Source organism: Bacteroidota bacterium (assembly GCA_018692315.1).
GTDB lineage: Bacteria > Bacteroidota > Bacteroidia > Bacteroidales > JABHKC01 > JABHKC01.
In genome coordinates this window covers 1-57671 of record JABHKC010000098.1, presented here as the reverse complement: position 1 = coordinate 57671, position 57671 = coordinate 1, and the positions used below count along the sequence as shown (strand labels likewise).

Below are 57671 nucleotides of genomic sequence, written 5' to 3'. Positions count from 1 at the left end.
GGAAATGTTAAATGTTGGTTTTGTGGAAGATACAGATTTTGACCAAATAGAACTCACACTTTCCAACATTAAAAACTCGCTAAGCTCATTAGAACGTCAGGTAGGTTTGACATACAAACTTTTGAAAATGCAATTAGGTTTGGAAACTGAAATTGATATTGAATTAACTGATAATCTTGACGATATTCTTTCAAATATATCGTACGAACAATTATTGAACGAACAATTTTTTGTAGAAAATAATATTGATTACAAATTAATTACAACCCAGGAAAATCTGTCGAACTTGAGTTTGAAAAGAGAAAAATCGACATTTCTTCCAAGTGTAGCAGCTTTTTATAATCACGAAGAACAAATGAACAAACCGGAATTTAATTTTTCGCCACCCGATATTTTTGGATTAAATATCGAAGTTCCCCTTTTGTCGAGCGGCATGAAATTGTCGAAAGTTTCACAAGCAAAAATTGAGCTCGAAAAAGTTAGAAATACAAAATGGCAAGTCGAACAAAATTTAATTCTTGGAGTCGAACAAGCAAAATCTGATTTAAAAACAAACTATGAAGAATATTTAAACTTGAAACAAAATCTGGAACTTGCCAAGAAAATCTATGAAAAAACATTAACCAAATATCAAGAAGGAATTTCAACGAGTTTCGACTTAACACAAGTTCATAATCAATATCTTACAGCACAATCAAATTATTTCAACAAAATGATAGATTTGCTTAAAGCAAATTCCGGTCTAAATAAATTATTATATAAAAATTAAAACCCGCAACAAATGAAATTACAAAATAGAGTTTTTGCTTTTTTTAAAAATATAGCGAATTTAAAAATCTTAATAATTGGTTTTATGTTTCTTCTTTCGTGTAGCAATCCAGCAATCACAGAAGAATCCATAAATCAGGAAATGTCAAAAAACAAAAAAGAGATTGCCGAACTTAATGCAAAAAATCACGAATTGAAAGGCCAATTAAAAGAAATCAAAGGAGCGGACAATCAAGAACATATTCAAAAAGTTGTTAGTAAAACTGTTGTATCTGAAAAGTTTGAACACTTTTTTGAGGCAAGCGGTAGTGTCGAAGCTGTAAAACAAGCATTTATAAGTCCCGAAATTAATGGCCAGATAAATAAAATTTATGTAGTTGAAGGACAAAAAGTAAAAAAAGGTCAATCGCTTGCTAAGCTAAATACCAGTGTTACAGACAATACAATAAAAGAAATCGAATCTTCATTAGAATTGGCAAGTCTGTTGTACAAAAAGCAAAAGCAGCTTTGGGATAAAAAAATTGGCTCCGAAATAGATTTTTTGAATGCAAAAAACAACAAAATTTCCCTCGAAAATAAGCTCAGTACTTTAAGAGCACAAAAAAACATGGCATTGATTACTTCACCCATCAACGGAACAATTGAAATGATATCTTTAAAGGAAGGAGAATTGGCTGTTCCCGGAATGCAATTTATGCTAATCGTAAATTTGGAATCGGTATATATTAATGCAGATATTTCTGAGGCATATATTTCAAAAATTAAGGAAGGAGATTCTGTTCTGCTTAAAATATCAGCCTACCCGGAAATGACAATTTATACTGATATTTATAGAATTGGAAATGTAATTAGTACTCAAAACCGAACTTTCAAAACACAATTATTAATAAAAAACAAAAATAATTTACTAAAACCAAATCTTACAACTGTATTAAAACTAAATGATTATGAAAACAATAATGCTCTTGTTGTTCCTTCTATAATTTTAAAACAAGATATGAAAGGAACATACCTCTATGTGGCCGAGAAGACTAACAACGGTAGCTTTGCGAAAAAAGTTTATGTTGAACCCGGAATGTCGGAAAACGACAATACAATTATTTCAAAAGGACTATCCGAAGGGAATAAGGTTATTGTCAAAGGTTATAATCTTATTGCCGATGGCGATAAAGTAAATCCGTCAAATTAATTTGGTTGGATTTTGATATTTAAATAAAATCAATATTTTTGAAGATTTATTATTATGAATTTGGGAGGTTATGGAAAGAATTACAATTAATCCGAAAATTGCTGGAGGAAGGCCAATTATTGCTGGTTCAAGAATAAGTGTTGAATTTATTCTCAATTTACTTGCTTCCGGAGTATCGGAAGATGAAATTCTTCAAGACTATTCTCATATTATAAAGGAAGATTTACATGCCTGCTACAAATATTTGGCACATTTTTACAAAAATATTGATAATCTAAATTTGGAGGTTAAGTTATGATATTTAAAAAGATAAAATTACTTACCGATGAAAATATTTCTCCTGTAGTAGTCAATTTTCTTCGACTACAAAACATAGATGTACTTGACGTAAAAGAAAACAATTGGATTGGAAAAACCGACGAAGAGCTTATTAAAACTGCATATTTAGGAAACCGGTTTGTTTTGACCCACGACGAAGACTTTGGGAAGTCAGATATTTTTGAAGGGATTAGTTATTATGGAATTATCTATATTAAGCTAAAAAACATTCAAGCAACAAATGTAATAAAAGTTTATAGTCAGCTATTAAATCTGAAAACAGATATTTTATCAAATTCTTTAGTGATAATAGAAGACACAAAGCTGAGAATTCGGAATAATTACCAATAAAATATCAGTTTATAAATTTTTAATGAAATTTATAAACTGATAAAATGACTAATTATATTCGATTCTTTTATTAGCATAATAAGTGAAAATTTATTGGTGAAAACAATCCCATTGAATTAAATCTTATAGTTCAGAAATCCAATATGCGAAATATCTATTTAAGAATTTGCAAATAAAAAATAAAAAAATAAAATATGAACACTGATAATCAGGAAATTATTACTGAATCACAAACAAAGAAAAAAGTAATCAGAGATTTTTTTCTAACTTCATTTGCATTAAAAAATAAAAATACGATTTATTTATTAGCAATAGTTTTCCTAATTTTTGGCTTATATTCATATCGCTCGTTGCCAAAAGAACTATTTCCAGAAGTATTTTTTCCTACAATTCTTGTAAATACGATCTATCCCGGAAATCCACCTTTAGATATCGAAAACCTAATAACCAGACCAATCGAAAAAGAGCTGGAAACTGTAAAAAATGTAAAAAGGTTAAGTTCTACATCTTCACAAGACGTGTCGGCAGTGATAGTGGAATTTAATACAAATATCGACATCAACGAAGCTCTGGTAGATGTGAAAGATGCTGTGGACAAAGCAAAAAGCGAGTTGCCAGACGATCTGCCGGCAGACCCTTCAGTGAACGACATAGATTTCTCGGAATTTCCAATTATAAATATTAATCTTTCAGGAGATTACAGCCTGATTGAGCTAAAACGATTTGCCGATTATCTGCAAGATGAAATCGAAAAAATAAAAGAAATATCGAAAGTTAATATTGCTGGAATTAACGAAAGAGAAATTAAGATAAATATTGATCCGCTCAAAACTGAAGCAAGTAAAATTAGCTTTCAGGACATTGAAGATGCAATAGCTTTCGAAAATATTTCTATGTCGGCCGGAGAGCTAAAATTAAATAAAACCCATCGTTCAATCCGAATAATTGGCGAATTTTTATCCGTAAAAGAGATAGAAAATATTATAGTAAAACACGAGGATGGTAAAATTGTATATTTAAGGGATGTTGCAGAAATAGTTGATGGTTACGAAGAACCGAACAATTTTGCCAGACTAAACAGGCAAGCAGTGGTTTCTTTGCAAGTGGTGAAAAAAAGCGGTGAAAATTTGCTTGATGCAACCGATCAGATTTTCGAAATACTTGATCAGGCAAGAAAAAGTCACAGTATTCCCGAAAATTTGTCGATAGTTTTAACCAACGATCAATCAGTAATGATTCGTAAACAACTTTCGAATTTAGAAAACTCAATGATACTCGGAATCATTTTCGTTATTATTGTTCTCTACATTTTTCTTGGAACGCGAAATGCAATGCTGGTAGGTTCGGCAATTCCAATGTCGATGCTCATTTCTTTTGTTATACTCAACTTTCTTGGCTATCGGATTAATATGATAATTCTTTTTGGATTAATCCTTGCACTCGGAATGCTCGTAGATAACGCAATTGTGGTGGTCGAAAATATTTATAGGTATATCGACCGTGGATATTCTAAATTCGAAGCAGCACGACAAGCCGCCGGAGAAATTGCAATCGCAATAATTACCTCAACGGCAACAACACTTGCTGCATTTTTCCCATTAATTTTTTGGGATAGCCTCATGGGAGAATTTATGAAATATCTGCCAATAACATTGATAATTGTACTTACCTCATCATTGTTTGTTGCTTTAGTAATAATTCCTGTTTTTGCTTCATCCTTAGTAAAAAAAGATGCACACAAAGAGCCTCCAAACAGAAAAAGATCGCTCATAATTTCGGCAATAACATTTGTCCTTTGTATTTTGTTCTATCTTGCGCAAAGCAATATTCTTGGCACTCTTTTCGGAATTGCAACAATTATTGGCTTGTTTAATCTATTCATTTTAAATAAATTAGGCAGATGGTTTCAAGAAGTTTTTCTATTGAGACTCGAAAACTTATACGAACAATTCATCCATTTTGTGTTACGAAAGAATAATCCATACTATTTTATTTTTGGGACTTTCATGCTTCTAATTTTCACAATCATGTTTCTTGGTGCACGTTCACCTAAAGTTTTATTCTTCCCCGAAAACGATCCTGAATACGTTAATATTCTTGCCGAACTACCTATTGGAATGGATGTTACGGCTTCGGATTCTGTTGCAATGATAATTGAAGAACATGTTGAGAGAGTTTTGAAGAAAAATGAGAAAATCGTTAAATCAGTTTTGACAACCGTAGGTCTTGGTGCAAAAGCAGAATCAGATTATTTCAACTTTTCGGAAACACCAAACCAGTTTCTATTGACTGTAACTTTTGTCGATTACGAAGACCGTGGCGGTGTTTTAACAAGCGATATTATGAAAGAACTAAGCGACGAATTGATTGGTGAATACGCAAACATACAATTTTCGATAGAAAAAAATTCAAATGGACCTCCTACCGGCAAACCAATAAATTTAGAAATTAGTGGTAAAGATTTTCAACAATTATTATATCTAAGCGATACCGTTCAGCAAATAATAAATCATGCTGAAATTGAAGGAATCGAAGGTCTAAAAATTGATTTGGATGTTGGTATGCCCGAGATGCTAATTCATATAGACAGAGAAAAATCAAGGCGTTTCGGACTATCAACCGGTATGATTGCCTCAACCATCAGAACAGCTCTTTTTGGTAAAGAAGTTTCAGATTTCAAAGTTGGCGAAGACGAATATCCAATTGTATTAAGGCTTAAAGAAAAATACAGAAACGACATTTCTTCCTTGATGAATATGAAGGTTACTTTTAGAAGCCAATCGAGCGGAAAAATCATTCAGATACCTGTTTCAGCAGTAGCAACATTTTCGTATAATACTACCTACGGTGCTGTGAAAAGAAAAGATTTGAACCGAATGATTACGATTTATTCAAATATAATTGAAGGATATAATGCCACAGAAATTAACAATCAATTGAAACCAATTCTGGCACAATTCCCATTCCCTGAAGGTTATGATTATCAATTTACGGGCGAGCAAGAAGAGCAAGAAGAATCAATGGCTTTTTTATTGCGGGTATTGCTTATTGCAGTCTCGCTAATTGCAATTATTTTAGTATCTCAATTCAATTCGGTTGTTAAACCATTTATCATAATTATGAGTGTGGTACTTAGTACAATAGGTGTTCTTGGCGGAATTGCAACATTCAAAATGGATTTTATTGTAATAATGACAGGAATTGGAATAGTTTCATTAGCCGGTGTGGTTGTAAATAATGCAATAGTTTTGATAGACTATATCAATTTAACAAAAATGCGGAAGAAGAAGGACTTAGGCCTGAAAAAAGAACATGATTTGAAAATTTCCGATTCTTTAGAATGTATTGTTTTTGCCGGGAAAATCAGACTACGACCCGTTCTACTAACTGCAATAACTACGATTCTCGGATTGCTGCCGATGGCAATTGGAATAAATATTGATTTTGTTTCCTTTCTAAACAACTTAGATCCAAAAATTTATCTTGGTGGAGATATGACAAGTTTTTGGGGAGCCTTTTCCTGGACAGTGATATTCGGATTATCCTTTGCTACATTCCTCACACTCATAATTGTTCCGTCAATGTATCATGTTTTGTATATTGGGAAAAGCAAAATTTGGGGATTAAATGAGAAAGCTTTTGAATTGAAAACTCAAATTGAAAACTAATTGCTTTGACAAAACTTAATTTTCAGGACCAGGATTTAGGCTTTTGGCTGCCTTGCTTAAAGAATTTTTAATAAAGAAATTTGATATTGGCATTTCAGAAATAAATTTTCCAAAAATAAGATGTGGAATGTATTTTTATCGTATTTTCGGAAATGATATTTTGAAGTCTGGTAGATTTTTCATTAAATAATTTAGTTCTTTGATATGTAAAGAAGCGAAATGTCATTTGTTGTAGATAATTAGGCGACTTCAAAAAATGCAAATTTCTTAGTTGTTTCAAAATTTTAAAATCCTCATTTACAATAGAAAACTCCGGTTTTCAAATTTCTTACGCCTTGAAATTTACTATTTTTAGAAGCCCCCTTAGGTAATATTTGATAATAATTATTTGCATATGACAGTTTTTCAGTATTGATTATTCACTAAAAGCCTCTTTGCATTTTGTTTAATATTTCAAACAATTATTTTACAGTAGATTAATATTTTTTCTCATATTTACATATTTTAAAAAATAATAAAGATGAACTCACGAGATTATTTCTTAATTAGCTGGCTTGGGTTTAGTTTAACAGAAATTTACACACATGTTTGCAAGAATAAATTTAGAAACTTTAAAAAACCAATAGATGACATTATTTAACAAAAGTTCACCATATTCCCCTGAAAATGGAAATAATAGTTACGCAACTAATAAAATAATAAGAGGAAGTTTCCTCTTACACAGATGTTGTATGCAAGGCTAAAGAACCGAAGTATATTGAAATAAACTGATTGAAAATTGAAAAATCGAATTAATAAAATATCAGTCAAGAATGAAATTTGGGGCAAGAAAAAAATAGTTTTTGCCGACCCGCTTTTGCCCTTCGGGACAATTAGGGAACCCAACGCACAAATCCAGCCCGAAAAACAAAAAAATTATCCTACTTTTGACAAAATCGTCAAAACAATTACGACAATATGAAAACGTTTGGAGAATACATACGGAAATCAAGAGAGGACATAGGATTACCTCTGAGAAAAGTTGCAGCGGCACTTGATATTGATACCTCAATATTGAGTAAAATTGAGAGAAACGAAAGACGTGCAACAACTGAAATGATTCCAATTTTAGCAGAAACTTTGGATAAAGCAGAAAAAGAGATTGAAATACAGTTTATACAATCAGCAATAATTACGGACTTGGGAGAACTTAATTATTTGAAAGATGGACTAAAAGAAATATTGAAAACCATATGAGCACTAAATTTTTTACAAACGAAGCAGAGAATACCTTAATCAATAAAATTGAGGGAATATTCAAACATAGAAATATTCATTTCTTTGATGCTTTAGTTGGATATTTTCGTGCTTCTGGCTATTTCAGGATTAGAAAATTCATTGAGAAGGCATCTGAAATAAGAATACTTGTTGGAATAAACATTGACAATCTAATTAATGAAGCCTCACAACAAGGATTACTATTTGATCCAAATGCTGAGAAAGCACAAAATGAATTCTTCAAGGAAATAAAAAAGAGTATTCAAGAAGCCGAATATGATAAAGAAGTTGAAGAAGGAATGCTTCAATTGATTTCAGATATCGTTACAGGAAAACTAAAAATTAAGGTTCATCCTAAACAAAATATTCACGCTAAAATTTACATCTTCAAAGAACAAGAAAAACACAACCACGGATATGGTTCTGTAATTACTGGTTCAAGCAATTTAACAGATGCTGGACTTTCAAGAAATTTTGAATTTAATATAGAACTTAGGGATAATACCGACATTGATTTTGCTTCTGAAACATTTGAGAAATTATGGGGAGAATCAATTCCAATAGAGGAAGATTATATTGAGAAGTTACAAAAAGAAACATATCTAAATGACACATACACACCTTATGAAGTTTATTTAAAATTCCTGGTTGAGTACTTTGGAAAAAGTATAGAATTTGACCCAAACTCAATAACCGATTTACCGAGAGGATTTAAAAGGCTTTCATATCAAATAGATGCTGTTAATGATGGCTTTACCAAAATAATGAAACACGATGGTTTTATTTTGGCTGATGTTGTTGGACTCGGGAAAACAGTTGTAGCAACAATAATTGCTAAAAAATATTTCTATTCAAATGGTTTTCCATCACATCGCTCACGTACCCTAATTATTGTGCCGCCTGCTTTAAAAGAAAATTGGGCTGAAACAACCGACAAATTCAGATTAGATAATGTAAAAATTATTACAAACGGAAGTTTGCATAAAATTAGAGATGCAAGAAAATATGATTTAATAATTGTTGATGAGGCACATAAATTTCGTTCTGATACAGCAACAATGTATAATGAATTACAGAAAATATGTAAAACATCAACTCGTAGAATACTTCCTGATGGTAGAACTGTTCAAAAAAAAGTAATGCTTGTTTCAGCGACACCTCTGAATAACAAACCTGAAGATATTGCGAATTTAGTTTATCTGTTTCAAGACAGTAAAAACTCTACACTTGAAATTGGGAACTTGCAACATTTTTTCAGAATTCAAATTGATGCGTATAAAAAACTAAAAAAAGAGCCGGACATAAAAGTTGTTCAACAAGGAGTTAAGCGGATTTATGAAAGAATTAGAACAAAGGTTATTGAACCATTAATTGTGCGAAGAACACGAACCGATTTAATGGCTCACGATTTATATTCTAAAGATTTAGAAAAGCAAGGCATTAAGTTTCCAAAAGTAGGAGCACCAAAAAAGATACTTTATCAATTAGAGCCACATCTTGATACCATTTATGATAAAACAATGTTTGTATTAAGCCATCCAACACAAGGCTTAACTTACAACAGATACCAAGCAATTGCTTTTCTGAAACCACATAAAAAAGCAAAGTATAAACAAGCCGATATGATTTCCAGTCAGTTGGCAAAAATTATGAAAACATTACTTGTTAAAAGAATTGACAGTAGTTTTTATGCTTTTAAGAAATCCTTGTATCGCTTTATGATGGCTACTAAAGCAATGGTTACAATGTTTGAAAATGGCAAGATTTATATTGCACCAAACTTACCAGTATCGGACTTTATTAATGAAGGAAAAGAGGAAGAATTATTAGAATTGATAATTGAGAAATCGATAGAAGACCCAACAATAGATATTTGTGAGCCTGATGATTTTGAATACGACTTCTTACCAGGACTTAAAAATGATTACGAATTATTAAAATCGTTAAATAAAGAATGGCAAAAAATAGATGACGACCCTAAATTGGAAGTCTTTGCTGACTATTTGATAACCATACTTCTAAAGAAGAAAATTAATCCAACCTCAAAATTGATAGTTTTTTCTGAAAGCAAAGAAACTACAGAATATTTATATCGTGAATTACCAAAATATATTGATGAAAACATATTGATGGTGGATAGTAAATCACGAAAAGAAAAAATGCCAATAATCAGAAGTAATTTTGATGCTAATATTCTAAAATCGGAGCAAAAAAATAATTTCAACATTGTTATCTCAACAGAAGTTCTGGCAGAGGGAATTAACTTACATAGAGCAAATGTGATTGTCAACTATGATACACCTTGGAATTCAACCCGATTGATGCAAAGAATTGGTCGGGTAAATAGAATTGGTTCAATTGCAAAAGAAGTACACGTTTATAATTTCTACCCAACAGCAAAGGTTAATAGTGATATTGAATTGGAGAAAAAAGCAATAATGAAGTTACAGGCTTTTCACGCTGCACTTGGAGAAGATAGTCAAATATATTCGCCAGATGAGGAGATAGAAACTTTTGGACTTTTTGACCACGAATTAGAAGAGGAAAAAGATGAGAAGTTGGCTTATTTAATGATGATAAGGGACATTAAAGAAAAAGACCCAACATTTTTCAAACAAATAAAAAATATGCCTTTACGGGCAAGAGTCGGAAGAAAAAACAGCGACTTAAATAATAGCACTATCAGTTTTGTTAAAGATGCAAAAAGAGATGCCTTTATTTATGTGAATTCAAAAGATGAAATTGAAGAATTAACCTTTCTTGAAACAATAAAGAAATTTGAAGCCGATGCAAACGAAAAAGGAATACCCTTACATTCCAAACATCACGAACAAGTAAAAACAGCAATTAAACTGTTTTCGGAAAAACTTGAAGAGGAAAAAGCAAAAGATAAAAAAGTTGATGTTACGCAAGGACCAAACGAAAAACGTGCAATTTCTTACCTGGATGCAATGATTAATCTGCCTTTTACAAACGATGCAGAGACAGAATTGATAATTACTGCAAAAGAAGCCATTCGGAAAGGTAGATTTCAAAATTTACAACGTGATATTAACAAACTAAAAAGAGCAGTTGGTAAAAGTCCTTTAAAGCCGGTAATAATACTGGAAAGAATAATTGGCATATTGAAAAGTTATCCACTGGTAAACGAGGAAATTGATGAAGTGGAACAAGTAAAAGTTGTTACTTCAAAAATATTGAATCCTGAGATTATAATAACAGAAAGTTACACATAATGAATGGTGGCGATTCAAAATAATTATAACTCTAATAATCGGGTCGAATTCGACCCCTTTTTAGAAAAAATAATATCTGATGGCAAAAAACAAGAAAATAAATATTGAAGGAAAAGAGATAGCGATAATCGCACAAAAAGAAAATGATTATATTTCTCTTACTGATATGGCAAGAAGTCAACATCAAGAGGTTGTAATAATTAAATGGTTAAGTTTAAAAAGTACTATTGAATATCTTGGTGAGTGGGAAGCATTGTATAATCCCGATTTTAATTATACCGAATTCGGTATAATTAAAAATACAGCAGGTAGTAATAATTTTGTTTTATCTGTTAAACAGTGGATTGAGGCTACTAATGCTGTTGGTCTAACTGCAAAGGCTGGAAGATATGGAGGAACTTATGCTCATAAAGACATTGCCTTTCATTTTGGAATGTGGATTAGTCCAAAATTTCAATTACTTCTGGTTAAAGAATACCAACGACTTAAAGAAGATGAAAATGACCGTTTGAAACTCGAATGGAATTTCCAACGAACACTTGCAAAGGTTAATTATCATATTCATACCGATGCAATTAAAGAGAATCTAATTCCGGAAAAACTCAACAAAAGACAAATTTCATTTATCTATGCCAACGAGGCTGATGTATTAAACCTTGCTTTATTTGGTAAAACTGCCAAGCAATGGCGTGACGAAAATTCGGGCGAAACGGGAAATATTAGAGACTTTGCAAGCATTGAACAATTAGTAGTTTTGTCGAATATGGAAAGCATCAATGCAATGCTAATACAACAAGATATTCCACAATCAGAACGATTGCAGCAACTTAACCAATTGGCAATAACCCAAATGAAATCGTTGCTTAAACATAACGACAGGCTTAAGAAGTTGAAATAATGAAAGAAAAAGACCTAAAACATATATTACAGAAAGATTACAATTTCAACGAAAATTGGAAATCTATATTGACTTTGCTTTTTGGAAAAATTGAATATTTCCTGACTCCTTCAAATCCATTTTTTGAACAGAAAAAAGTAAAATCAGGAAAACAGATCGGCGCTATTAAACTGGACGACAATAAATCGCTTGCCATTTTCGAAGTAGAAGTTGATGATAGCATTAGAATTGACCAAAACCGTAAAGGATTAAGGGATATTGCAGCCAAACATATCGACCAAAATATTACTCACGGTGCTTTGGTGTTTTTCTATTCTAAAAATCAAAAAGATTATCGTTTTTCATTTATTGCCAAATGGTCGGATATTGATTTGGAAACTGGTGAATTTATTAAAGGCGAAACCAAACCAAAACGTTATACCTATTTACTTGGGGGCAACGAATCATGTACTACAGCCTCAAAAAGACTTTCGGAATTGGCGGAGAAAAAAGCCAAGGGAGCATTAATTGGTATTAAACAATTATTGGACACTTTCTCGGTTGAGCCATTGAAAAAGGACTTCTTCAAATCCTACAAAGAACATTACGAAAAGTTTTGGAGATACATTGCCAATGATGAATTTGGTTATCGGGCTATACTTTTGGATACATCAAAGGATGAACCTGACAAACAAGAGAAACCAATTCGCGACTTTGCTAAAAAACTTCTCGGTCGTATTGTTTTCCTACATTTTCTGCAAAAGAAAGGTTGGATGGCTTGCCCTGCTAATACAAAAAAATGGGAAGGTGGCGAAAAACAATTTATGCAATTGCTTTTTGAGAAGTTTGAAGACAAAAAACAATTTCATAGCCATTGTTTAACAAAACTATTCTTTAACACACTAAACACCAAACGAAAAAACGATGTTTTTGAAATCAAAGGATTAAATGGTTTTCTCAATGGTTCTCGTGTGCCATATTTGAATGGAGGATTATTTGATGCCGATAAACCCAAAGAAATTTTGAGTGTTGATTTTCCTGTAAAGTATTTTGCAGAACTGTTTGAGTTTTTTGCACAATACAATTTTACCATTGATGAAAACAGCCCCGATGACCACGAAGTAGGAATTGATCCTGAAATGCTCGGTCATATTTTTGAAAACTTACTCGAAGAAAACCGTGAAAAAGGAGCTTTTTATACACCCAAAGAAGTAGTCCAGTATATGTGCAAAGAAAGCACAATACAGTATTTGAAAAACCACTTCCCAGTTGAGGCTGACGTTGAATGGTTCATACGTAACCACAGCGTTTCATCTTATTTTAGTGTAAGAGACAATGCCATAGCCCTCGACCAAAAGTTAAATGAGGTAAAAATTTGCGACCCGGCAATTGGTTCAGGTGCTTTTCCTATCGGAATTTTACACGAACTATTCGAAGCAAAAAAGTTTATTTATCCTTACCTGAAAACCAATAAGGAATTTAATCCTGCAAAGGTTAAAAAAGCCATAATCCAAAATTCTATTTACGGAGTGGATATTGAAAAGGGTGCAGTTGATATTGCCCAATTACGTTTTTGGTTGGCATTGGTAGTGGATGAAACCAAACCAGAGCCCTTACCTAATCTTGACTATAAAATAATGCAAGGCAATAGTTTGCTTGAAAGTTTTGAAGGCATTGATTTGAGTGAAACTGCTTTATTTGAAGAACCAAATGTTATGCATGTAAATCCAACACTATTTGAAGAACCAAAAACAGATTACAGTTTTTCGGAAGAAAATAGAACCGACATAAAGCAGTTGATTAAAGATTATTTTAAAGTAGAGGACAAAGATGAAAAGACCAAAATACATAAAGCCATTGATAAGATTGTTCTCGACCATATTGATAAATCTCTGGAATTTTGGGAAAACCGTCTTCTTATCGAAATAGCAACCTACCAGGAAAAACTGAATATAAAACTTGAAAACCTGAATGAGGAGCTAAGAGAAATATATAATGACAAAAGCCGAGAAGTAAAGGAAATTAAAGAGCGGCAGAAACTTTTGGACAATAAAGGGAATGCGCGTAAAAAGTTAAAAGACTTTGAACAAACCGATGAACGCCCTTATTTTCTTTGGCATCTGTTTTTTATGGATGTGTTCGAAAAAGGAGGCTTTGATATCTTTATTGGGAATCCACCTTACATCCAATTACAAAAAATGGGAAAACAAGCTGACATTTTGCAAAATGAAGGCTTTGAGACATTTGCTCGCACTGGAGATATTTATTGCCTTTTCTATGAAAAAGGAATTAATCTGCTGCAAACAGGTGGTGTATTAACATTTATCACTTCTAATAAATGGATGCGTGGTGGATATGGTAAAGCATTAAGAAACTACTTTACAAAAATAAATCCCAAGAAAATTTTAATTCTTGGTCCAGGGATATTTCATAGTGCAACAGTTGATACCAATATTTTTATTGGTGAAAAGAATTCATTTAAAAATAAAGTAAAGGGGATTGAAATAGCAAATAGATATAATATTACTTCGTTAAGAAATGAAGATTTTATTCCCCTATGTGATGTGAATGAAGAGGCTTGGATAGTTTTAAATGAAGAAGAGCTAATTATTAATAAAGCTTTGGTAGAATTTGGAAAGCCTCTACGGGATTGGAATTTGGAAATTTACAGAGGAATCTTAACAGGTTTTAATGGGGCTTTTATTATTGACCAGGCAAAACGTGACGAATTAGTTGCAGAAGATAATTCTTCTGATGAAATTATAAGACCCATCTTAAAGGGTCGTGAAATACAGGGATATCATGTGGATTGGAAGAATGATTATGTAATAGCCACTTTCCCAAGTCTAAATATTGAAATAGAAGATTTTAAAGCTGTTAGAAGGTATCTTGAAAGTTTTCAACCTAAATTAAATCAAACAGGTGAAACATTTATCAATAATAAAGGTGTTAAAGAAAAAACGAGAAAGAAATCAGGGAATAAATGGTTTGAAACACAAGACCCAATAGGTTTTGTTGCTGAATTTAAGAAAGAAAAAGTAATTTGGAAACGGATCGGTTCTATTATGCGTTTTGCATATTCTGATGAAGAAATATACTGCTTAGATAGTACTTGTATTGCAACAGGAGAAAAAATAAAATATTTAACCGCGGTGTTAAATTCGAAGATTGGTCTTTATCAATTAATAAAAACTTCACCACAAACTGGTACAGGTGACCAAATAATAAGTGTTCAGGCATTAGAACCCTTGCTTGTACCATATCCAAGTATTGAAATTGAGGAAATATTTAATGTAATAGTTGACTACATTTTATTCATAAAGAAAAGCTCAGAATCAATCTTAAATAGTATTTCACATGAAATATTGTCATCTACATTTGAAGAAGTAATTGACTATATGGTTTACGAACTCTATTTTGAAAAGCATATGAAAGAAAACAAAATAGACGTATTGCAATTTGTAGATTTTGAAGGCATAAACCAATTAGAAACCTTTGAAGAAAAGCGGGATGTAATTCAACGTGAATATTACAAATTAAAGGAGAAGGATAATCCAATTAGGAATAGAATATTGCTTTCATCTGTTAATAGCCCAAATATCATAAAACGCATAAACGAATCAACCCATTAATATGAAGTTGCACGAATTACATATTAACGATTTTAAGTTTTTTTCGGAAGTTGAGCCAGCAAGCCCTTTGCTTAAAATTGATGGAAACCATTTACTAATTTATGGCGAAAACGGAAGTGGAAAATCAACAATCTATTGGGCTTTATACACATTACTTGAATCGAGCCTAAAAAAGGATGATGATGATATTAGGAAGTACTTTAAGAAAACTGGTAATGATAGTCTTGTAAATATTCACGCATCGTCAGCCAGGAATAACTCATTTATTAAAGTGGTTTTAAAAGATGATGATGGCAATAATCCAAAAACATTTCGGATTTCCAGAAAAAGTAGAGATTTATCAATTCGCAATAATGTCGATGTAGTAAAAAGCAGTATGGCAACCGATTTTATAAACTATCGTGTTCTTTTCCAGTTGCACAACCTAAAACACTCAAAAGATAATGACCTTTGGCTTTGGTTTGAAGAAGAAGTATTGCCATATGTAAAAAAAAGGAGCTTCACCCTGTTTAAAAGAATTAGAAGAATTAAAAAAGGGACCAGAAAGAATTAAAAATTTGCACGGTGAAGATGTTTTTCCCACAGCATCTTTAAGAACCGCACTATCAATTGAAGAAAAGGGAGATTATAAGAAATACATAACATACAAGCAGAAGGTAAAGGCTTGGAATAATTGGCTAAAGAGTTTTATATCAAACATCACAACAAAAGCAAATGAGTTAATCGAAGATGAATTTGATTACAACTTTAAAATCAAACTTGAATTAAAGCAAAAACAATTTGAAGTACAAGAAGAAGAATTTACTTTTTATAATCATAAAATACTTTTTTCTCTAACAAAATATGACGATATAAATAATCCGAAAATTAAAAAGCCACACACATTTTTAAACGAGGCAAAATGGTCTGCAATTGGTCTTTCATTAAGATTTGCTATTTTAGATTATAAACTTTATGATGCAGATTTAAAAGCCTTAGTAATAGATGATATGCTATTGAGTTTAGATATGCGAAACAGGAATATCGTTTTGAATTTGTTATTAGGAAAATATTCTGATGACTACCAGTTAGTTCTTATGACTCACGACAAATCATTTTATGAATTAGCAAAAAGCAAAATAAGATTTAATAGTAAAACTAACATTTGGAATTTCATTGAAATGTATCAAGATGATACAGGTGACTTTTCAAAACCTTACTTTAAACCTTTTCCAAACAATATTCAAACAGCACAAGATTTTTTAATTCAGCACGATTATGCTGCTTGTGGTATATATTTAAGGAAAGAGATTGAAAGAAAGTTAGGTGAACTATTGCCTGTAAAATTAAAAAAGGAAGAAAAAACTGTTGATGGTGAGACAAAATTATTTGACAAAAACTTAAATGATTTTATCCACGCTTTTAAAATTTTCTGTACCGAAGAAAATGTTGATTTCACACCATTTACAGATTTGAAGACATACAAAGACTTGCTTCTTAATCCACTTGCTCACAATGATGTAGATGCACCATTTTTTAGAGACGAATTGAACAGTCTTATTAAAATCACCAAGGACTTAAATAACCTCAAAAGAGGTAGATTATTTCATAGGAGTAAAAAGAATATGAATTTTGTATTAAACAAACCTGATGGTACATATTTCTCTGTAAGAATGAAATCTGCAGAACAAATTGTTTTACTTGAAATAGATGGTCAGCCTGAAAGGATTTCAATTTACAGTAAATGTAAAGTCTCTGGAACTGATAATAATGGGGTAAGAACAAATGACATTGAACAGTTTGATACAATAAAAGATTGCTACATTGAAATGTGTACAAGATTTGGAATAGAACCTTCAAATGACTTATCGAATGTATTTGATTACAATGGTCTGAATTTTAATGATAAACTAATTGAAATAAATGGAGAATAGACCCCAACACTTCGCAACCATACACATTGCCAAGTCGCTCGAAAAGCCCACCGCAATCGCCAAAACTTGTCAATGAGTATGGCTGCGCCAACGCTTTTTTTACCGACCCGAAAAAACTATTTTTTTAAGAAACATTAGTGCTTCGATTGAAAAAAATATGAATGTAAATAAATTATTAACTGACTGAAAATGAATAAAGCCCAGCATACAATCGAGTAGGCGGCTGATGGCATAATAGCCACCAGTGCACCTCTCACAGCTCTGCTGAGCCTGCCGAAGTACCACTAAGCGTACGGGTCTCGTACTTAGCGGTTCATCAAGCAAAAGAAAGTTTAAGCTGTACCTCTGATGGTAAAGTTCTTTGAGACCTTTGGAGTTGCGTATGTAATAAGCACTATAAAGAAGGCATTATCAGAAACCCGAAAACAATAACAAATGAAAATGGGTTTTGATAAGATGATTTAGTTTTGATGAAAAAGTTATATTTGAAAAATGAAATTAGAAATGATAATTGATAAAGGAATTAAAAAATATAATAAATAGTGTATCTAAGAAAACAGGCAATTTTTATAAAATAATTTATTTTAAAGAGATTTCTATTTTTGAACTGTTTTCTTAGATACACTAAATAGATAAACGGAATTTTCTGTTTATACTAATGTTGTGTGCACTGATTAATTACTAATAATTTATAATTTAAAATACATGTACAATGCGATATGTAAACACAAGCATAACGAAATTTATGTTTCTTATAACAGGGATATTTTTCATAATATCTTGCGAAACAGCCGAAGATATTGAAGAATATCCGAATCCAACAATTTCGCTTAAATCTGAAAACGGATATTGCTCAAATGATACAAGTTTGCTAATTAATGATAGTGTCAAGATTGGGATTATTGCTGAAACTCAAAGTTTGGACGCATTGACTCATTTCAACAAAACTATCATTTTGGATACGCAAATTACTACAATCGATTCCGGATTTTATTCAAATACATTTGAGTATGAGAAAATTTTAACAAAAGGAATTGCCGATATAGAAACTTGGTCGTTTTATGTGAAGGACAGAAATGGCAGAAAGTCTGATATTATTTCTATTAATTTATATAAAGATTCGGCATCAATTTTTGGAGAAATAGCTCAAATACCATCAATCGTTTTTGGTGCTCAAAATAATAATAATTACGGAAGTTTTTATTCGTTACTCGACCAGCAGATTTATACCCAAAGTTTAGCATTCGAAAATCAAAGTTTAATAAATCTCCTCTATTTTTACGATTTGATAGAGGCTGACGCTAACACAATTTCTTCTCCGGGAGCAAATATCGACGATTCGGTTTTCCCAGGGCAAACAGGCTTAGCGAATTGGACAGAAAATAATACTACACGATTTATCTTATTTGAAAATATTTTAGTCGAAGAATTTGACAAATGCCAGAACGACAGCCTTATTCTTGCAAATAGTTTTGAGTTTGACTCCGGAAAAAGAAAAGCCAAAAATCTTGCTTCAGACGATATTTATTCTTTTGTTACAGAAGATGGGAAAAATGGACTCTTCAAAGTAATTGAAGTTATTGGTCTGGAAGAAGGTGAAATTGAAATTTCAATAAAAATGCAAAAATTATGAAACTAAATTTGAATATATACATTGAACTGTCAAATTTTCAATTTCTAAAATCTTTCCAATGAAAAAAGTATTAATATTCTTAATTCTGACATTTTCAGTATCCGTAGTTTTTCCTCAGGAAAAAGATTCATTAATAATTAATCAAAAACTTGACGAAATTGTTATTTCTGCTTCCCGCACCAAAAGGAAAATTGAAGATATTCCTGCTCTGGTTGACCTTATAAAATCTGAGGAAATTGAAAATTTTCCAATGAATAATGTTGATGATATTTTAAAATCGGCGGCAAATATTTATGTAAATCGTAGCTGGGGCTTATTTTCGAAAAATTCTGCTGTAACTATGCGTGGATTGGAAAGTAGTGCAAGAACATTAGTTTTGGTAGATAATGTTCCGAAAAATAAAATTGCCGGCGGTTCTGTAAATTGGCATAATATTAATCCCGAAACAATCGAAAGAATAGAGATAATCAAAGGCCCGGCTTCTGCATTATACGGCAACAATGCTTTAGGAGGGGTTATCAATATTATTACAAAAAAACCGGAGAAAAGACTCGAAGGTTCTGCAAAAACCTTCTACGGAACTTATAATATTTTTGGAAGTTCGATAAATTTAGCCGGCAGCGAAATACGCGAAAGCAAGGGTTTATATTGGGATTTTAATGGTTTTTACCAACAGGGAGACGGCTACATTTTTGAGCCACCAGAACTTCTCGACGAAACCGATGTCGAAACATATTTGAAGGAATATGGCGGAGGGACAAAACTTGGATATATGTTCAATAAATCGAATAGTATAGAAATTGTTTATGATTATTATGATGAAAAGCGGGGGGCAGGAAGGCAGGTTTTTGTTGAAGACGGGAGCTACGAAACTTATATCACGAATCAAATTAAATCGAAATATACAGGTAAAATTGGAAAAGCCATTTTAAATGCAGTTTTTTATTTTACCGAAGAAAATTTTTATGGGCAGAAAGAATCATTGAACGATTATGCTGAGTATAAACTACTTGATTCCTATACTGACAAAATCGACAAAGGATTTTGGGCAACTTATTCAAATCGAATGTTGAACAAGAATTTTGTAACAATAGGATTAGAACTAAAAATGGGCGATGTCGATGGAAATGAGATATATCGAACTTCACCCGACAAAATTGATTTTCATAGCAAAATGAATATTCTTGGAATTTTTATTCAGGATGAAATAAACTTTTTTTCGGATAAATTAAAGTTGATTGCAGGTTTAAGAAACGACATTGTAAGGTTCTACGATGGTTTCCAAAATGTAAGTGAACCAACAAAAACTACTGGATTCACTGAAAGTTTTACTGAGCTTTTTAAAGAAAATGAATGGTATGCTTTAAGTCCGAAAATCGCACTTCAATATTCTCTAAATAAAAAATCGAAAATTTACACATCTTTTGGAACTGGATTTAAACCGCCAAAACTTAAAGATTTAAGCCAGACAGGCAAAATTCGTAAAGGTTTTCGCTTGGCAAATCCGAATTTGAAACCTGAAACTTTAAACTCCTTTGAATTGGGGTATTCTAATATTTTTCTGGAAAAGATAAAAGTAAATACTGCTGTTTATTATTCTATCGGCGAAGATTTTCAATATTTGATAGGAAATGGAGATTCTATTGATACCGGAGGAACCGATTTAAAACCAGTGCTGCAATCAGACAATGTTGCAAAAATAAGGGTTTTGGGTGGTGAGTTTAGTTTGAGCTATTTTGTGAATAAGGCAATTTCAATAAATGCCAACTATTCATACAATAATACGAAAATTGTAGATTTTGAAATTTCAGAATTGAATCTTGACAAAAATCTGGATGGAAAGTATATGATAGATGTTTCGCCGCATTTATTTTATGCCGATTTAAATTGGAAAAGCAAATTCTTTACAGCAATCTTCAACTGCAACTATGTTGACGAACAATGGTACGACGACGAAAATACAATATTGATTGAAGATTATTTTATTACAAATCTGAAAATATCAAAAACAATAAAAACGCATTATAAAATCTATTTCGATGTTCAAAATATTTTTGATAATGAATTTGTAGATAGAAAAGGGAAATTGTCTCCCGGACGATTAATTATTGGTGGGATTCGATATAATTTTTGAAAATATATTCTTGTTAAGGAATTAGAAATTGGAAATTGGGTGCTGATTTTTTCTGCGTTCATCAGCCTTCTCAGGGGGAAATTTTGAATAAAAAAAAGCCGGAAGTAAAATCCTCCCGGCTTTTTATAAAATATTATTTTCTGTTTAGCTCCTATTTTTGAGCTAATTTATCATTATCTTTTTGAGTTGAAAGAGATACAAAAATCAATACCACTAATGCAAGAGTAAATGAAATAATTGCAGGATTGTCGAGCATATGAGGAGCATCGGCTTTGTCTAAACCGTATCTATCCCACATAGTCGGCGAAGTAAGAATAATTCCTAAGGCAGAAATTATTCCGGCAACTATAGACCATGCAATTCCTTTTGCAGTAGTTTTTTTCCAGAACAATAGCATTAGAATTGCAGGAAGGTTTGCCGAGGCTGCAACAGCAAATGCCCAGCCTACTAAGAACGAAACATTCATCCCTTTAAAGGAAATTCCGAGAATTATTGCAACTACCCCAACAGCAAATGCTGCAATTTTTCCAGCTCTAACTTTACCATCATCTCCCAAATTTTTGCCAAGATAGTTGTCGATAAGGTCATGTGCAATTGCTCCTGAAGATGCAACTATCAGTCCGCTCACAGTTCCGAGAATTGTGGCAAATGCAATGGCTGAAATTATTGAGAACAATCCTACACCAAATGCTTTGGCAAGCAATGGACCGGACATATTACTACTTTCTACATCGAGAACGCCATTTACAGCTGCTCCAAGTCCCATAAATAAAGTTAATACATAAAAACCTCCTATTGCACCAATTGCTACAATAGTTGATTTTCTTGCATCTTTTTGACTTTTTACTGTATAGTATCTAATCAAAATATGAGGTAATGATGCTGTTCCGAGAAATAAGGCTAACATCAATGAAACAAAATTTAGTTTAGTCCAGAAATTAGCACCTTTCCCAATTTTAAATTTAAGACCGGGCATCATCATTTCTTTTCCGGAAGTGATTCTCTGATGCCAAACAACGACTTTATCATCGCCATCGTTGAATTTTACTTTCAGGAACCTGACAAGTTCGCTTTTTTCTATTGTCGATAAAAATTTGAATGGTCCTAAAGGTCCGGTACTTTCAACTTCTTTGCCATCAACAATAATTTTACTCATGTGCCCCACCTGATAGAACTTTGCATTTTCTTTAGGCTCGCCATTGTAAAGTTTTTCACCATTGCTGGGAACTGTAGTAGAAAGCATTTCTTTAAGAACTGGTAATCCATTTTCTTTCACAAGATCGTACCATCTGGCTACATTGTTTTTCTTAATTTTTACAAATTGATGGCCTTTTACTTCTTTCTCTTTTACAATATTGTAGCCCTCAACACTTAGAACATTATTTTCGATTGTGGGTGTTAATGTAACAAATTGATGATATTTATTTTCTTCATTGTCTGGTGTTAAGGACAAACCATTGTTGAATATATATATAGCCAAAATTGTAGAGAAAATAATCAACAAGCCTCCCTTGATAAATTGTACGTAAGTAGTAGAAGTCATTCCGGCAGTAGCTACAATAAAAACTACAATTGCTCCAACAATTACAACTCCAACCCAGTGAGGTAAGCCAAGCAGTGGAGTAACCAAAGCACCGGCACCAACCATTTGAGGAATCAGGTAAAAAATTGAAACTATCAATGTACTAATTGCCGCAGACAATTGAATTGCTTTCGAATTAAATTTTGAATCTAAAGCATCGGTAAAAGTAAATTTACCAAGTCGTTTTAATGGTTCGGCAACAAGAAAAAGTGCAACAATCCAACCTGCAAGATAACCGACAGAATATAGAAATCCATCGTAACCTACAAATGCAATCATACCACAAATTCCAAGAAATGATGCTGCCGAAAGATAATCGCCGGCAAAAGCAATTCCGTTTACACCCCAATGAATTGCGCCACCTGCAGCAAAATAACCACTTGCAGATTTTGTTTTTCTCGCAAAATAAAAGGATAAGCCTAAAACGAAAATTACAAAAATAAAAAATAAAACTATCGCAAAAACTGAAACTCCGTATATCATAATTAGTCCTCCTTATTCATTAAATTTTCATACTTTGTACATTGCCAGTTATAATACAAACCAAGCAAAATGGCGAAAATGATTAAGCCAAAACCATAAACCACAGCAAGGTTCTGATTTCCAAGCACTATTTTTCCCATCAATTCGTAATCTGCTACACCTATGGCTACGAAGCCGGCATATACGATTAAATAAACAAAAAATAGGAAGACTCCCAATTTTGATTTCTTCTTGGCGGCATGGTCAACACCAAGTTCCACAGCAGGTCCGTGATCCATAATTACTTTTTTTTAATTAAAAAATATAACAATTTATTAGGCATAAAGATATTTTATGACTCATTAATAGGATATGATAAAAATCATAAAGAAATAAATTGAGCATTTGGCAATATTTTGCCGGAACAACACTTTTTGTTTGATATTAAGGAAAATTTTTTTCATTTTTTTTGTAATTTATATTCAGATGTTTACAGCAAATAACTCAGAAAAAATCCCAAAATCCCAAAAAAAACATGAAAGATTTTTCGGCTTTTTGTTATAACCATATGAAAGGTTTTAGTTTTTTGAAAAAACATTGAATGAAAAAATTAGAAAAAAGAATAAATACTATTCAAAAGATTATAGAATTTCTTGCAAACTTTGCAGCTTTGTTAAAGCTCAAAAATTTGATAAAGCTCCCATACAAAGCAGACCTGACAGGTTTTCAAAACATGTCAGGTCTAAACGACACAGCGAAAAACAACACGAAAATAATTTACCCAAATTGCACTAAGCTTTTCAAAATTGGCAAAATAAATTCATATGAGTTTGACTTTACACAAAATTTGTTTTATTTTTGAAAAACGAAATAACTTTTGAAAAACGTCTTATTAGAAACTAAAAAATCGTTTATTAAATTAATATGTTATGAAAAAATATATACTAGTATTCTCCCTTATTTTCTATTATTTTTTTGGTTTTTCACAAATTACTTCTTATGACTGGCTTAGAACAATGGGGAATTATATGGATGATACGCCTATCAGGCTTTACACTGATAATTTTGGAGACTGCAAATTAATTATTAATACTATTGGCTCAGGCAATTCAGATACACTATTTTTTACAGATACATCTTTATCCGGTTCGGACAATTTTCTTATTGAATTCACTGACAATGGTAATTTATCAAAAGCTCTTGATATTCCAAATTTGCAATACTCAACTATTTCAGACTTTCAGCAAAACAACACTTATATGTATTCTGTAATGTCAAGATCAACATACTGGTCTAATACTTATGGAAGTTCTACCATTCCTGTTACCCAAACAGTAGATTTTTTTGTTACAAAACAAGATACTTTTGGTAATCCAATTTCTCTAAATATTATATCAGGTACTGGTGATGACTATGCTTCAAATATCGTTTTAGATAAAAATGGAAATGTTATTGTTAGTGGCTATTATGACAGTCCAAGTTTAAGTTTTGCAGGCACAACCATAAGCAATTCGGGCAGTGAAGATGCCTTTATTGCAAAATACGATTCGCTTGGGAACGAGCTTTGGATTAAAAGGATATATTCCACTTACGATGATGAGCCTGAAGCTCTGGCTGTTGACAATTATGGAAATATTTATTACGCACAATGGACAAATTCGAACCTTTTGAATGTTGCCGGAATTCTTTTAAATGCAATCAATAGTAATTTTGTGTCATTTCTTTTAAAATTTGATCCAAATGGCAACCTTGTCTGGAACAAATTACTCCATTCTAATGCCAGCTCAATATATGACCAGAACTTCATTTGTGATGTTAAAATTGATAATTCAAATAATGTATTAATCAGTGGGTATTCGAGTGGTCTGACATTTTTATTTGATTCTGATACAATATGGTCATCAAATGTATTTCCGATTCAACCTAATTGCCATAACTCGTTTATTGTTAAATTAGATTCAAATGGTTCAGTATTGTGGAAAAAGTATGCTATTACTGAATTTTCCTTAAATGAATCTGTAAAACCAGTAATTACCTATGATAAAGACAATAGTGTTTATTTCTCTTTTTGTTACGAGGGGGACACAATAATATTTGATAATGATACCATAATTCCAGTTTCACAAATAACTGACAAAATGCCAATATTAAGCAAAATTGATTCTTCTGGAGTAAGACAATGGTATAATAATTTGGAAGCACAACCATTTGCCTACCTAAGAGAATTATTTGTAGCAGACAATTATGATATATATATGAGTGGCGTCTTTACGGCATTGGATACACTAAAATTTGATAGTCTTTGTTCACCGGGCTTCTTCATTGCTAGTAGCTTCGATATTTTTCTTTTAACAGCAAGCCAATATGTCCCTGAACATACCAAACAATTTGTAAATCTTAGTCAGGGCTGGTCGATAATTTCGAGCTATGTTGATCCTTATGTGCCCGATTGCGATTCAGTTTTTACCGATGTAGCCACCGATATGATTCTTATGAAAAATGAAATTGGCCAAACTTTTTGGCCAATGTATAATGTAAATACCATAGGCGATTTTCAGCTTGGAGAAGGCTATATACTGAAAATGTACAATTTCAACATACTTGAAGTGTCCGGAATTGCAGCTGTCCCGGAGTGGTCGCCATTAGCTCTATTGCAAGATTGGAACATAATTGGCTACCTTCGCCAAAATAGCGGTGTAATAAGCACTATGCTCAATGATATTTCACAGAATATTGTAATGGTAAAAAATGGTAATGGTTTAATCTATTGGCCAATGTATGGCATCGACAATATAGGAAATATGAACCCAGGCGAAGGCTACCAAATAAAAATGCTGGCAGCTGATACTTTGCTTTATCCGGCGAATTAGATTCTTACATCAGTCCCTGCGGGTTTTCAAAACCCGCAGGGACTTTTTACGCTACCAGAATATAATTCTCCCACTTTGCGTAATAGCTTGCCGATAGCTATTGGGTTTCACAAAGAAAGCTTATTATTAAATCAAGTATCCGACAATGATTAGTTATGTTATTTGAAATTTAGGCGACTTCTGAAAAATAGTTCAATTAATTAAAAAAAGTCTTATATTTGTAATAAATAAATTTAAAAAAATTATAAAATGCCAATGTGGGTCTTTGGAGTGTCGTTTACACTCGCTTTTATTGTAGTTTTCTTTACGCCCGACAGTCGCAAAACAGGCGAAGAAAAGGAAGATGTAATATTAACTGCCGATATAGAAGAAGAAAGTAATAACTAATTTTTCAAAGATTCGTATTATTTGTATTAAATAAAATTGTAGTAATAAAATATTATTTTTATATTTGTAAATTAATTTAAAACTTGATAACATGAAAACAAAAGTATTTTTTAGTCTGCTATTAGTTGTTGGCTTGTTGATTAGTCAAAACTCAAATTCTCAAAATTTAACCTACCCATCTAATTCTCAAACTAATGTGTTAGAGAAATCCGATTATCAATCCACAAAACATTTTGTGAATATTAAGAATACCGGAAATAACATGACAGTTGGGATTCCAAATTTTGTGTGGTTAGAAAAACCACAAGTTGGAGATGAGATTGGAGCATTCAATTCGACCGGAAAATTGGTTGGAAGTGTTTGTTATGTCGGAAAAAATACAGCTATTGCAATATGGGGAGACGACGAAACAACTGAAGAAAAAGAAGGAGTTGCAAATGGAGAGTTATTTACTCTACAACTGTGGCATCACAAAACCGGACAAATTGATATTCTCGAAGTGGAAAGTTACCTGGAAGGAAATGGCAATTTCAAAACAAATGGAATTAGCATAATTAATAAGTTGAAAGTTAAGCAAAATGGAGAAGTTTTGGAAAATAGTATGCTTTACCAAAACACCCCAAATCCTACTAAAGATTTTACCGAAATTAAATTTTATGTATCGGACGATAGCAATGTAAAAATTTCACTTTTCACCACAAAAGGAAAATTTATTGAAGATTTAACAAATCAAGATTACAGTGCCGGAGAATACACATTGAAATTTAACACAAGCCAATTAGCCTCAGGAAACTATTATTACAAAATGGTTTCAGAGAATTTTACCCAAACAAAATATTTGAATATATCAAGATAATATTCATTTTTCATAATAATTGTATTAAACCTGTTATGTTTTTCGTAACAGGTTTTTTTTGCTCTTTTGTAAGCAAATATACATATCTGAAAATTTATGAAAAATAGTTTTAATATACTTCCTTTAGAGGAATGGTTTGAACCATTTTCGAGCAAACCTTTAATAATTGCCGGTCCTTGCAGTGCCGAATCAGAAAGTCAGATATTATCTACAGCACAACAAATATCTGAAAACAAAATGGTTTCGGTTTTTAGGTCAGGTCTTTGGAAACCCAGAACACGTCCCGAAACATTCGAGGGAGTTGGCGAAAAGGGACTTGCATGGTTGCAAAAAGTAAAAGAGGAAACCGGATTATTAACAGCTACAGAAGTAGCTACACCTAAACATATCGACATTTGTTTAAAATATGGCATTGATATTCTTTGGATTGGTGCCAGAACTTGTTCAAATCCTTTTTCGGTTCAGGAACTTGCCAATGCTGCAAAAGGTACAGGCCTGGCATTTCTTATTAAAAATCCAATTAATCCGGATATTGAGCTTTGGCAGGGTGCAATTGAAAGATTTGCAAATAATGGCATCAGAAAAATTGGAGCTATCCACAGAGGATTTTATCCCTTCGAGAAAACTCCTTTCAGGAATATCCCTAAATGGGAATTGCTAATTGAACTAAAACGAAAACTGCCCAATCTGCCCATTCTAAACGACCCAAGTCATATATCAGGCACGAAAAAATATATAAAAGAAATATCACAAAAGGCTTTAGATTTAGCTGTGGATGGATTGATGATAGAATCCCATATTTCGCCGGAAAGTGCCTTGAGTGATAAAAATCAACAGTTGGAACCTGCCGAGTTAAATAATTTGCTTGCCGACCTGGTTTATAGAAAATCGGAAAATCTAAGCATAGATTTCTCAAACCAGCTCGAACAGTTCAGAGAACAAATAGATTCAATCGATATGCAAATGCTCGAGCTACTAAGCCAAAGAATGAATATTGTTGAAGATATAGGGAAATATAAATGCGAAAATGATGTAACAATTTTGCAGCTCAGAAGATGGGAAAAAATTATATCATCGCGCTCAGAAATTGGGAAAAACTTAGGACTTTCGGAAGATTTTATAATAAAATTATTGCAACTTGTTCACAAAGAATCAATTCTAAAACAAGTTGAAATTATGAAAAATCATAAATCGTAGTAGTAGTTTTACGTAAAATTATTAAATTGCTTGTTTAATTCTATATTTTAATGTTTAGTGATTTTTTGAAAAAAATAAGATGATACAAACTAAAAAGAATAGTGATTACAGCATTTTAATTGTTGATGATCAACCTAAAAACATTCAAATTCTTGGATCCATTTTGCTAAAAGAATCCTATCATATTTCGTACACTCAAAGTGGGAAATCTGCCCTTAATTTAGTAAATAATAATGATTTTGATTTAATCTTGCTCGATATTATGATGCCTGAAATGGACGGCTACGAAGTATGCGAAAAAATCAAATCTAATGAAAAATCAAAAGATATTCCGGTAATTTTTCTCACAGCAAAAACAGATTCTAATAGCATAATCAAGGGATTGAATCTTGGAGCTCAGGATTATGTGATAAAACCATTTAATGCACTCGAATTGCTCGCAAGAGTTAAAACTCATTTGGAACTTAAGTATAAATCGGAGCAATTGGTTAAAATGAATCAAACCCTTGAAGAAAAAGTCGAACAACGAACATCGGAACTTGTAGAATCGAACAAAAAGCTGGAAGGTGCAAACTCAAGACTTATCACCTTGGATAAAGCTAAATCGGAATTTCTTTCAATAATTAGTCACGAACTTAGAACACCTCTAAACGGAATTTATGGTTTTACCGACCTCTTGGAAAGCACCCTAAGAACCACAGAGCAATTGGAATATGTTAATGAATTGAAAATTGCTGCAAGAAAATTAGTAAGATTTTCTGATACTGCATTGTTGATTACAGAACTTCGTGCCGACCGATACAGAATGCAATCTTACCCATGCTCATTGAATGATATTTTTGAAACAACCTTTAGCGAACATTCAAAAACGATAGAGAACAAAAACATCGAGATTGTTAAAATGAACAATACTGACCTGATTGTTATTGGAGATTTCGAATTGCTTCAAAAATGTATTTCGAACATCGTTGAGAATGCCATTGGATATTCACCCCAAAATGGAAAAATAACAATTAATGCTCAAAAAATTGATGGCAATATTGTCTGCGAAATTTGTGATTCTGGCAAAGGATTCTCTGACGAAGCCATCGAAAAACTATTTGGATTTTTTTCTTGCGATAAAGTTATGCACCACTCCGAAGGTTATGGACTGGGCCTTGCTGCGGTAAAATTAATTATGGACGCTCACGAAAGCAAAGTTGAAATTGGCAAGTGTGCTGAGGGAGGAGCTATGGTTAAACTAATTTTGAAAGCATAAGTTTTCAAATATTTTGCAATACTAAACATTTATACAATTTAAAAGTTTCCAATAAATTGATAAAATAACATGGTAAATAAACAAATGAAAATAATTTATACTTCCTTGTTTATTATAATTTCGCAATTTATTTATGCTCAGGATGAAGTAATTAATCCCAATGGGTATAATTATTTCTACTATCAAAATGGCAAGGTTTCGAGCGAAGGAAATATGAGAAACGGCAAACCCAGCGGATTTTGGAAAACATATTATAACACAGGGGAATTAAAATCTGAAGGAAATAGAAAAAACTTTCTGCTCGACAGCGTATGGAATTTTTATCAAAAAAGTGGGACTATTTCCGAAATAATAAATTACAGATACGGAAAAAAGAATGGTTATTATTTTAAAAATAGTATTAACAAAAACGATAGTGTAAATTTTGGCAAGTTGATTTCTAAAGAGCTGTACCTAAACGATATAAAGCAAGGATTGTCATATTATTACAAAAATGGTAAAATTCACAAATTAGTTAATTATAAAAATGGCGACAAAGATGGAATTGCCAAAGAATTTAATCAAGACAGTGTATTGATAGCTGTTTTGAACTATCGAAATGATTTTTTAATCAGCAAAGAAAAAATTAACAGAAAAGATAAAGATGGCTTAAAACAGGGAGCATGGAAAGAATTTTTTAGTAACGATCGATTAAAATCGGAGGCAAATTACCTAAACGATTTATTACATGGTTTTTATCGGGAATTTGACAGAAGGGGTAAGCTAATCATAAATCAGCGCTATAATTATGGAATTTTGATAGGAGATAATATTGAAGAAAAAGAGCAAATTGTTGTTAAAGAAGAATTTTATGAAAATGGAAAAATCAAAAAAAGTGGAGGATTTATTGGCAAAAATCCTGTAGGTATTCATAAAGAATTTGAGCAGAATGGTACAATATCTGCGGCTATTTTATACGACGATCTGGGTAATGTCAAAGGAACAGGAATGATAGACGACAATGTGAAAAAACAAGGTGAGTGGAAGTATTTTTATCCAGATGGAAAAATAAAATCGAAAGGAAAATTCCGTAGCAATAAAAAAAATGGGAAGTGGGAATACTATTACCTAAATGGGAACAAAGAACAAAAAGGGATTTATAAGAATGGAAAATTTTCGGGCGATTGGATCTGGTATTTCGAAAACGGAAAAGTAAAAAGAGAGGAACATTATTACAATGGAAAAGAAGAAGGGCAATTTATTGAATACGATGAACTTGACCAAATAATCTCGAAAGGAGAATTTATTGATGGAGAGAAAGAAGGAGAATGGTACTATTTTGTTGGAGACCATATCGAAAAGGGAAAATATAAATATGGACTAAAAGATGGATTGTGGGAATATTCGTTCCCGAATGGAGATAGAAGCTTTGAAGGGAGCTTTATTGAGGATCGAGAACATGGCAAACACAGATACTATTTTAAAAACGGAAATATCAGAAAAGAAGGAGAGTACCTTTTCGGAAAGAAAGAAAAACGGTGGAGATATTACGATTCTGAAAGTAATCTGATTTATACAATCTCATACAAAAAAGGCATTGAATATAAAATTAATGGTAAAAAAATTGTTGATGAATGATTTAAGGGTTTGTAAATAAATAAACTATCCATCTGTACTTGTTCTTTTGTCCATTTTCTTCGTTGAAAAAGCATTAAATAAACTGTGGCTATTTGCAACTTTTACGCCTTGAAAATAAACAAAATATCTTCGTACATTTTGAATACTTTATTTTTTACAAACCCTAAGAATCTGAGTGCACGATTTTTAATAAAAGATATTATGATTTGAATTGTTAGATTTATAATTGAAGAATAGTTAATTCAGAAAACAACACTAATGACTACAAAAATTGCAAAACCAGATGAGGAAACCAGTTTTTTTCAAAAAGTTTACAAAACTACCAGACTTATTCCGCCCGGGCGAATAACTTCCTATGGAGCAATTGCAAAGTTTTTAGCTTCGCCGGGTTCAACACGAATGGTTGGCTGGGCATTGAACAAATCGGCAGAGCAAGCAGAATTTGTTCCGGCTCACAGAGTAGTCAATAGAAATGGACTTTTGACCGGGAAAAATCATTTTGGGTGGGCAAATACGATGAGAGAACTTCTTGAAAGTGAAGGTATAATAATAGAAAATAACAAGATTGTAAATTTTAAGGAAAAGTTTTGGGACCCTGCTCAAAATATTCAATAGGAAGATTTTTTACTAACTTCCTACTGAATATTTTAGAGCTGAAAATTCATTACTCAACACTAAACTTTCTATTTATGATTTTATCTTTAGAAGAAATTTGAATTTGATAAATTCCTTTTGCGATATCTGAGAGATGAATTTCTTTTGAATATTTCCCCGAGAAATTTGTTAATTCTTCAGAATAAACAGATTGTCCAGCAAGATTCACTATTTCTAATTTTATGTTTTCTTCTTGGGCTATTGAAAAGTCAATAATGAAAACGCCAGAATTTGGATTTGGTAGAATTTTAAGTTTTTCTATAAAAGAAAATTCTACGGTAGAATATGTCAAATCGATTGTTTGAGTTATTGTATCGCTACAATTTTGAGAACTTGCAATATATGTAATTTCAAAAATGCCGTTAGATGAATAATTGTGGACAGGATTTGCCTCGCTGCTAAAATTCCCATCTCCAAAATCCCAATAATATGAATTTGCATTCGGGCTATTGTTAGTGAATTGAACATTCAAATTATCAGTAATATATGAAAAATCTGCTGTTGGATTTGGATTAATTGTTGCAAGCACCGGAACTCTGTTGCTTCTGCAGCTTATTTCTTTTACTTCCCAATCGTAAAAAAAATAGTAATAATCTATTGGGTCATAGCCCGAAAGGTCGAGACTGCTTTGTGTAATAGTTATCAAATTTGAAATGTTGAAAGGATAAGCTATTCCACCATTGTTATTTCTGTACATATTTGGAGAACTTTGCCCTACTAATTTGTAATTACTTCCCGGCTGAACTTCAAAACCTAAATTTATTCGGCTTTCGCCCTGAGGAACAAATACACTTGCAGATTGAACTATGGAGTTGTTTTCGTCGAGAAGCATTATCTCTCTATTGCCGGCACTTTCAGATGGGTCAAAATATACTTTAACCGAAACAATTTCTGATGCCTCCAAACAGTCAAAAACCAAACCCCATGGATTATTCCCACTATAATAACCGCCTCCGCCGGAATTATCAAATTTTCCTCCATAAAACTGAGCTCCGCCAATTTCGTTTTCAGCAAAAAAAGTTGTACTATTTGTTATTATCGGAGTTTGGAAAAAATCGCCTGTATCTAATGAATTTCCTCCAATTTCGTTTTCATACCAGTTGATTTGCCCGCTTGCATCTGCTTGTAAAAGTAGGCTACCTTCGCCGCAACGTTCATCGCCCGACACTACAGGCAAGTCTGAATTTAAACTAATTGAAATTTCCAAAAAATTAGTATCTGTTCCAAGACTATTTTCAGTAATCAATTGAACAACAAAAATTCCAGTATCGTTATAAATATGAATTGGGTTTTGCTCGAAAGAGGAACTTCCGTCTCCGAAAATCCATTCCCATGTTTCTGGTAATCCTGCTGAAATATCTTCAAAACTCACAATCCCATTGCAATCTGAGGTATTTGTAAACTGAAAGTTAGATATTGGAGCCATTGGCTCTGAATATAGATCAGACTCCCACAAACCTCTCCCGAAAGTGCCGGCTCTGATTTTTTTCTCTGAATATTGAATTTCAAGTTCGTAAACTACCACATTTGGCAAACCATCGTCAAATGCTATCCAATATGGAATAGAATCGTTTCTGTAATAAACACCTATGTCTGTTCCGACATATAGGGCATCGTTAGAATCATCTTCATAAACAATACAATTCGCAGGAACATTTGGAAGGCTGTCGGAAAAATTTTGCCATATATTTCCACCATCTTCCGACATATAGACTTTATAAGAAGTGTAAAAGCCCGAAAAAGTTACCCAAAGTTTGTTAGGATCTGTACTTGAAATTGCAATATATTTAATGCTTGGATTGCTTGGTAATCCTGATGTAATATTTTCCCAATTGGTGCCACCATTGGTTGTTTTGTATATATTGTCGTAAGTTGCTGTATATATATAATCAGGGTTAGATTTTGCAATAGCTAAAGATTGCAAGTCTGTACCACCGGTTAGGTTCGACGAAATCTGATCCCAACTATTTCCGCCGTTTGTGGTTTTATAAACATTGCTATATCCTGCATATAAAGTATTGCTATTTGTAGGATGCATAGCGTATGGTGTTACCCAGGCTCCATTGCTGGCAGGAGAAATGTCGTTAAAGGTGAAACCGCCATTTGTCGATTTATGAAGACTACCGTAATAATATGTGCTATAAATAATATTTGGATTATTGAAATCAATCATACATTCCATTCCATCTCCTCCAAGAATATTGTTCCACTGTCCGGAATTTATTTTCATAGTACCATTGTCCTGGGTTCCTCCAACTACAATTCCGGCATTTGTGGCAGATGAACCAATGCGGTAAATTTGCAAAATTTCGAGGCCATCGCTAATATCAGTCCAGCTCGAACCATCATTTTGTGTTTTGTAAAAACCTCCATCGTTTCCTGAAAACAATACTCCGGTATTTACATTGTAAGCTAAAACATGCTGATCGGCATGTACATACTCAATCCCTGCTGCACCGTACCAGTGGCCATTGCAATTCCAGCTACTACCGCCATTTACCGATTTCCAAATGTTTACACCTCCAACAAAAACAATATTTTCATTTGTTGGAGAAACCGCTAATGACAGGTCGTACCAGCCTTGCCCGCCAACATCGTTTCCATTTTCAGACCAGCCTAACAAATTCATATTACTACCCGAAAATGTTTGCGTCCAGTTGTCTCCTGCATCGCTTGATTTATAGGTTGCATAAAATCCATCATTATTTGCATCGCTGAAAAGTGCATATACTAAATTAGAATTTGCCGGTGTAACTGCAAGCTCAATTCTATTGACATCGTTGGAACTAACACCTGTGTTTAGCTCGGTGAATGAGTCGCCACTATTGGTCGATCTATAAATTTTTCCGCCACCAAATCCGCCATATTTTGTAGCGTATATAATTGTTGGGTTGTTTGGCATAAATTCCAAATCTTTAAAATGTCCTGTTTGCACATTTGTCCAACTTTGTCCGGCATCGATAGTTTTATAAATTCCATCATTGCTTGCTGCAATCAAAATATTTGAATTTGAAGGATTTATCAATAGTCGTCTTACTATTATTTCTTCATATATGAAAAAGTTTAAACCGATAGTTTGCCAGCTTAAACCTCCATCAAGAGATTTTAATATGCCTACCGAATAGGTATCTCCGGCATCTCCATCACCGGTAGCAATATAGATAATATCAGGATTGTTTGGATCTACAGCAATGTCTGAAACTCCGATACTTGGAAGATCGTCTGTTGTTGTTATCCAACTTGCACCCCCATCTGTGGTTTTCCATAAACCGCCAGCCGGTGCTCCAATCCACATTATGTCCTGATTTGTTGGGTGAAAAGCTACGCAATTGACACGCCCAGAACCTGTTTTATAACTATTGTCCATGCTTAAGGGAGTATCGAATGGTCCCATTGCAGTCCAATTTGCTACGCTTGCCTTATTTTTAGTTTTATTGATTTTTTTCTGATATTCTGACCAGAAAATGGAATTATTTATTTTTCCATCTGTCGAAACTCGTTGCTCTACAAAATTCTCCCATCTTTTGAATTGTTTCCAACCTTTTCCTTTTTCATAAGGTTTGTTTTCCCAATATTGATTAAATGCTTTTTGAATTTCAAAAAAATTCAAATCTGAAATTCCTTCTGTTGATTCTGTTTTTGAACTATTTTCTAACCATGCCTGAGCTTCTAAATTATTTGTAAAACTTCCTAATAGTATGGTTAACACTATAATAATTAACTTTTTTCTCATAATAATAAATTTTTCTCAAAAGTAGGGCTTTTTATTTTATCTTTTGGTTGCATTTATATATGAAATACTTCTATTCGGACATCAAAAATTGGTGCATTTGAAACATTTCATTTTCGATTAATTTCACTATACCAGTAGAAAATAGTTTTAAATATCTGTGTATTGATAGAATTCTGTTTTGAGAAACTATTATCCCTGATTGAAATTGAATGTATTAAAAGAAATGTAACTAATCAGTGTCGGAAACTTGAAGTTCATAATTTACTTTCTCTGTGAAACTCAGCCGCAATATCTATCGGGGCTTTTGTGATTCTTTGTGAAACAGCTTTTACACAAAGTTGCTCAGAGTAGCTCAAAGTTGCACAAAGTTTAAAAAGGAATTATTTTGAAGCCTTATCATAATAACTATTCAGTACACTGATTTGTAACAAAGAAATAGTAGAAATTTTAACATAACATTTACTTAAATGCACTACAAAGTTTCAATACAATTGAATTAAGTATTTCCGATATGAAAAGTTAATTAACAGATTTTATAGGTTCATCTAACAAAACAGGATCGGAACAGAACTTACTGAAACGATATGATAAACCAAATGTTATACTAAGTTCAGAACCTACCTGATTTCCATTAACATATTGATACATTGGTATCTCGGCTAAACCAAAAAAAGTAAGTTGTCTAAAAGTGTAACTTAACTGAGGTATAAAGAACAGTTTTTTTGATCCGGTAGAATTTGGGTCAAGATTATAATAGGCAATTAGGTCAATATTTTTTGCCGATTTGATTTCTCCAATCCATTCAGCTTTTAGTTGAGTTGTAAGTCCGAATTTTGTAAAAAATGTTTTATTTGCAAACAATCCCACACTTGTATAGTTGCCAAATTTTTGCCCCAATGAATTATACCCTTTTTTAATAAATAAAGCATTAGCAAAAAAGTTTACCTTCTTTAAAGGGTATGCTCTCAAAGCAAACAAATAGAAAATAATGTCTTGTGAACCGTTGGAGGGTTGTACTGTTGGTGCAGAAATTGCATAATATTTTTCTCCCTCCGGACTAACAAAAACAACTGATGAATCAGAGTTTGAGCCTAATGGGATCTTATACCCTAAGCCAATAGTAATTTCTGTTTTTCTTGAAGCTGACGACTTATAATATACATCATATCTTGGAAAAATTAATAAATCTCCAAAACCTGATGAATGAAGATCTTCAAGATTACGATCTTTCAATTCAACCAGTCTCTTATCAAAAAAATACCCAAAAGAAAGCTCCATTGTTAACTTCTTGGTTATTCCATATCCTGCTCTCAAATACAAGTACTTACTACTTAATTCATCAAACAATGGTAAAGTATCCCTATCTTCTACAAAAAACTTATTGCTGCTCGAATACCTGAAATTACCTGCCAGTTCTATTTGTTTAGCCCTTAAAACTCCTTGTGAAAATCCACCGGCAATAGGGCTCCCATTTCCACCTGAACAACAACCTTGAGAATTTCCATCAAAAAATACAAATAGGCCTAAAACTACTATAAAAATAATACGCATAAAATTAATTTTCACATACCTCTGGTATGTATTTTTAAATAAATAAGTGGCTATTAGAAAACGCCAATTAAAAAATATTGAATTTTCGTTGAATCACAACTTAGGGTTTGTAAATAAATAAAGTATTCAAAATGTACGAATATATTTTGTTTATTTTCAAGGCGTAAAAGTTGCGAATAGCCACAGTTTATTTAATACTTTTACAACGAAGAAAATGGACAAAAGAACAAGTACAGATGGATAGTTTATTTATAAACCCTTAATGTGCAACAGAGAATTTTGCAATCTCAAATCCTGTTTCTGATTGAATTCTCAGAAAATAGCAACCATTACTTAATATATCTGTATTGAACTGTATGTCAATAGATCCAACAGTTTGAAATGAATTTGACATATTTAGCACAGTTTCTCCTGTTAAGTTTAGAACATCTATAGTTACCATTGATGATTCAATCATTTCGAATGAAACAGTAACTGTATTTTGTACAGGATTTGGAAACATGTTCAAACCAAAACTACTTTTACCAATTTCATTAACTAAATTAGTATTACTAGTATCAATAGTACTAGTATCAATAGTACTAGTATCAATATTGCAATCAAGCAATGCTTCATTAATTGCATCTTCTATACCATTGGCAGAGTAATTCATATTATAATATACTTTGTGTTCTATACACCCAACCACAATTGTTTTTGGCATTCCGGCTGAGCCATAATCACTCATGTTTATATCGGAATGTGAAAAATAAGCATCGGCTTCTCCCATATTATTACTTCCTGCCCATGAACTTATTGATGAACAACTGTTATTGGCATAATCATCGCACATATAATATAATACCTGCCCGGGATGTGAATTCTCAAAACTCATAGCTCCTGTATAAGCTCCCATTGCAGGTCCTATACAACTAAAACAAGGCATTACCCAGGTAATTACAATTACTTTTCCTTCATCCAATTCGCTGAAAAGATTATGGGAAATCCCATCACAATCATCAACTGTAAAGTCAGTTGCGTATTCTTGTGAAAATATTGATACAGCGTATAAAATGCTTAATATTAAAATTATTGATTTTCTCATTTTGTTAAAGTTTGAATTATTATTTATTTGTTTTTCTTCACTGCTGGTCGGTCATATTTACAGCAACTATGTAAGGCATTATATGTCTCATCTTTAGCCCTAAATTCTTCTGTATCATATCCTACTTTAGCAATTGCTTTTTTAATAGCTTCATTAGTTGTTTTTGAGCTATCAAATTTTACTATAATTTTTTTGGTTTCAACATTCCATTTGGCACTTTTCACTCCTTCAACAGAATTGGCAGCCTTTTCAATTTTGCTTTTACACATTCCACAGTTGCCATAAACTTTAAATTTTTCTTTCAGATTTGTAGAAACATCTTGTGCAACTACAGAAAAACTGAAAATTGTGAAAACGAATATTAAAAATAGTCCGGATAGTTTTTTCATAAATCGATAATTTATTTGTGATTAATTAATATTACTAAATTTTAATTGGCTTTAGTAAAATAGGCCTGAACGAAAAATATATAGTGAATGTATTTTATTCATGAAATCATTTTGGTCATTTAGACAAGAGTTGAAATATAATAGTTGCATAAATCATGTTTGGTGCAATTGCTTTTAACTGCATTATCGCTAATATCAGTGTTATTCCTTTTCAATAAGTTAGGAATTAAGCATATTTTAAAATTGTTCAACATCGCATCAATAATCATTGAAACAAATGTATATTAATTATGCAGACAAAAGAGTAGATAGGGTGGTTTTGAAAATCAGACTATGTTTTTTAACTATTCCCAATTCTTAGACAATTAATTTACAAAGATTTATTAGATTTTCTTTCTTGTGGAATTGGAACATTTTAACAATTACTGATATGTAGAATTGTATTTTTACAAAAATACTTGGTAATGAATGTTATCATATTTCCCTTGCAGCAAATTTTGTTTATGTTAAAATCAAGAAAAATATATGAGCAATTTGCAATTTAAAATTTAAGATTTATCTTCACGGCTTTTAAAATTAAATGTTCTATTTATTATGTTAGTTATAGATGTAGTGGAAGACAAGCTTTTAATTTCATTCAAAGAAGCGAAAAGATTTAATTCAGCACACTTAAGAAAAATTGAAAACGAATTGCATATTTATTTCGAAAAGAATATATCAACAGTGATTTTGAACCTTAAAGGAATAGATTTTATAGATAGCGAAAGTTTCATTCTTTTAAGCGAAATCTCGAAAAAAATAAGAATGAATAATGCGATTTTTCATATCTGCAATGCCTCTGTTTCAATTCTCGATTTGATTTCGAACACTCAACTTCCTTGTATAAAAGACATAAAAAACAGCATTAATCATATTTCGCTTTGCGATGTTTTCCCTCTATCTCTGAACTAAATAGTGTTTGTCATAATGTCCGATTTCTACGTTTGGTTAGACTTTAAAACAGTTATTTGCAAATGCAAACGCCTTGATTTTAAAGCCTTCGCAAGCCTTGAACTCGAACATCCTGAACTAAACACTTACTTTGTTTGCAGACCATAAATTGATTATTTTCAATTGAATAATGCTAATATTCAACTAATCCGTCATAATCCATTATCATTTTTTTGTTATAGATTTTCCGTGTCCAATCAGGAGTTTTTACATTATATTCGTTGATAATCTCGTCCATACTTTTTTCTATATAGACCGATTTTCCTTCTGGAATTTTTAAAGTTATATCAAGGCTTTGGTATCTCCACAAAAAATCGTCTGGAAGAGTAAAATATTGCTCGAAAAGTATTAATGAATCCTTTTGAGACCAATTGTAAATTATATGATCAGCATTTTGAATTGCATCTTTTTTGCCATCTCCTCTTGAACGGAATCTCATTTCCATCTCATAATTTGCTGTACTGCTTTTTTTAATTTCAAATTCAGGCCTGATAAAAAACTTTCTTTTTGAGTCGCTCGAAGTTAATATTAATTCATCGAAATCTATCAATTGATCGATATATTCGTAAGAATTGTATAGTGTGTCGGGTTTCATTTTCAAATAAATAACATCGGCACTATCAGGTTTTAGATATATGTTTTTCGACAAACTTGCCTTAGAATTAAAGCCTTTTCCTGCCATTACGGAAACTATAATTGTAAGAATTATGCCTAATAACCAAAGAGAAAGAGCTGTTAATCCGATAAGCTTGTTGTTAGATTTAAACTTAAAAATCATTTTTACACCAGCATACAAAATTGCTAAAACAGGAATGGCAATAATTAAGATAATTCCAAGAAACAGTAAATTTACGACTGTAGGATCTGCCAAAACATAAAACATTTCGTAGGGTGGATAATCAAAATTTCCCCATGCCGGCGGAAAGAAGAAGCTATTGTCGAAAACTGTTCCACCTACCAAAGCAAATAGAATAATCGTTCCGGATACAATAAACGAAATGCCAATAGTTATAATCACTATTTTTAGAATAATATTTAGAAAATTGCCTGTAATTGAAAGCAGTTGGTTAAAAAAGTTTTTCGATTGAGAATATTGTTTTGTGTGTTTAAAGTTTTTAAATTTATTTCTTACTTCGGTGAACTCTTCGCTAATCGATTTCTCAATATTTGAAACGGTAACATTTTCGCCGCGCATTTGAAGCTTTTCGGCAGTTGATTTTGCTACAGGAGCTGCAATCCATAAAATTAGATAAATGAGTGGGCCGCTTCCGTAAACTAAGGTTGCAAAAATGAAAATTATTCTAAAAATTACCGGATCGATAGAAAAGTATGCACCTAAACCACCGCAAACGCCACCTATTACTCTATTATCCGGATCCCGAAAAAGTCTTTTGCCTGAAGTAATAACTCTCTGTTTTGTTTTTTTCGAGTCCTGGCTTTCTGTATCATCGTCCTCAAATTCATCGGGTTCGCCCAAAATGTCGATAACGCAGTTTACGTCTCCAATATTGATAACTTGTTTCGAGTCGCTAATTTTTTCGTTAAACAATTCGGCAATTCGGGCTTCAATATCAGCAATAATTTCTTTACCTTCGCTACTTCCAGCATATCTGTTATTTATCAAAGATAAGTATTGCTGCAAAATTTCAAACGCATCATCATCGACATGGAAAATAATGCTGCTTACATTTATTGTGAATGTCTTTTTCATTGGGTTTTATTTTAACTTATTATTATTTAAATTTTATTAAAGAAATTTTTTAATTCTGATTTATCAGATTCACTGCTTCTACCAGCGCTTTCCACGATGTGTCGAGTTCTGATAAAAACATTTTTCCTAAATCTGTAATTTCATAATATTTCCGAGGCGGTCCTTGCGAAGATTCTTCCCATCTATAAGACAGAAGTTTTGCATTTTTCAGTCGTGTGAGCAGAGGGTAAAGCGTTCCTTCAACAACTATCAGCTTTGCCTCTTTCATTTTTTTTATAATATCTGAAGCATAAGCATCGTGGTTCGATAATATTGAAAGAATACAATATTCTAAAATTCCCTTCCTCATCTGAGCTTTAGTATTCTCAATTTTCATCTTTACAGTTTTTGGTTAATAATTAATATTTCAAAAAACAATTATTCTTATAGTACTATTTCTTACAAAGAATATTACATTGCAAAGATATATATATTAAATAGATATATGCAATACATAGTACTAAATATTTTAATTTATTTTTCTTACATGAATTTAAATGCTGATATTCAGTAAAATACAACTCTAATTTTAACAAATGATTCTTTAAAAAAATCATATAAAAGCAAATATTTCGCGTAATCGCTATTCGAACTTGAAGCAGTTAATAATTAATATTGTTTTTGTAGAGATTGTATCCATTTAAAAATGCACTATACATTTTTCAATTTATTACAATTTTTGTAAGGATAAATATTTATTTTTGCACAATATAATTTTATTGAATGACTGATAATACTCCACAATTACTGAAAAAAGTTCGTATAAACAAAATAATCTATCCTATGCTAATCGGATTGATTGTTGTTGCCTTTATGCTTTATCAGGAATTTGATGTTGAAGCCATTTCAATAATTGAATTTACAAGATATTCAGTTTTGTGGCTTTTGGTCTCGCTCATAATGATGGCTGTGAGAGATATTGGCTATATGATTAGATTGAGAGTGCTTTCGGATAAATCGCTAAATTGGCGAAAAACATTCAACATTATAATGCTGTGGGAATTTACTTCAGCAGTTACTCCTTCGGCAATTGGCGGAACAAGTATTGCAGTTTTATACATAAACAAAGAAGGATTAAGTGTAGGAAGAAGCACGGCGGTTGTGCTTACTACCTCTTTTTTAGATGAAATATATTTTTTGATAATGTTTCCTCTTTTGTTTCTAGTTGTGCAAATTTCAGAATTATTTTCGATTGGCGAAGTAGGAGCAGAGGTTATTTCGTTCACAAATGAATTTTTCTATTTTGCCGTTGTCGGATATTCATTGAAACTGGTATATACTATTTTCTTGAGTTATGGGCTGTTCGTAAATCCGAGAGCAATAAAATGGTTGTTGTTGCAGGTTTTCAGATTGCCCTTTTTACGGAAGTGGCGGCAACAAGCAAATCAGGCAGGATCAGATATAATTGTAACTTCAAAAGAATTAAGAACTAAATCGATAAGTTTTTGGGTAAAAGCATTTTTTGCTTCCTTTCTGTCCTGGACATCTCGTTTTTGGGTTGTAAATAGTTTGTTGTTAGCATTTTTTGTAGTGAACGATCATTTTTTAATATTTGCACGTCAATTGGTAATGTGGATAATGATGCTGGTGAGCCCAACGCCTGGTGGTAGCGGATTTGCTGAGTTTGTTTTTTCGAGATACCTTGCCGATTTTATTCCTCTTGGATTTGCCGTTTCAATGGCTCTTTTATGGAGATTAACAACTTATTATCCTTATTTGTTTATAGGTGCATTTATTTTGCCACGATGGATTAAAAGCAAGTTTTCTAAGAAAAAAGAATAATTCCATCTTTGAATAATTGAATAATTCCATCTTTAATGAAAACACCCCCATATTTGAAAAAAGGCGACAAAATTGGAATTGTTGCACCTGCTCGCAAAATTTCATATGAAGAGCTAATTCCAGCAATCAGTTTTTTTAAAAAGGAAGGATTTGAAGTAGTATTGGGGAAAAATATTTTTCAATCGGAAAATCAATTTTCTGGAACAGATAAACAACGTGCAGCAGATTTTCAGGAAATGATTGATGACATTTCTATTAAAGCTATATTTAGTGCAAGAGGTGGTTACGGGACTATTAAAATTATTGATTATTTAAATTTCGAGAAATTTGTCAAAAATCCAAAATGGATTGTCGGATACAGCGACCTTACTGTTTTACATTCGTTTATTCATGAAAAATTAGAGATTGAAACTCTTCATGCTACCATGCCAATAAATTTTCCAAATGATGAAACAATCACAATTTCAATGGAAAAAATGATGAAAACTTTGAAGGGCGAAGATTTGAAATGCGATTTTCCAAAACATAAATTTAACAGAAAAGGGACATGCACTGCCCCGGTAGTCGGTGGAAATTTATCGATTTTATATAGCCTGAGAGGTACAGATTTTGACATTTCATTAAAGAACAAAATATTATTTATTGAAGACCTCGACGAATATCTATATCACATAGACAGGATGATGATGAATCTGAAAGTTTCTGGAAAATTAGCCTCTCTAAAAGGTCTTATCGTTGGCGGAATGGACGATATGAACGATAATAATATTCCGTTTGGAAAAAGTGCATATGAGATAATTGCCGCAGCTGTAAGTGAATATGAATATCCTGTATGCTTTGCTTTCGATGCGGGACATTCAGAACCAAATTTACCAATAATTTTTGGTAGAGAAATTGAAATGAAAATTTGAAAATAAAAAAGCCCCATCCAGTTTAGGATGGGGCTTCCCATTATTATAAAATCGTTTATTTATTTACAATGAATTTTGTAGAATATTTTTGATTTTCAGTAGTAAGAATTAAAACATAAGTTCCGGATTTCAAATCTTCAACATCAAATGAATAGTTGTGATTTCCTTTAGTTTGATTGTTTATAATTTCAGATTTTACAATTTGTCCATTCAAATTATAAACATTTATTGAAATTTCACTTCTTTCGTTTAAGTAAAATTTTACCGTAGCAAGATCACTTACTGGATTTGGGAAAACAGTAATTTCAGAAACTGCGATAGTACTGTAATCATCAATTTCTTTAATAGCTGTAGGTCCTGCCATATTTTCGGCTCTGAAAAAACCTCTGCCATGAGTAGCAGCATAAATATAGCCGTGATTATTTATTAATGGTTTCCATCTGTTTTCTTGAATTTGCTGACGTAGCATAAAAACAGGAACATTTGCAAATCCATTAGGATTTTGATCAACCCAAACCGGTTCATCAGCAGTAATATCTTCGGTTGAGTAAACTCCAAATTCGGTTCCAATCATTACTTGGGCACCATCTTTCCAATTCAAAATGGCTGAATATACAGGCATAAATGGCAGATTACCTTGTTTCTCAGAAAAACTAACATTGTTGGCAGGTGATTGTGTAGCATTGGATGAATAATAAATATGCACACCTTCGCCATATCCACCGATAGTAACTACTATATTTTTAGCATCGTTCGGATCAATTGAAATACTAGTAACTGTTGTATTGAATGATTTTAATAGGGAAGTTTTTATTACGTCAGATGAATCGTTATTATATTCGGCAGCTTCTCTGGCATATAATAGACCTGAGACTCTATATACTCTGTTGTTATCAGTTGAAAAATAAATATAATTTCCATCTTTGGAGATAACAATGTCTTGAATTTCACCAAAAGCAGATCCGTTGTAATTTTCAGGGAGAACCTGATACCAGGCTGGAGCAGGTAATGCTGCAAAATTTAGAGCCTGACGAGTAACCCATAATTTCCCTCCATCGCCGCCATTCGAACCATTTCCGTTTAGTCCAACTGCAAACAATGACTGATATGTGTCTTTTACCCAAATTGTATCTGAGGGTAATAATTGTTCTGAAAGTGTAAAATCAAGTGGGAGATCATTTGTTAAACTTTCGGTAGTTAACATATCATCTGCTGGGAATGTTACTGCACACGACAATGTGAGAACATTTTGCTGACTATATGAAATTGTAGTATCAATAGTAGCGTCAGGATGATTTGCCATAAGTTCGGCATAAAACTCGTCCCAATCTTGAAAGGTGCTGAAAAATATTGTGTCGTTTATGTACGATACATAATCGTTGCTATACTCATCGTAGAATGATTCCCAAAGAGCAATTGGTGTAACAAAACAGCCTCCTCTTGGTCCTCCGTCTGATGTTCCAATGTTATGTTTTCCTGAAAGGTTACTTGAATAGAAACTTCCGTATCCTTCAGTTCTAAAAGCTGAACGAAATAAATCTCCAAAATATAATGTTGAAAAAGAAATATCTGGATCCAATTCTGAAATTTCTGCATATCCGCCATCACCTCCGGTTACTTCTACCGAATTTTGGTCTGTATTCCCTAAGAAGTCAATATATTGTGTTCCATTATCTTGAGTTCCACCAATAACTCGTCCATCTCCTGATATACCAACAGCATAGAACTGAACGGTGTTATAATTTTTATTCATAGTTTGCCAATATTCACCGGCGTAATCCGAACGGTGTACTCCACCATCTGAAGATATGTAAACAATTTTATTGTCTGTTCCATTATAATTTGGGTGAAATTCTATTGCATGTTGATCTGCATGAACATATAACAAGCTGGAAGTTTCAAAATACCATTCAGTTTTAGCTTCCCAATAGAATTCGTCGGTGCCTTCTTGCGATGTTCCTTTATAAACATTTCCTTGTCCACCAACTAATACGCTGTTTTTATCGTCTGGATAAACTGCAATTACAGCATCATATTCTCCTTGATCTCCAAGTGGTTGAAATTCTGCATAACCACCTTGTCCTACTACATTCCATGAAATACCTTTATCTGTAGATTGGTATATATTTTCTAAAGTACCGCCTGGTTGAGCAGCAAGACAGTATATGAAATTAGGATCGCTTGGAGCAAATGCAAATTCCATTCTGGAAATTCCTGAGTTTGGAAGCAAAAGGCTATCTGTATTTCCTGAGATTTTTGTGAATGAACGTGAACTACCATCAGCAGAAATATATCCTTTATTTCCAACTGCTGCAATTACAGTTCCGTCTGAGGCTACAGCAACATCTTTTGAAAGATCTGAAACATTTATTTGGCTGGTTTCTGATATGAAAATTGGATTCGACCATGAATCTCCTGCATCATAGGAAACAAGCAAGCCTCGAGTAGTCGAAGCATAAATTTTATTTGCGTCAGTAGGATCGGCAGCAAGTTCGCTAACTGTGCTAAATGCTGCATTTACTAATGCAGTATCTTCGGCAATATTTTCAACATATGTTGAAGGTAATCTGTTGAAACTTAATCCACGATCGGTCGATTTCCAAATGCCTTGTCCTCTCATTCCGTTTGTTGCTGTGGTATTTCCATAATAACCAGCAAAAGCACCTTCGCCTGTTCCAACATAAATGTCGCCGTTAGCAGCCTGACAAATTGAGGCAACAGAAAGATTTTCGGCAAGATCATTATATTTAGACCATGATTGGCCGGCAGTAGTAGAAATCCAGATTCCGCCTGCAACGCCACCTGCAATCATTTTGTTTGGGTCGTCTTTGTCTATCAGTAAAGCTCTCGTTCTTCCTCCAATATTGTCGGGACCCATTTCAACCCAATTAAGGTTGATAGAGGAAGTTCCTTTTTGCAAACGCATAGCTTTAACTTTTTGCTCTGCTTCTCTAACTTTCGCTAAATCAACTATTCCTTCTTTATTGCCTGCTTTTCTTAGATTCAACCATTCCATAGCTGCTTTAATATTTTTGCTTTTATGGATTTTTGAATCGATACGAGGAATATAATGTGGGCTAACATTGATATTCGAACTGGCGAGATAGATGATACCTCCCAATATTGCTACTGCAAAAACTAATAGTAGATGAATTTTCTTCATAATTATTTTTATTAATTTTACATCAAAATTTCATAATAAATTCAGCTATAAAAGTACAATTTTTTTTTTAAAAAAAACATTTTGAAGTTTTAAACCGTAATTATTAAATAATTTTGTAAGATGTTAATTTTCTTAAGTTTAAGATTGAATTATTTAGTTTGGAAATGTTAGTTTTTATCTAAAAATAGATTGACAAATAGAAATTGACAAAATTAGCTATACTTTATTTTATAATTTTGAAAATCAAACAAGAAATACATCAACAAAAACTAAAATTAGATTTTTTTGATTTAGTGTTTTATTTTATGTCGAATATCTAAAATAGATGACTTTCGGCATGATAGGAAGATCGGACCAATGGACCACTTTCAACAATTTTAAACCCTTTTTTCAATCCAATATTTTTGTATTCGTCGAATTTTTGGGGTGTTACATATTCTTCCACAGCCAAATGCTTTCTTGTTGGTTGAAGATATTGTCCAAGAGTAAAAATCTGACATCCAACCTCAAGCAAGTTGTCCATTGTTTTTAAAATTTCGGACTGAGTTTCGCCAAGTCCAAGCATTATACCTGATTTTGTTAAAATCCCAGCTTCTTTTAAAGTTTTCAAAACACTCAAGCTTCTTTCATAGTTTGCCTGATTTCTGACAAGTTTATTAAGCCTTTCTACAGTTTCTAAATTGTGAGAAACAACCTCCGGTTTAATATCTATAATTTTTTTAAGACTTTCTATTTTAGCTTTGAAGTCGGGAATCAAAGTTTCGATAGTAGTGTTCGGATTTTTTCGCCTAATTTCTTTGATTGTATTCACCCAAGCTGAAGCTCCACCATCGCTAAGATCGTCTCGGTCAACCGAAGTTATTACGCAATGTTTCAAATTCATTGTCTTCACCGATTGTGCAATTTTTTCGGCTTCGGTTTCGTCAATGGGTTTAGGTTTTCCGGTTTCAACCGCACAAAATTTACACGATCGTGTGCAAATATTCCCAAGTATCATAAATGTAGCTGTTCCGCTTCCCCAGCATTCTGCTCGATTTGGACAATTTCCGCTTTCGCAAATAGTATGTAATTTATTTCTTTTAACTATTTCTTTAATAGGAGCATATTCTTTTGTTGAGGGAAGTTTTATTTTAAGCCAATCTGGTTTTTTGTCTGATACTCTTTTTGAATTCATGTTAATAAATTGGGTATTTTTTTGAAAAAGATATTTTTGGAAAATTGATTTAAGACTTGATTCTATGAAAACATTTGAAGGTCGTGAAGCTTCTTATAATTTCCATTGAGTTGAATTAAATCTTTGTGTTTGCCTCGCTCAACAATTTCACCTTGGTGCAGAACGCATATTTCATCGGCAAATTGAACGGTAGATAATCTATGAGCAATCACAATTGAGGTTCTATTTTTCATTAGATTTGTTAGGGCATCTTGCACAAGGCGTTCCGATTCTGTATCGAGAGCTGAGGTTGCCTCATCGAGAATTAGTATTGGTGGATTTTTTAGAACCGCCCGAGCAATGCTGATTCTTTGTTTTTGTCCGCCCGAAAGTTTGTTGCCTCTGTCGCCGATATTCGACATATATGAATTTTCTGTAGTTTCAATAAAATTGTGAGCGTTTGCAACTTTGGCAGCCGAAATTACTTGCTCCGAACTTGCATTTTCAAAACTAAAAGAGATATTATTGAAAATGGTGTCATTAAATAATATTGATTCTTGATTAACATTTCCCATTAAATTCCGAAGATCAACAATTTTATAATCTTTAATCGACTGTCCATCAATAAGAATATCTCCTTTCGACACATCATAAAAGCGAGCTAACAAATCTACCAAAGTTGATTTCCCAGAACCAGACTGTCCTACCAAAGCAATTGTTTTTCCTTTTTCGATTGTTAGATTTATGTTTTTCAAGACATTCTCAGTATCATATCTGAAGTGCACATTTTTGTAAACTATTGAAGATTTAAATTCTTTAATTTCAAGGGGATTCTCTTTTTCAACAATTGTTGTTTCAGCTTCAAGAATTTTTTCAATTCTTTCGGAAGAAGCCATCCCTTTTTGAATGTTGTAGAAAGCAGATGTTAAAGCTTTTGCCGGATTTATTATTTGAGAAAAAATTATGATAAAACCAATAAACTCTTGCGATGATAAGCTACTTTGATTGTTCAAAACCATTGAGCCGCCATACCACATAAGTATTACAATAACTATTGTCCCCAAAAACTCGCTTAAAGGAACTGCCAGATCTCGCCGCCGCCACATCGAAATCATTATTTTGGTGTAATCATGGTTTTCATCTTCGAATTTCTTTTTCGATTTTTTTTCGGCATTGAAAGCTTTAATAATGCGTAATCCAGATAAAGTTTCTTCAATTATTGTGAGCAAAACTCCCATTTTGGTTTGGGCACGAAATGATTTTTTTCTAAGACTTTTTCCAATACGACCAATTAAATATCCGGTTACCGGAAGCAATATTAAAACAAAAAGAGTAAGCTCGAAACTCATCACAAAAAGTGCAACAATATATATTATAATTGTTATTGGAACTTGAAAAAGCACATCTATCGAACGAATAATTGATACTTCAATTTCTTGAACATCGTTAGTTATTCGGGACATAATGTCGCCTTTTTTCTCATCAGAGAAATATGATAATTGAAGATTTAGAATTTTATTGTAAATTTTGTTTCTAATGTCTTTTACCACACCATTTCGAAGAGGTGCCATTATATATTTCCCAAAATAAAGAAATGAAGTTTTCAGAAGAACAAATATTACCATAATTATAGACACAAAAACCAGTGCAGCTTTCGCTCCTTTTTCTATAATTATTTGACTCAAATAATAGTTGAAATTATGTTGCATGGATTCCAAATTGAATTCGAATACAACTTTTTCAGTAATAAGTTCTTGATTTTCAAAAAGTATCCCGAGAAAGGGAATTGCCATTGTAAACGAAAACAATCCGAAAATTACTGAAAGCAAAATGAAAATCATATTCACACTTGCATTTTTCCAATACGGGAAAATATATTTTAGGATTTTGTAAAACTTCTTCATTGATATTCTTCAAAAAATTTTCTGAAACTTATGATATTTCAAATTTATCTGCATCTAAATCTACAGGAAAAGATTTTCTGAAATCATTCAGTTCGTTTAGAGATATTTCAGTACTTTCAATATATTCTTCATTTTCCATCGATTTCGTCAGTTTGTTTCCTTTTGGATCGAAAACGACAGAATTTCCAGAAAATTTTGTATTTCTGTTATCTTTTCCAATTCTATTTACACCTATAGCATATGCTTGATTTTCAATTGCTCGTGCTTGCAATAAAGTTGTCCAAGCATGTTTTCGCACTTCTGGCCAGTTTGCAACACAAACCATGGCATCATATTTTTCAGTATTTCGGCACCACACAGGAAATCGCAAATCGTAACATGTTATCAACAAGAATTTCCATCCCTTAAATTCAACAATTTGCCTTTTATTTCCGGGAGTAAAATGTTCATGTTCGCCCGACATTCGAAACAAATGTCGTTTATCGTAGAATTGATATTTGCCATCTGGTTTCATCCAAATATGTCTGTTGTAATAATTTTTGTCTTCCTCAATTATTAAACTTCCAACAATACTAGATTGTTTTTCTTTCGCTTTTTGATGCATCCAGTTCATTGAAACATCATTCATTGGTTCTGCAAATTTTTTCGATTGCATTGAAAATCCGGTGGTGAACATTTCAGGCAAAATTATTATATCGACCTTTTCCTCAGCTTGAGAGATTTTGTCTGAGAAATTTTTTAGATTTTCTTCTCTATTTTCCCAAACTAAATCTGATTGTATTAATGTGATTTTTAGTTTGTTCATTTTTCTTAATTTTATTTTTTTTGTAGAAAACCTATGTTTTATTATATTTTTTAAATGTCTATTCTGCCGAAAATTTTTCGGGATGCCTGGCACAAGCGTTTTTATAAAAGCTTTTCAGCGTTTTCATGTCGGCTTCAATATCGTCGGTTGTTTCAAGTTTTGTAAAAAATCCAATTTCTTTAGTTTTATAGTTTATTTTTCCCATGTAAATTGGAACATTCGACCTTTTTGCAATTAAATAGAACCCACGTTTCCAGCGTTTTACTTTTTTTCTGGTGCCTTCGGGTGCTACGGTCAGGAACAATTCATCTTGTTCGTTGAAAAGTTTTGCTACTTGCTGAATTGTATTATTTTTTCGCCCTCTATCAACGGGTATTCCGCCGAGTTTTCTTAAAATTCCGCCAACAGGAAAGAAAAAAAACTCCTTTTTAATTAGAAAAAATATTTTTTTGCCCGAGGCTAAATAGCTAAGTCTGCCAATTATAAAATCCCAATTACTTGTGTGTGGAGCTGCAATTATTACACATTTTTTTTCTTGAGGAAGAGAACCAACTGTTTTCCATCCAATCAGTTTAAGAAGTAATTTTCCTATTAAAATCATAATACTCTATTGTTAAAAAAGTCTTCAAAAGTATGTAATTATTCTATGAGAAAAAACAAATTGTAGTTCCTTCTGAAATAGAATATAAATTCACGCAATCAGAAAATGTTACGAATATATTTGCAATTATTCAAATAATTCTATTCAGTAGGTGTTATTGAAAATTTTGAGAATAATATAAAAATGTTGTTGAAACTTAAGAATAATTTCTTATATTAGCTAATTTATTTAGACATATATGATGAAACAATTTTCAATTTGCCAATAGACGTAACCTATGCCAATAACACTTTGTCAATATTAAAGCCTTTGTATAAAAAATGAAATAGATGATGTAAAATACACTTTTCTTAAAATATTATTAACTAAAACCTTATGATTATGAAACAAATTAGACTTTTATTAGTGATTTTATTAATTTCACTCAGTCAGCTATCTTTTTCTCAAACCTACTTTTATCTTAACAATTTGCTTATTGCACCATCTAATCCAACTACGGCTGATGCAGTTTCTCTAAGTTTGTCAGGAAATTTGTCTTCCACCGATATTGTAGTTTATGATGTATATGTTAGCATCTCTGGTTATAATGTGAATGTAGATGTATCAGTTGGATCTACCGGTATGGGACTTACAGTTTTGGTTCCTTACACAAGCACAGTTTTGCTTGGAAATTTGCCTGCCGGAATTTATAATGTCAGTTTTTCGGGAAATTATGTTGGTGATTATATTCCGCTAAATCAGAAGATATTTACGGTTACCGAACAAACTTCTAATTGTCAAGCCGATTTTGTGTTTTCCCCAGATACATCCTTGCAGCAACCTCTAAGTTTAGATGTATTTAATTTCTTCGATATGTCAAGTTCTGCAAATGGAATTGCAAGTTGGTATTGGGATTTTGGAGATGGGACAAGTTCTACCTTACAAAATCCTACTCATGGATATATAAATTTGATGCCAGGGATTTATCCAGTATGTTTGACAATTACAACTTTGAGTGGATGTACAAGTACTTTTTGCGATACTATTTTTGTTGGAATTATTCCGAACAATTGTATGGCCAATTTCACTTATTATATTGACCCAAATACAGTAAATCCAAATATTTTAAATTTTGTTGATGCTTCAACAAGCACAGGATTTTCAATAAGTAGTTGGCTCTGGGATTTTGGCGATGGAACAACTTCAACAATGCAAAATCCAACTCATACTTTTTCAGGACAGGGAACATATAATGTTTGTCTGACAATAATGTCGTATAGTTCAAATGGAAATATTTTGTGTACGTCAACAAATTGTGAAATCATCACAATTGGAAATCCACAAAATTGCCAGGCCGATTTTTATTATTATATTGATTCAACAACCAGCAATCCGAATACTGTGAATTTTGTGGATATGTCGATACCTGCAAATAATACAATTTCATGGCAATGGTATTTTGGCGACAACACAAGTTCTACTTTACAAAATCCAGTTCACACATATAGTAGTTCAGGACCATTTTCAGTTTGCCTGACAATTACTGCTGCAAGTTCATCAGGCATTATTTGTACAAGCACTTTTTGCGATACAATCTTTGTTGGAACAATTCCGAACACTTGTATTGCAAACTTCAATTATACTTATTCCTCAACAGGAGCAAATGTTTTTAATTTTATCGATGCTTCAACAAGTATTGGATTTCCTGTAAATAGTTGGTTTTGGGATTTTGGAGATGGAGCCATATCAACTTTACAATACCCAAATCATATGTTTTCGGCACAGGGAAATTATAATGTTTGTTTGACGATTACAACAGCAAATTCAATAGGTATAGTTGGATGTACAAGCACATATTGTGAAATTATTACAGTAGGAAATCCGCAAAATTGTCAAGCTGATTTTTATTATTATATCGATTCAACAACAACAAATCCGAATATTGTAAATTTTGTTGATTTGTCAACCCCTGCAAACAATACAATTTCATGGCAATGGGATTTTGGCGATAACACAAGTTCTGCTTTACAAAATCCGGTTCATACTTATTCAGGTTCGGGTCCTTTTTATGTTTGTTTATCTATAACTGCTGCAAGTCCAAATGGCATTGTTTGTACAAGCACTTTTTGCGATACTATTTTTGTTGGAATTATTCCGAACAATTGTATGGCCGATTTCACTTATTATATTGACCCAAATACAGTAAATCCTAATATTTTAAATTTTGTTGATGCTTCAACAAGCACAGGATTTTCAATAAGTAGTTGGCTCTGGGATTTTGGAGATGGAACTACTTCAACTATTCAAAATCCAATTCATACATTTACATATCCTGGAAATTACAATGTGTGTTTAACAATTGTGGCTATTGATGTAAATGGAAACCTTCAGTGCTCTAACACTTATTGTGAAATGATAGCTGTCGGTAATTCTCTAAACTGTCAAGCAGATTTTTATTATTATTTTGATTCAACTATAATGAATCCGAACATTGTTAATTTTGTAGATATGTCAATACCGGGAAGTACGATAATTTCATGGCAATGGGATTTTGGGGATAACACGATTTCAACATTACAAAATCCGGTGCATACATTCCCGGGAATAGGTTCTTACAATGTATGTTTGACTATTGTTGCAGCAAGTCCTGGAGGCTCTTCATGCACTAACACATTTTGCACTGTAGTTATAATTGGAAATCCTCCGATTTGTGAAGCTGAATATATTTATTATCCATTAAATATGCCTGTTCTCAGTATGGATTTTTTCCAATTTATGGATATGTCTCAACCTGCAAGCGATATTGTAAGTTGGTACTGGGATTTTGGCGATGGACAAAGTTCTACTGACCCAAACCCATCACATGGATATTTCAATATGATTCCCGGTATCTATAATGTTTGCCTCACTATTACAACTGTAAATGGGTGTAGCGATACCTACTGCGATTCGATTTTTGTAACAGTAGTGCCCGGAAATTGCATTTCAGATTTTGGATATTATCCTGAAACAACTGTAAATTGTTTGAATTGCTATCAATTTATTGATTCTTCAGCAACTATGTCTCCGATTATTTCATGGTTCTGGGATTTTGGCGATGGAACTAACAGTCTTGAGCAAAACCCGATTCATACATTTCAATACACCGGATCATTTTATGTATGTTTGACAATAACTACAGCAATTGGGTGCTATGACACTTATTGCGAATATATTACAGTTGGTTCATCAGGAAATTGTCAGGCTGAGTTTATAGCATTCACGGATTCTGTGTTTTCGCCAATTCCTGAAATAATCCCTGTTGTTTTTGTCGATATTTCTCAATCGCCCACACCAATCATAAGCTGGTACTGGGATTTTGGCGATGGACAAACTTCAACAGACCAAAATCCAATTAACAATTATTGGTTGAGCAATTGGGGCTATAATACTGTTTGCCTGACAATTACTACGGCAGACAATTGCACGAGTACATTCTGCGAAACAATATATGTTGGATATAATCCATGCAACATTACAGCCACTTTTGTGGCAACTAATGTTAGTATTTTTGGAGGAAACGATGGAGCAATTGACCTTGTTGTTACCGGCGGGACACCACCATATTCATTCCAATGGAGTAATAATCAGACTACTGAAGATATTTTCAATCTAACTGCAGGTATTTATTCAGTAATAATTACCGATATTGCAGGATGTGTTTTAACCATGTCCATTGTCATCTCTGAGCCATCAGTAAATGTGGCTCCCTGGACTTTTACAATAACTGCAAATAATCACACTATACTTATTCCTGAGCAGGCATCAATCATCATTGATGGTAATCCGGCACTTGTTGGAGACTATCTCGGTGTATTTTACGATTCCTTAGGCACTCTTGCATGTGCAGGTTATACTTTATGGACAGAAGCAACAACTTCTATTACCGTTTGGGGCGAAGATGTAGGAAACGATGGTATGGCTGCCGCTGAAGAATTTAAATGGAAAATATGGCAAGCAGCTACTGGTGTGGAAACCAATGCAGTAGCCACTTACGAAACTGTTGGTTTTCCAAATACAGGATATTTCGTTACGAACGGAATTAGTGGGATCGCAACATTAGCGGCAACAAGCTATCAAAGTCAAATACTTTCATTTCCTGATGGTTGGAGTATATTCTCAACTTATATAATTCCAACATTTCCGAATGTCGATAGTGTTTTTACTTCCATTTCATCAAATGTAATTATAGTGAAAAGCGGTTTGGGGATGATATATTGGCCACTTTATAATTTGAATAGTATTGGTGATTTGGCGATTGGCGAAGGCTATCAAATAAAAATGGACACAAGCAAAACATTAGAAGTTATGGGAGTGGCTGTTGTGCCGGAACTGACCCCGTTAAATGTTGTCGCAGGATGGAGCATAATTGGTTATCTAAGACAATCTGCTGCTCCAATTGCAGACATGTTTAGCCCAATAGTAAGCGAAATTGTGATTGCAAAAAATTATCTTGGATATATTTATTGGCCAACTTATAATCTGAATTCTATAGGAAATATGAATCCGGGTGAAGGCTACCAAATAAAACTTGAAAATGCAGTTCAGTTTTCGTATCCGGCTAATACAAGCAGTTTTTCAAAATCAGATGTGAATGTCAAAAATCCAAAACATTTTACAGATGTTCTTAACACCGGACACAACATGACATTGTGTATTCCATTGAATGTAATAGAAGAAAGTGTGGCTTTTGGAGAGGCATTTTTTCCACAAATCGGCGATGAAATTGGTGTTTTCACAGAATCAGGAAAATTGGTTGGTGCCTCGGTTTTCGAAAATGAAAATACATATATTACAATATGGGGAAACGATGATTACTCCATTGAGACCGATGGATTAATTGATAATGAAAAATTCTCTATTAAAATTTGGCAAAATAATTCAGTAGAATATTCTGTAATGTCAAACGAAAAAATTGTAGTAATTCACAATTGGATTGAAGGGAATAACTCTTACGAGACAAACAAAATTGCAATAGCCGGCAGAATGAAAATTTTAGATTTCAACAAATCAAATTTGCATTTACAACTGTTTCAAAACTATCCAAATCCATTCTCCAAATCCACTGAAATCAGATTTTATATTCCACAAAAATCTTATGTACAATTGATTGTTTATAATATTTTAGGTGAGATCGTTGAAAAAGTTGTTTCAAAAGATATGGAAAAAGGATATCATTCGATGATTTTTGAAAATATCAATTTGCCGGCAAGTCGCTATTTTTATAAGCTTATTACACAGGAAGGTAGCAAAGTTAAGCAGATGAGTATTGTTAAATAATCGGTTTGGAAACAGAAAAACTATAAACTTTTGAATTTTAACCGCAATATTCCAAAACATAAAACTTTTTGGCGTTTTGCGGTTATTTTTTATCCAAACATTGATAACTAATAAGAGTTTGACAGTATTAGTAAATTTTATTTCAAATACCGCTTTCGTCCCACTTGAATTTATTGCCTGTTATATACTCGTGCTTGTTTTTCGGTTAGAGTTTGAGCAGCCATTTTCTATGACAAGTTTTGGCTCTGCAATGGGCTTTTTGAGGAACTTGATCCCTAATGGTTTTGTGAAGTATGGTTACAAATAGTTGGAGTTAAAACTTCCTTTCGTCTTTTAGTTTCCTGCCATTTGAGATAATCAAAATTTCTTCCCAATAGTCCACATTTTTTGACTTATCAGAATTTGCATAGGTATTTTCATACATCTTTTTAACAGATTCTCTTCCGTGTTTTAACCCAACTTGAGCATTTTTCCAAAATTAATAAAATAATGAAAATTTTATCTATCTGATAATTAGGCATATGACGTTATACAGAATCGTTCTAAATACCATAATGTGCAGATATACAGTTATATAAGTAATTGGTGTCCGTTGTAGTCCCAGAATATCATCTTATTTAGAACTATTCTAAATAATATTTTGTTAACTTTGCAACTTGAAATTTAGTTCGTTGAAAATATTGAAATTACAAAATCCG

The 57671-nt window shown here is 32.5% G+C and carries 38 protein-coding genes (1 of these 38 running past the window's edge); 25 read left to right on the top strand and 13 right to left on the bottom strand.

Features of this window, described 5'->3' with window-relative positions:
• The 13 genes from HN894_08165 to HN894_08105 all read left to right on the top strand — a co-directional run.
• A protein-coding gene (locus HN894_08165) for a TolC family protein (GenBank protein MBT7143299.1) crosses the window boundary here: on the top strand, window positions 1-769 show its 3' portion. 599 nt of this gene lie to the left of the window's left edge; the window shows 769 of its 1368 coding nt (coding positions 600-1368); the start codon falls outside the window, past its left edge; it ends in the stop codon at window positions 767-769.
• 12 nt (window positions 770-781) lie between these two features.
• Window positions 782-1957 carry an efflux RND transporter periplasmic adaptor subunit gene (locus HN894_08160; protein ID MBT7143298.1) on the top strand — a complete coding sequence of 392 codons (1176 nt, stop codon included), beginning with the start codon at window positions 782-784 and terminating at the stop codon, window positions 1955-1957.
• A gap of 70 nt (window positions 1958-2027) precedes the next feature.
• Window positions 2028-2255, top strand: coding sequence for a DUF433 domain-containing protein (locus tag HN894_08155; GenBank protein ID MBT7143297.1), 228 nt, complete (start codon window positions 2028-2030; stop codon window positions 2253-2255).
• On the top strand, window positions 2252-2626 hold the full coding sequence (locus HN894_08150) for a DUF5615 family PIN-like protein (GenBank protein MBT7143296.1): 375 nt from the start codon (window positions 2252-2254) through the stop codon (window positions 2624-2626). Before HN894_08155 ends, HN894_08150 begins: the two co-directional genes overlap by 4 nt.
• Window positions 2627-2844: 218 nt before the next feature.
• Window positions 2845-6294 carry an efflux RND transporter permease subunit gene (locus HN894_08145; GenBank protein ID MBT7143295.1) on the top strand — a complete coding sequence of 1150 codons (3450 nt, stop codon included), beginning with the start codon at window positions 2845-2847 and terminating at the stop codon, window positions 6292-6294.
• Window positions 6295-7251: 957 nt separating this feature from the next.
• Window positions 7252-7530 carry a helix-turn-helix transcriptional regulator gene (locus HN894_08140; GenBank protein ID MBT7143294.1) on the top strand — a complete coding sequence of 93 codons (279 nt, stop codon included), beginning with the start codon at window positions 7252-7254 and terminating at the stop codon, window positions 7528-7530.
• The gene (locus HN894_08135) at window positions 7527-10787 is read left to right on the top strand and encodes an NgoFVII family restriction endonuclease (protein ID MBT7143293.1); all 3261 of its coding nucleotides are present in this window, start codon (window positions 7527-7529) and stop codon (window positions 10785-10787) included. The genes HN894_08140 and HN894_08135 overlap by 4 nt, the downstream gene beginning before the upstream one ends.
• Window positions 10788-10866: 79 nt before the next feature.
• Window positions 10867-11685, top strand: a complete 819-nt coding sequence (locus HN894_08130; protein MBT7143292.1) for a KilA-N domain-containing protein — start codon at window positions 10867-10869, stop codon at window positions 11683-11685.
• A complete protein-coding gene (locus HN894_08125; GenBank protein MBT7143291.1) occupies window positions 11685-15296 on the top strand; it encodes a hypothetical protein in 3612 nt (1203 codons plus the stop codon). The genes HN894_08130 and HN894_08125 overlap by 1 nt, the downstream gene beginning before the upstream one ends.
• Window position 15297: 1 nt before the next feature.
• A complete protein-coding gene (locus HN894_08120; GenBank protein ID MBT7143290.1) occupies window positions 15298-15849 on the top strand; it encodes an AAA family ATPase in 552 nt (183 codons plus the stop codon).
• A 4-nt stretch (window positions 15850-15853) separates the two neighbouring features.
• Window positions 15854-17209 (top strand): hypothetical protein, encoded by a 1356-nt coding sequence (locus HN894_08115; protein ID MBT7143289.1) that lies wholly within the window; start codon window positions 15854-15856, stop codon window positions 17207-17209.
• A gap of 712 nt (window positions 17210-17921) precedes the next feature.
• The gene (locus tag HN894_08110; GenBank protein ID MBT7143288.1) at window positions 17922-18842 is read left to right on the top strand and encodes a hypothetical protein; all 921 of its coding nucleotides are present in this window, start codon (window positions 17922-17924) and stop codon (window positions 18840-18842) included.
• A gap of 58 nt (window positions 18843-18900) precedes the next feature.
• A complete protein-coding gene (locus HN894_08105; protein MBT7143287.1) occupies window positions 18901-20976 on the top strand; it encodes a TonB-dependent receptor in 2076 nt (691 codons plus the stop codon).
• Between the two features lie 151 nt (window positions 20977-21127).
• Here the strand turns inward: HN894_08105 and HN894_08100 are convergent, their stop codons facing one another.
• On the bottom strand, window positions 21128-23041 hold the full coding sequence (locus tag HN894_08100; GenBank protein ID MBT7143286.1) for a cation acetate symporter: 1914 nt from the start codon (window positions 23039-23041) through the stop codon (window positions 21128-21130).
• A gap of 2 nt (window positions 23042-23043) precedes the next feature.
• Entirely contained in the window at window positions 23044-23319 is a 276-nt protein-coding gene (locus HN894_08095; protein ID MBT7143285.1) for a DUF485 domain-containing protein, read from the bottom strand.
• A 302-nt stretch (window positions 23320-23621) separates the two neighbouring features.
• On the opposite strand from HN894_08095, the gene HN894_08090 reads away from it, so the two are divergent.
• The 8 genes from HN894_08090 (at window position 23622) to HN894_08055 (ending at window position 31820) form a co-directional block, all read left to right on the top strand.
• Window positions 23622-23882, top strand: coding sequence for a hypothetical protein (locus HN894_08090; GenBank protein MBT7143284.1), 261 nt, complete (start codon window positions 23622-23624; stop codon window positions 23880-23882).
• A 67-nt stretch (window positions 23883-23949) separates the two neighbouring features.
• Window positions 23950-25890 carry a hypothetical protein gene (locus HN894_08085; GenBank protein MBT7143283.1) on the top strand — a complete coding sequence of 647 codons (1941 nt, stop codon included), beginning with the start codon at window positions 23950-23952 and terminating at the stop codon, window positions 25888-25890.
• 249 nt (window positions 25891-26139) lie between these two features.
• On the top strand, window positions 26140-26277 hold the full coding sequence (locus HN894_08080; GenBank protein ID MBT7143282.1) for a hypothetical protein: 138 nt from the start codon (window positions 26140-26142) through the stop codon (window positions 26275-26277).
• 91 nt (window positions 26278-26368) lie between these two features.
• Entirely contained in the window at window positions 26369-27133 is a 765-nt protein-coding gene (locus tag HN894_08075) for a T9SS type A sorting domain-containing protein (GenBank protein MBT7143281.1), read from the top strand.
• 96 nt (window positions 27134-27229) lie between these two features.
• Complete coding sequence (locus HN894_08070) at window positions 27230-28330, top strand: bifunctional 3-deoxy-7-phosphoheptulonate synthase/chorismate mutase type II (protein ID MBT7143280.1); 1101 nt, start codon at window positions 27230-27232, stop codon at window positions 28328-28330.
• A 79-nt stretch (window positions 28331-28409) separates the two neighbouring features.
• Entirely contained in the window at window positions 28410-29588 is a 1179-nt protein-coding gene (locus tag HN894_08065; protein MBT7143279.1) for a hybrid sensor histidine kinase/response regulator, read from the top strand.
• Between the two features lie 84 nt (window positions 29589-29672).
• A complete protein-coding gene (locus HN894_08060) occupies window positions 29673-31205 on the top strand; it encodes a hypothetical protein (GenBank protein MBT7143278.1) in 1533 nt (510 codons plus the stop codon).
• A gap of 258 nt (window positions 31206-31463) precedes the next feature.
• A complete protein-coding gene (locus tag HN894_08055) occupies window positions 31464-31820 on the top strand; it encodes an MGMT family protein (GenBank protein MBT7143277.1) in 357 nt (118 codons plus the stop codon).
• A gap of 49 nt (window positions 31821-31869) precedes the next feature.
• Here the strand turns inward: HN894_08055 and HN894_08050 are convergent, their stop codons facing one another.
• From HN894_08050 to HN894_08035, 4 genes are all read right to left on the bottom strand, one after another.
• Window positions 31870-35592 (bottom strand): PKD domain-containing protein, encoded by a 3723-nt coding sequence (locus HN894_08050; GenBank protein ID MBT7143276.1) that lies wholly within the window; start codon window positions 35590-35592, stop codon window positions 31870-31872.
• Window positions 35593-36111: 519 nt separating this feature from the next.
• Window positions 36112-37143, bottom strand: a complete 1032-nt coding sequence (locus HN894_08045) for a hypothetical protein (protein ID MBT7143275.1) — start codon at window positions 37141-37143, stop codon at window positions 36112-36114.
• Between the two features lie 259 nt (window positions 37144-37402).
• The gene (locus HN894_08040; protein ID MBT7143274.1) at window positions 37403-38227 is read right to left on the bottom strand and encodes a T9SS type A sorting domain-containing protein; all 825 of its coding nucleotides are present in this window, start codon (window positions 38225-38227) and stop codon (window positions 37403-37405) included.
• A 23-nt stretch (window positions 38228-38250) separates the two neighbouring features.
• Window positions 38251-38616, bottom strand: coding sequence for a heavy-metal-associated domain-containing protein (locus HN894_08035; GenBank protein ID MBT7143273.1), 366 nt, complete (start codon window positions 38614-38616; stop codon window positions 38251-38253).
• A gap of 594 nt (window positions 38617-39210) precedes the next feature.
• Here HN894_08035 and HN894_08030 point away from each other — a divergent pair.
• Window positions 39211-39567 (top strand): STAS domain-containing protein, encoded by a 357-nt coding sequence (locus tag HN894_08030; protein ID MBT7143272.1) that lies wholly within the window; start codon window positions 39211-39213, stop codon window positions 39565-39567.
• 172 nt (window positions 39568-39739) lie between these two features.
• Here HN894_08030 and HN894_08025 read toward each other — a convergent pair whose 3' ends face one another.
• Window positions 39740-41317, bottom strand: a complete 1578-nt coding sequence (locus HN894_08025; protein MBT7143271.1) for a PspC domain-containing protein — start codon at window positions 41315-41317, stop codon at window positions 39740-39742.
• A 49-nt stretch (window positions 41318-41366) separates the two neighbouring features.
• Window positions 41367-41693, bottom strand: coding sequence for a PadR family transcriptional regulator (locus tag HN894_08020; protein MBT7143270.1), 327 nt, complete (start codon window positions 41691-41693; stop codon window positions 41367-41369).
• A gap of 386 nt (window positions 41694-42079) precedes the next feature.
• Here HN894_08020 and HN894_08015 point away from each other — a divergent pair, with 386 nt between their 5' ends.
• Together HN894_08015 and HN894_08010 are read left to right on the top strand one after the other, a co-directional pair.
• Window positions 42080-43138 (top strand): flippase-like domain-containing protein, encoded by a 1059-nt coding sequence (locus HN894_08015; protein ID MBT7143269.1) that lies wholly within the window; start codon window positions 42080-42082, stop codon window positions 43136-43138.
• A gap of 35 nt (window positions 43139-43173) precedes the next feature.
• Window positions 43174-44049: an LD-carboxypeptidase gene (locus HN894_08010; GenBank protein MBT7143268.1), complete on the top strand. Its 876-nt coding sequence runs from the start codon at window positions 43174-43176 to the stop codon at window positions 44047-44049.
• Between the two features lie 55 nt (window positions 44050-44104).
• Here HN894_08010 and HN894_08005 read toward each other — a convergent pair whose 3' ends face one another.
• The 5 genes from HN894_08005 to HN894_07985 all read right to left on the bottom strand — a co-directional run bounded on the left by HN894_08005 (window position 44105) and on the right by HN894_07985 (window position 51675).
• Window positions 44105-47212, bottom strand: a complete 3108-nt coding sequence (locus tag HN894_08005) for a T9SS type A sorting domain-containing protein (GenBank protein ID MBT7143267.1) — start codon at window positions 47210-47212, stop codon at window positions 44105-44107.
• A 316-nt stretch (window positions 47213-47528) separates the two neighbouring features.
• On the bottom strand, window positions 47529-48386 hold the full coding sequence (gene lipA / locus HN894_08000) for a lipoyl synthase (protein MBT7143266.1): 858 nt from the start codon (window positions 48384-48386) through the stop codon (window positions 47529-47531).
• A gap of 62 nt (window positions 48387-48448) precedes the next feature.
• Window positions 48449-50269, bottom strand: a complete 1821-nt coding sequence (locus HN894_07995) for an ABC transporter ATP-binding protein (protein MBT7143265.1) — start codon at window positions 50267-50269, stop codon at window positions 48449-48451.
• Between the two features lie 28 nt (window positions 50270-50297).
• The gene (locus HN894_07990) at window positions 50298-51074 is read right to left on the bottom strand and encodes an amidohydrolase (protein MBT7143264.1); all 777 of its coding nucleotides are present in this window, start codon (window positions 51072-51074) and stop codon (window positions 50298-50300) included.
• A gap of 58 nt (window positions 51075-51132) precedes the next feature.
• Window positions 51133-51675 (bottom strand): glycerol acyltransferase, encoded by a 543-nt coding sequence (locus HN894_07985; GenBank protein ID MBT7143263.1) that lies wholly within the window; start codon window positions 51673-51675, stop codon window positions 51133-51135.
• Between the two features lie 381 nt (window positions 51676-52056).
• On the opposite strand from HN894_07985, the gene HN894_07980 reads away from it, so the two are divergent.
• Window positions 52057-56973, top strand: coding sequence for a PKD domain-containing protein (locus HN894_07980; protein ID MBT7143262.1), 4917 nt, complete (start codon window positions 52057-52059; stop codon window positions 56971-56973).
• Window positions 56974-57671: the final 698 nt, after the last annotated feature.

Coding starts and splice junctions, on each gene's coding strand:
- HN894_08105 (MBT7143287.1), top strand. CDS start 18,901: ATGAAAAAAGTATTAATATTCTTAATTCTGACATTTTCAGTATCCGTA.
- HN894_08100 (MBT7143286.1), bottom strand. CDS start 23,041: ATGATATACGGAGTTTCAGTTTTTGCGATAGTTTTATTTTTTATTTTT.
- HN894_08090 (MBT7143284.1), top strand. CDS start 23,622: ATGAAAAAATTAGAAAAAAGAATAAATACTATTCAAAAGATTATAGAA.
- HN894_08075 (MBT7143281.1), top strand. CDS start 26,369: ATGAAAACAAAAGTATTTTTTAGTCTGCTATTAGTTGTTGGCTTGTTG.
- HN894_08060 (MBT7143278.1), top strand. CDS start 29,673: ATGAAAATAATTTATACTTCCTTGTTTATTATAATTTCGCAATTTATT.
- HN894_08140 (MBT7143294.1), top strand. CDS start 7,252: ATGAAAACGTTTGGAGAATACATACGGAAATCAAGAGAGGACATAGGA.
- HN894_08110 (MBT7143288.1), top strand. CDS start 17,922: ATGCGATATGTAAACACAAGCATAACGAAATTTATGTTTCTTATAACA.
- HN894_07990 (MBT7143264.1), bottom strand. CDS start 51,074: ATGAACAAACTAAAAATCACATTAATACAATCAGATTTAGTTTGGGAA.
- HN894_08125 (MBT7143291.1), top strand. CDS start 11,685: ATGAAAGAAAAAGACCTAAAACATATATTACAGAAAGATTACAATTTC.
- HN894_07985 (MBT7143263.1), bottom strand. CDS start 51,675: ATGATTTTAATAGGAAAATTACTTCTTAAACTGATTGGATGGAAAACA.
- lipA (MBT7143266.1), bottom strand. CDS start 48,386: ATGAATTCAAAAAGAGTATCAGACAAAAAACCAGATTGGCTTAAAATA.
- HN894_08070 (MBT7143280.1), top strand. CDS start 27,230: ATGAAAAATAGTTTTAATATACTTCCTTTAGAGGAATGGTTTGAACCA.
- HN894_08135 (MBT7143293.1), top strand. CDS start 7,527: ATGAGCACTAAATTTTTTACAAACGAAGCAGAGAATACCTTAATCAAT.
- HN894_08020 (MBT7143270.1), bottom strand. CDS start 41,693: ATGAAAATTGAGAATACTAAAGCTCAGATGAGGAAGGGAATTTTAGAA.
- HN894_08095 (MBT7143285.1), bottom strand. CDS start 23,319: ATGGATCACGGACCTGCTGTGGAACTTGGTGTTGACCATGCCGCCAAG.
- HN894_07980 (MBT7143262.1), top strand. CDS start 52,057: ATGAAACAAATTAGACTTTTATTAGTGATTTTATTAATTTCACTCAGT.
- HN894_08010 (MBT7143268.1), top strand. CDS start 43,174: ATGAAAACACCCCCATATTTGAAAAAAGGCGACAAAATTGGAATTGTT.
- HN894_08025 (MBT7143271.1), bottom strand. CDS start 41,317: ATGAAAAAGACATTCACAATAAATGTAAGCAGCATTATTTTCCATGTC.
- HN894_07995 (MBT7143265.1), bottom strand. CDS start 50,269: ATGAAGAAGTTTTACAAAATCCTAAAATATATTTTCCCGTATTGGAAA.
- HN894_08040 (MBT7143274.1), bottom strand. CDS start 38,227: ATGAGAAAATCAATAATTTTAATATTAAGCATTTTATACGCTGTATCA.
- HN894_08065 (MBT7143279.1), top strand. CDS start 28,410: ATGATACAAACTAAAAAGAATAGTGATTACAGCATTTTAATTGTTGAT.
- HN894_08160 (MBT7143298.1), top strand. CDS start 782: ATGAAATTACAAAATAGAGTTTTTGCTTTTTTTAAAAATATAGCGAAT.
- HN894_08055 (MBT7143277.1), top strand. CDS start 31,464: ATGACTACAAAAATTGCAAAACCAGATGAGGAAACCAGTTTTTTTCAA.
- HN894_08155 (MBT7143297.1), top strand. CDS start 2,028: ATGGAAAGAATTACAATTAATCCGAAAATTGCTGGAGGAAGGCCAATT.
- HN894_08015 (MBT7143269.1), top strand. CDS start 42,080: ATGACTGATAATACTCCACAATTACTGAAAAAAGTTCGTATAAACAAA.
- HN894_08085 (MBT7143283.1), top strand. CDS start 23,950: ATGAAAAAATATATACTAGTATTCTCCCTTATTTTCTATTATTTTTTT.
- HN894_08045 (MBT7143275.1), bottom strand. CDS start 37,143: ATGCGTATTATTTTTATAGTAGTTTTAGGCCTATTTGTATTTTTTGAT.
- HN894_08120 (MBT7143290.1), top strand. CDS start 15,298: ATGAAGTTGCACGAATTACATATTAACGATTTTAAGTTTTTTTCGGAA.
- HN894_08130 (MBT7143292.1), top strand. CDS start 10,867: ATGGCAAAAAACAAGAAAATAAATATTGAAGGAAAAGAGATAGCGATA.
- HN894_08035 (MBT7143273.1), bottom strand. CDS start 38,616: ATGAAAAAACTATCCGGACTATTTTTAATATTCGTTTTCACAATTTTC.
- HN894_08005 (MBT7143267.1), bottom strand. CDS start 47,212: ATGAAGAAAATTCATCTACTATTAGTTTTTGCAGTAGCAATATTGGGA.
- HN894_08080 (MBT7143282.1), top strand. CDS start 26,140: ATGCCAATGTGGGTCTTTGGAGTGTCGTTTACACTCGCTTTTATTGTA.
- HN894_08150 (MBT7143296.1), top strand. CDS start 2,252: ATGATATTTAAAAAGATAAAATTACTTACCGATGAAAATATTTCTCCT.
- HN894_08050 (MBT7143276.1), bottom strand. CDS start 35,592: ATGAGAAAAAAGTTAATTATTATAGTGTTAACCATACTATTAGGAAGT.
- HN894_08030 (MBT7143272.1), top strand. CDS start 39,211: ATGTTAGTTATAGATGTAGTGGAAGACAAGCTTTTAATTTCATTCAAA.